Here is a 53,901-nt window from a genome sequence, read left to right as displayed (position 1 = left end):
GATGCACCGCCCCCTCGAGAGGCCGAGTGGAGGTTCTGCGCAGTGGGCAACCCGGCATGGATGCCGGGTTAGCCGCCCCCGGCCATGGATGGCCGATGGCGGCGGGCCCACGGAGCAGGACCGGAGCGAGGGCATGCCGAGCCTAGGCGAGGCACCGAACGAAAGGGGCAAGAGCCCTTGGTTACTTGGGGCTTTTCCAAGTGACTCGCTGTAAAAGCGAAACCGATAGCCGCCGTGACCGCAGAAACGGATATACACACAAAAAAGACAGGTCGGCTCTTGATCCACCGCCCCCTCGCGACGCATGTGTATGCCTGGAAACACCGAGCTTAAGCGAACAGCATTACCCGTGCAGCCTGCCATCCCGGCAGGCTGCGCTGGCCAATTCGCTCAATCGTCCTCATGCAACTTGATACCGCGGGCGTGAAGCAGATGCGGGATCACCAGCACCAGCAGCGTCAGCGCGAGGAACGCGGCCGATATCGGTTGCGTCACAAACACCAGCCAGTCTCCCTCGCTGATGGACAACGCATTGCGCAGCTGCTTTTCAGCCATGGGTCCGAGCAGCATGCCGACGATCACCGGGGCGACGGGAAAATCGAAACGACGCATCAATACCCCACCCCAACCGATAGCCAACATCAGCAACAGGTCGAAGGAAGAGTGACGCATGCCGTACACGCCGATGGTGGCAAACACCAGAATGCCGGCGTTCAGGTACGGCCGGGGAATCTGCAGAAGCTTGACCCACAGCCCCACCAACGGGAGATTCAGCACCAACAGAATCACGTTGCCGACATACAGCGAAGCCACCAGGGTCCAGACCAGTTCCCCCGACGTCTGGAAGAGCATCGGCCCCGGCTGCAGGTTGTAGTTCTGGAACGCGGCCAACAGAATCGCCGCAGTCGCGGACGTCGGGATGCCGAGCGTCAGCAGTGGCACCAAAGAACCCGTCGCGCTCGCGTTGTTGGCCGCCTCGGGACCGGCAACGCCCTCGATCGCCCCCTCGCCCTTGTTGCCTGCAAACTCTTTCGGGTACTTGCTCAGTTTGCGTTCCGCCGAATAGGACAGGAACGTCGGAATTTCAGCGCCACCGGCCGGAATCGACCCGAATGGAAAACCGATCAACGTGCCCCGTAGCCAGGCGGGGACCGAGCGTTTCCAGTCAGAGCGCGTCATCCACAACGAGGTCAAGCGGTGCCGACCGGACGCTTCTTCTTTTTGATACAGCAAGCTGTACAAGGCTTCACCCACTGCAAACAAACCGACCGCCACGAGCACGACTTCGATGCCATCCACCAACTCCGGCACCGCCAGGGTGTAGCGGGCAATGCCCGAGGTCGAGTCCAGGCCGATCAAGCCGATGGTCAGTCCAATCCCGAGCGAGACAAAACCGCGCAGCATCGAAGCGCCGAGTACCGCAGACACCGTCGTGAAGGACAGCACCAGAATCGCGAAATACTCGGCAGGACCAAACTTGAGCGCCAGCGTGGCAACAATAGGGGCAAATAATGTCAGGAACACCGTCGCGATGGTGCCGGCAACAAATGACCCTATCGCAGCCGTTGCCAGGGCCGGTCCTGCCCGGCCGTTGCGCGCCATGAGATTGCCTTCCAGGGCCGTGACCATAGAGGACGATTCACCGGGCGTATTGAGCAGGATGGAAGTGGTCGAGCCGCCAAACTGCGCGCCGTAATAGATACCGGCGAACATGATCAAGGCGCCCGTAGGATCGACTTTGGCGGTGATCGGCAGCAGCAGTGCAACGGTCAGCGCCGGTCCGATACCCGGCAAGACACCAATGGCGGTGCCGAGCAAACAGCCGATAAAACCCCACATCAAATTGATCGGTGTCAGCGCAGCGGAAAAACCAATGGCCAGGTTCGCGAGAATTTCCACCTTGTTTACCTCCTTCGGCCCGGGTCAGATCCAGGCATTGACAAGGGGCGGCAGGGAAACCCCTAGCCCGGCGTTGAACAGCCAGTAAATCGGCAGGGTCAAGGCAATACCGATAGCGAGGTCCTTCACTGGACGACGACTGCCAAAGCCCCGCGCCGAACAGACAAATAGCAGCCCTGCGGCCAAGACGAAGCCGATGAGGTTAATCAGCACGGCCACCCCCAAAAGCCCCGCCGTCACCCAGGCAGCGCCGGATTTGCCGCCGGGCAGCGCTCGGGCAGCTTCGTCGCTGTGGTCTGCCAACTCGCGAAAACCACCGGTGACGGCCTGATAACACAGCAACAGACCGACAACGCCCAGGAACACCGCGACGGCGTACGGATAGACGTGGGCTCCCAGGATGACGAAGCCCATCTCGGGAGGAAACCGGAATGCGCCCGCCGCCAACACGGCGCTGATGGCAATCACTCCGGCGCCAATCGCCAGTTGCACCGGCACTATTGCGCGAGGCTGAGTCATTTCGAAACCAGCCCGACCTCGACCAGCATCGCCCGCAGCCGCACATGCTCTTCGTCGACGAATTTGCCGAACTCATCGCCGGTCAGGACGTTGGGTGACCATTTGTTGGTGTCGATATTGTCTTTCCAGACTTTGCTGTTGGCGGCGGCCACGACAGCGTCGATCACTTCTTTGCGCTGCTCGGGCGTGAGATTCGCGGCACCGTAAACACCGCGCCAATTGCCGATGGTCACGTCGTAGCCTTTCTCCTTGAGGGTCGGTGCATCGATGCCTTCAATGCGTTCGGGCGCGCCGATGGCGAGTACTCGGAACTGGCCGTTCCTGATGTATTGGCCAAGCTCGGCATAACCACCGGTGATCACCTTGATCTGCCCGCCCAATGCCTGAGCAACGACTTCACCCCCGCCCGCGAAGGCGACGTAATTCACCTTGTTGACCGGGACACCCATTTTTGCGGCCAATTCGGCAATGCCGATGTGATCGATCGACCCCTTGGAGCCACCGCCCCAGGAGATACTGGTCGGCTTGTCCTTGAAGACTTTCAGCAAGTCCTCCAGGGTTTTGAACTCGGACTCCTTGCGGACGGCAATCACGTTGTATTCAGTAAACAGCCGGGCAATCGGCGTTACGTCCTTCAAGGTGATTTGCGGTTTGTTCTGTTCAATGGCAGTGACCATGATCGCACCGACAACCAGCAGCGCATTCGGATCGCCCTTGGTGCTGTTGGCGAACTGCGCCAGCCCCAATGTCCCCCCTGCTCCGCCCTTGTTCTCGAAGGTGGTGGATTTGGCCGTATTGGCCTCGATCAAGGCTTTGCCCAGGACCCTGGCGGTCTGGTCATAACCGCCACCCACAGACCCTGGGGCCATGAACTTGACGGTGTCCAGCGCAAAGGCCGGTGTCGCGAGCGCAGCTGCGGTAACGGCCGTTGCGATGCAGCGGCTGAATCGACGGAACAAAGCGGACATAAGTTGTCTCCCGATTGCATTGTTTTTATAAGTGCCGGGTGAACGTCGATCAGGGAGAAAAACCCTGCTCAATGAACATTGGCCTGCGGATAAGCGTAGGCCATGGTTAGGGAGACAGCATTTAACCAATTCGCTATCGTCATTCGCCTATGAACCGGACAAGCAAGCTATTGATATTCAAACATCTACTTCTTCAGAAACATTTGCTCGGCGCAGCGCTGAAAAATGTCGGACTATTCTAAAAACCCTCTGCGGTGAAAACTCGTCAGGACTCACGTTGATCAATGATCTGCAACAGGAGGCTTGTCATGAACGGCATGCTCGGCAGCATTGGATTGTCACTGTTACTGGCTGCAACGGCGGCGTTCGCGCATCACGGCTGGAGTGAATACGACTCCAGCAACCCCCTGCAGCTGAACGGCACGATAGAAGAATCCGGTTACTCCCATCCGCACGGCTTCGTGCGTCTCAAAACCCAAGACAAAACCTGGAACGTCGTCCTGGCACCGCCCTCGCGCATGGAAAACCGCGGCCTTTCCCGGGACATGCTGAGTGTGGGGAACACGGCCACCGTGGTCGGCTATCAGAATCGCAACAAACCCGATGAAATGCGCGCCGAACGCATCACGGTCGACGGCAAAACCACCGAGTTGCGCTGATGCAGGCCATTGATGCCAGCGCAGGATCGGGTCCGGACAGCTGGCTGGACTGGGTGGGTGACTCGCAACTTGGCGCGGCCATGCGCGGCGACCTGTGGCTGTATCCGATGGTCGAGGTGGTTCACATCATTGGATTTGTGGTGCTGGTCGGCTCTGTCGTGATGTTCGATCTGCGGGTACTCGGGCTGTCGAAAGAGATTGCGGTGACGGCCCTGGCTCGCCACCTCCTGACCTGGTCCATCCTGGCCCTGCTGTTGATCGTGCCCGCCGGGCTGATGATGTTTTCAGCCCATCCCCATGACTTCGCCTCGAATGACATCTTCATCTTGAAGCTATGCCTGATCGCTACTGCCGGGCTCAACGCGGCTCTTTTCCACGTCGGGGTATACCGCTCGGTCACCCAGTGGAACACGGGCACTGCGGCGCCTGGAATCGCAAAAATCCAGGCGCTGCTTTCGATTGGGTTATGGGTCAGCGTCATTCTCTGCGGTCGGCTGTTGGCGTACACCTGATCATCAGGTATTGGTTTTCAACTTAGTCCACAGGCGGGTCGTCAACCGTGCGATGGCCGCGGGAAGTTCCTCTACGGTAAACAACTTGTCCAGCACACGTGTCGGCGGGTAAATCGCCAGGTCCTGCTTCACGGCCGGAACAACATACTGATCCGCCGCCAGGTTGGGGTTGGCGTAATGGATGCTGTTGCTGATGTTGGCAATGACCTGAGGCGTCAGCAGGTAGTTCATGTAGGCGTAGCCATTCTTCTCGTGCGGCGCGCTCTTGGGCATGACCACCATGTCGAACCACAGGGTGGAACCTTCGTCAGGGATCGAATAGGCAATGTCGATGCCGTTGTTGGCTTCCTTGGCGCTGGCGGCCGCCTGTACGATGTCGCCATTGAAACCGATCACCGCGCAGACATTGCCGTTCGCCAGGTCGCTGATGTACTTGGAGGCGTGGAAATACTGGACGTAAGGCCTGATTTTGAGCAGCGCCTGCTCGGCTTTCTTGTAATCCGCCGGATCGTGACTATGGGACGGCAGCCCCAGGTAATTCAGGGTGATCGGCAGGATCTGCGTAGGGTTATCAATAATCGCCACACCACACTGGCTCAGCTTCTTGATGTTGTTTTCATCAAAAAACAGATTCCAGGAATGGGTGACATCGGTGTTGCCGAAGATCGCCTTGATCTTCTCGACGTTGTAGCCAATTCCCGCCGTGCCCCACATGTACGGATAACCGTATTGGTTGCCCGGGTCATTGACCTCGAGTTTTTTCATCAGCGCCGGGTCAAGGTTTTTCCAGTTGGGCAGCTGACTTTTATCGAGTTTCTGCACCGCCCCGGCCTTTATCAGTCGGGACAGAAAATGGTTCGAAGGGCTCACCACGTCATAGCCGGTGTTGCCGGTCATCAGTTTGGATTCCAGCACTTCGTTGCTGTCGTGAATGTCGTACGTGGCCTTGATCCCCGTTTCCTTGGTGAACGTGGTCAAGGTGTCGTCGGCGATGTAGCCGTTCCAGTTTGAAATATTGACGACTTCGTCAGCGTAAGTGGCTGCCGACAACGTCGTCAGCACGACCATCAGGGAAATGTTATTGACGCGCATGTTCAATCACCGAGTGTTTGTTGAGTTTTTATTGTTTGATCGCCGGGTTTTCTAGATTTCTGTTTTGGCCCTGACCGCTTCCACGCGCATTCGAAGCATGGCACCGATATCGAGCAAGGGCCGCGGTGGCAGCCAGCCCGGTTGGGCCCTGCGCATCACCGATTCGAGGATGGGCGAGCTGTCACCTGATGCCAGTTCGGCGAGCAAGCGTCCCCAAAGGCTGCCGCGCGCAACGCCCGAACCATTGCAGCCGGCCACCGCAAACACACCTTCGTCGACCTTGGCGAAATACGGTTGCCCGGTGCGTGAAGCGCTCAAGTGTCCGGTCCAGGTGTATTGAATGTCCTGCTCGCTCAAGAACGGGAAGCGTCGTTGCAAGCCGAGCACATGGTGTTTGCGACGGTGCAGCAGCTCACTGTTGGATAAATCCCGAGAACGGTATTCCGCCGTATTGCGGATCATCACCCGGCGGTCCGGGGTCAGTCGCACCGTGGCGCCCAAGGGCCGGGTGGACAGCACGCCCCAAGGCTCAACCGCGCCGATGGACTTGAACTCGGCGTCGCTGAGCGGCCGTGTCAGGCTTGCGCTGAGTTCCATCGGGAACGTCCCGCTGTCTTCTATTCCGGAGCGCGGGATGAACGCGTTCAGGCACACCAGGACTTGTCTGGCCTCGATGCTTCCATCGGTGCCATTGGCGCGAATACGCCCTTTACCCAAACGCTCCAGGCCGGTGATATCGGTGTTCTCAAACAGGGTCACGTTGGCCGGCAGCGTATCCAGCAGGCCCTTCACGTATTTGGCGGGTTGCAGCAGTGCGTTGCCATTGCCGCACCAGATCGCGGCCCGGTAGTGCGCGGTGCCCAGTTGTTTGCTAAGCGGTTCACCTTCCAGAAAATGCGCAGAGGCGCCGACAGCGCTTAGCGTTGCCAGTTTGGCCGCGACATCGGTCAACTTGCCGGGATCGTTGACGGCGAAGAAGTAGCCCGATTCCCTGAATTCACATTCGATACCGAGACGAGCAATGCGCTGGCGCACTTCGTCACTGGCGGCACGGGAAATCGAGGTATCGACTTCAAAACCGGCAAAACCCGGGTTGCCGATCAGCTCATCCTTGGCCGGATGTTCGTGCCCCACTACGAAGCCTGAATTGCGCGCCGAGGCGCCCTGCGCGGCCCGTTGTCTGTCGACAATCACAATCCGCGCCTGAGGGTGCATTTCAGCGAGTGTGTGAGCGGCGCATAGGCCGGTGATACCAGCACCGACAATCAGCCAATCGGCTTTTTGTGTGCCTTTGAGAGCATCGCGAACGGGTGAACTCCCCGCCTGCGCAATCCAGCCACATACATTGGTCATGCATCACCTCATCTGCCTGTCGTTCTGCAAGCACCGCACATGACGTCATCGCATGAGTATTTCCGGCTGGCGCTGGCTAGAGCTAGAATCTATAAGGCCTGTAGTGATACAACCAACGTTATAAAATCATCGAGCTATTCAAAAAACGCATGGATAAAATTCATCACGTTCCTTCTCTCCAGGCCTTACAGGCGCTGGTCGAGGTCGCAGGCTCGGGCAGCTTCACGCACGCGGCGCAAAAGCTGTGCCTGACCCAAAGCGCAGTGAGCCGAAAAATCCAGCAGTTGGAGAGCCACTTCGACTTGCCGATGTTCGTGAGGAATAGCCGCAGTGTTCGACTGACACCGGAAGGCGAACAGGTGCTTGCGACAGCCCGAAGTGTCCTGGCGCAACTGAAAACCCTTGAAGATCGGCTGACACCGCAAAAACGCCCCTTCCGCATACGCATGCATGTGTCGCTGGCGGTTCGATGGTTGCTGCCAAAGTTGAGCGAGTTCTATCGAAGTCATCCGCAGGTTTCGCTGTCGATCGAAACCGTGGCCACGGAAGTGGTGGAACCGGCCATCGACAGCGACGCCTACATCCTCTATCTGCCCGAGCCGTCCCGCGATCCTGACTGCCTGACGTTGTTCGAGGAGGCGCTGGTGCCGGTGTGCGCCCCAAGCCTGGGCAGCACCTCCCAGCCGTTGGAGTCGGTGGCCGATCTCGTGCGTTTCCCGCTGTTGCATCGCTCGGCGGACAAACATGACTGGTTCCGGTGGCTGCACGCCAATGGCGGCCAGTCACTCGAGGACTACCGCCACATCCCCTTCAACCTCGACGAGTTGGCGCTCGATGCGGCGGCGCGAGGGCTGGGGGTCGCCATGACTGACCTGACCCTGGCAGGCGAATCACTCGAACGCGGCGTGCTCGTCGTTCCGTTCGGCCACCCCTTGAAGACCCGCGGCATTTACGCCTTGAACCTGCAACCTTCCGCCGCCGCTCATCCAGCCTGTTCGCTGATCATGCAGTGGTTCACCCAACAGGCCGAACAGCCAGCAGGCGAAGTTTGACCACCAGGGATTGACCACTACGTTCCGCGCCCCAACCCTTCAGTCGCATTGGCAAAAGCAGCGCTCGCCTCTTGAACCAGCCTGCGCCATTCAGCGCTGTTGATGAGTCCGGTGCGCTCCATCTCATCGGCAGCCTTGAGCAACGCGTCATATTGCTCTTCAGCATCCATCCGGATTTCGGGCACTTTCAGGAGCTGGTACCAGGCCGCCAGGGCTTCGCTCTTTTGATCATCACTCATGCTCAAACTCCCAAAGACAGTCTTCGTTTTGAAGTTTTTTCATGGGTGGCGTTCCTCGCTCCCGACATACGGCAGGCAGGAACGCGACCACCATCGAGCTGCCGTCGAGCCACCAGCCTTTGGTCTCTTACTCCAAAGAAATCGCTGACCTGATCCTCGAAGCCGCCGGTCACCCACCGTCACTTCGGCGCCGTTTCGTTACAAAATTGTCATTCAATCCGCCTCTGAATAGAGGGAATCATCATGAAAATGTTAATCCTCGGTTTTGCTGCTCTCCTCGCCACGGGTTTTGCGTTTGCCGATACCCAGACCGCCGAACCTGTCATCCACGACAAGACCGGTTTCTTCGTCCACCTGGATATCGCCAAAGACCTGTCCAGCAATATCATCACGCAAGATTGTGGCATCGTCCCCGCGCAGCTGATTTACCTCGACCAGCAGGGTCGCAAGCACGTGCTGGATTACCAGGTACAGGGCATGGATTGCCTTGGTGGTAACTGATCAGACGCCTGTACTCACAGAGGATCGGGCTACATTGGCGCCAATGTCTCGCCCCTGTAGCCCGCCTCCGCACTCTGAATATTGCTGACACCCGAACCCGGCAAGATCCCCATGAACATCCTCGTAGTCGAAGACGAACCCAAGGCAGGCAATTACCTGCTCAACCGCCTGGGCCTGTCGCCGCGAGGCTTGAGTCCTGCGCATGGGTGACGCGGAGCGTCACGGGATGCATTCCCACGCGGAGCGTGGAAACGATCAGAGCGCGATTCAGGTACAGCCACAATTGTGGCGAGGGGGCGTACTTCGGGTTTTTACCTCTTTCGCGCTTTCGACCTGTTCAGATGGATCTAATATCTACTTCAATTGAAATGGCAAAAAACACCAGCGCCCTTGAGCAATTTCGGCATAGGCCAAATAACGTTGCCGACTCTAGACTCGCCCCCAATAAAAAATACTGTAACGCAATCGAATCCAGGGGAACCCGCATGAACCCATCCGACATTTTTGTTATCAGCGCCGTCCGCTCGGCCATCGGCAGCTTTGGTGGTTCGCTCAAAGATGTGCCACCTATCCAACTGGCCACTGACGTTTGCCGTGCCGCCATTGAACGTTCGGGGCTGGCGCCTGAACACATCGGTCACGTGGTGATGGGGCATGTGATCCCGACGGAACCCCGTGACGCCTACATCTCTCGTGCCGTGGCGATGAATGCCGGCCTGCCGAAAGAGACGCCCGCCTTCAACGTCAACCGCCTCTGCGGTTCTGGTTTGCAGGCCATTGTCAGCGCAGCACAAAGTTTGATGTTGGGAGACGCAGGCGCTGCGCTGGCAGGTGGCGTCGAATCCATGAGCCGCGGGGCCTATCTGTTGCCGCAGGCGCGCTGGGGCGCACGCATGGGTGATATGCAAGCCATGGACTACGTACTCGGCGCTCTGCAAGACCCGTTTGGCGGTTTCCACATGGGCGTTACTGCGGAAAACATCGCCGAGCGCTATGGCATCACTCGTCAGGCTCAGGATGAGTTGGCGCTGCTCAGTCAGCAACGCGCAGCCCGGGCGATTGCTGAAGGGCGATTCACCGACCAGATCGTGCCGATCGAAGTGGCGTCCCGCAAAGGTACCGTGACGTTTGCGACGGATGAGCATGTCCGCGCCGAGGTCAATGCCGAGCAATTGGGCAAGATGAAACCGGCCTTCAAAAAAGACGGCAGCGTCACCGCCGGCAACGCGTCGGGCCTCAATGATGGTGCCGGTGCACTGATCTTGGCCACGGGTCAGATGGTACTCGAGCAAGGTCTCAAGCCGATGGCCCGACTGGTCGGTTATGCCCATGCCGGTGTGGAACCAGAGCTGATGGGGTTGGGACCGATTCCCGCCACCCGCCTGGTCCTCAAACGCGCCGGTCTGACCGTTGCCGACCTCGATGTCATCGAGTCCAACGAAGCATTCGCGGCCCAGGCGTGTGCCGTGGCGCAGGAACTGGGCTTCGACCCGGAGAAGGTCAACCCGAACGGTTCGGGGATTTCTCTGGGCCACCCGGTGGGCGCGACCGGTGCGATCATTGCCACTAAAGCCATTCACGAATTGCACCGTGTTCAGGGCCGTTATGCCTTGGCAACCATGTGCATCGGCGGCGGCCAAGGCATCGCCGTGTTGTTCGAACGCGTCTGATCGACCCAAACGAAGACGGCGCCCATTACGGGCGCCGTCTCGTTTTACCGCGATGGAATCAGTGCGCAATGCACGCAGATTTCAGCTCGGTGTAAGCCTCGATCACTGCGCGACCACACTCGAGCCCTATACCCGATTGCTGACCAAGTACGACCTTGCCGCAGACACCGCGGACGGCTGCGCTGCAGGCCGGTCGGTATCTCGACGGGCTTCATTTTTTCAGGCCCGGAGCTTCTACTAAACTACTCAGAACTACGCAGATTCAGTGAATGATTTCACAGTACTGCTAAAGTGATAGCACGCGTCGCCACATGCTCCCAAAGCCTGTAATTTTCGAAGGTGGGTGGCTAATCACGGTGAAGCCAACGCTCTCAAGCGAGGGCAGCATGAACTGAATCGCGTCATCATCGAGCGCCAGGGGCAGCAGATGAGGTCTAAATATGATATTTGAGCCCAACAGTACCCGTTCCGTTCTCCAGCGAAGAAGCAGTACCAGTATCGTTGTTCAGGCTGGTCTCGATTGTGTTGCGGTGACCGGTGTTGCGTGGTTTTTGATCAATTATCATATCGGCTTCATAACGCAGTCCTATGTCATCCTGCTCCTGTTGCTGCTGGGGGCGTTGGCCGTCGTGTACGACCACTATGCCATTTACCGCAGCAATGTTGTTTTTACCGTCAAAGCCTTCAAGCTTTTGAAAGCGTGGACTGCCACGTTTGGCTTTCTCGTTGCCATGGCCTTTCTTACCAAGCAAAGCGAACAGTACTCGCGTTTATTGGTCGGGCAGTTATTTGTTGGTGGATATTTTGCCCAGTTGCTTTTGCACCTCGCAACACGCGAGATGCAGAAGAAGTTTTTGGCCCACCCGACTCAATTGGAAAACTCGCTCATCATTGGCTCGGGCGAACTGGCCAGCTATCTTCACAAGAAAATCAGCAATAATCCCTGGCTCGGTGAGCGCATAGTCGGCTGTGTGTTGATTGGCGCGGACGATGATCGGGGAAAGGAAAGTCTGGAAGGCGCGCAACGTCTGTCGATACTGGGCGATATCTCCGACCTTGATGAGTTAGTTGTTAAACACGCCATTCGTACCGTCTATTTCGTGACCCCTCTGGGTGGCTCAGAGGTCATCCAGGATGTTTATTTAAGTCTGTTCGATAAACACATCTCTGTTAACTGGGTGCCTGACATTTTCTCGTTGCGCCTGATCAACCACAGTGTTCGCGAGATCGCCGGCATTCCCGTGCTGACCTTGTCTGAAACTCCGCTGATGGGGATGCGTCTGTTTCTGAAGAATCTTGAAGACAAAGTCCTGGCCTTTCTCATTTTGGTTCTTGCAACGCCACTCCTGGTAGCCATCGCCATTGCCATCAAGCTCGATAGCCCTGGCCCCATATTCTTTCGTCAGCAGCGCATGGGGTGGAGTGGAGAAGCTTTCCGGATCTGGAAGTTCAGAAGCATGGTCGCCCATCAGCCAGAAGACGGCGTCGTCAAGCAGGCGCAAAAGAATGACCCGCGCATGACCAGGGTGGGAGCCTTTATTCGGCGGACCAGCCTTGATGAACTACCGCAGTTGTTCAACGTTTTGATGGGAGAAATGTCTCTGGTGGGGCCTCGCCCGCACGCTATTCAACACGATGTGCAGTACTCGCCCGATGTCTCTGGCTACTTTGCGCGTCACAACATTAAACCGGGCATCACAGGCCTGGCTCAGGTACGTGGCTATCGTGGTGAAACGAGGGATATAGATCAGATGATCCGGCGTGTTGACTCGGACATCGAGTACATCAACAACTGGTCGCTATGGCTCGATTTCATCATCCTTGTACGAACGGTGTTTGCCTTCTCCGGCAAACATGCCTACTAGCCAGTCTTGAGTGCCTGGGCAATCTCAAGGCCCATTTGATGCGCAATAAAGGCGAGGCCTACGGCCTCGCCGTATCAGGACGGAAAGAGATCCAGCGTGCGCTCAACTTCATCGGGGTCGATTCTAAAACCATTTTCCTCTGGTGTACCGACCACAAAACCAAAGTTCTGCTGATCACGATCCGTTAGATATTTAAAGAAACAGATAAAGCGATTAGGCGGCTGCAATATCAGCAGCGAACCACCTGGCGGGAGAACATTAACCCCATGGATAAGTTGACTCCCCTCGACCCCTATCACGGCTCTGGCCCCGGCGCAGGTCGCCACGATGGTCGATACATCGGACGTCGCAGGGTCGAGAATGCGAAAACCTCTGCGGTCACGTAGCCGTTCAGCCAGCTCCATCTCATTGCGTAACAATCGCAGTTCACCCCTGCCACCTCGCAGAATGAACACGCCGGGGTGGGAGCAAACTGTTACGTGTGATAACAGCTTTTCCCCCATCTCACGGAAACGCCGGTGCTTATGTCTGTTGTGGCAAATATCGTCAAAGATCACGAGCTCACGAAAAAATGCGTTACGTAAATAAACGGGCCTCATATCAAGCCAGTTTTCATAACCGGGAGTGTGAATTATTCCGTGCCTTGCTGTGGAAACATTATAGGCCGAGGGTAGCGCGGACACCGGAATGCCTTCTTCACATGCCAATCGATAGGTTAAACAATCATCCATCAACCACGTTCCAAACCACTTGATTCCCCCCGCGGTGCAATACAACGCCCCGCGATTGATCTCGTTTTCTACTCGAATCTTTGGTAACCAACCGGAACCCGGTGACAACCAGGATTTGGCATTGCCTTTGTAAAGCGTGCCATCGATTAACCAGACATCTTTAAGCAGGTAACCTTTAGTCGGACCATGTTCAACACGACCGACGCCTTCCATTGTGCGGCGGGGATGCTCGTGAGGATAAAAAAGCTTCTCTTCCCATCCCGTGACACGCTCGAGCTGATTCGGCAAGAAAAAAGCGGGCGGAGCAATCGAGGAGTCGCCTGGATAAATTTCCCAGGTTTTCACGGCTTGGCTTTGCAGGGTTAAGGACGGTTTGCGGGTGAGCCGTGTGTTAAACATGTGTTTATACGCAGCAAGGCTCCACTTTGATTGGCCGTCACTCGTCAATGCATTGAATTCCGACATATGCACCCCATCCAAATTTAGTTATACAGAAACAGCGTTCATGGCCAAAACTGCACTTCTTTAAAATCAGCAACCTGTTCAGGTGGATACGATACTTTCCAGGACAGGGGGTGACTTCAGATGAGCGTAGCGACTACGCAAGGTGTCGAGAAGCGTTTCTCCCGGCGCCCTGGAACAATGAAGGTATATTTTGAAAAGGCCGCCAAAACCCATTTCGCGGTATCGATTAGTAACTTCCCCGTCACTCGGACCGTCCGGCAACCCAAGATGAAGTGTCAACTGCTTGCCTTCGACAGCAAATAGAGGTGTCTCCCAAAGAAATTGCGCTGCGCCCACCTTGGGTAGTCGAACAAACAAATAGCCGTCATTGCCCAGCGTATCAACATCACCGCCTCGCCTTCTTTTCCACTCAAGAAGTCCATCGTCCGGGCGAGCCAGGCACGTTCCGATATCATAAAAGTCAAAACCATTTTCTATCGCCCACTCCAGTGCCATGAACGTAGTAATTGAGTTAACTTCACGTAACTTTTTAGTATCTGAAAACACAGCATCAGGGTAGCCGAAACGCACGGTGCTCCAATAGCGCTTTCCTGCCCGGGTCACTACGCAGCCAAGATGGCATGCAACAATCTCATCCTCCAACAACACCAGATCGAGTCGCCCGGCAACTTTGGCCACCCGTTGAACTTCATGCGATTCAATTTGAGAGGCGGCCGTACCATGCCTTGCCTTGGCGTAAGGTCGAAGCATTTCCCGGTCTGCACTTTCAATCTCGTCATCGTTCAACGCTTGTTTCATACGGTAGCGCAACCGGTTCTTGCGCAGATTTCGACGTAACTCAGTGTTGTATCTTGCTGTGATCTCGTCGATTGACTTGCTCAGCGGCACGACGGCACTCAGATATTGAGGCACATACAATGCCCCCACCGTCGGCATTTCACTAACCCACACCGTCCGGTCTGACGTGTCCAACTTTAACTGACTATCAACCGCTTGAGATTTGGCACCCAGTAGAACTTTCACAAATTCCCGCTGTGTTTTCCTGCCTACATAGAGAATGTCGTGGAGGCTATCTTCCCGCAGTCTGAACCTGACAATTTCCCAACGCCAAAAACAGGATCGCCCAAGTATATCCCGCAGCCAGGCAACCGCTTTCCTTAGCTCAAATCGCATCGAAGGAGATATCAACTTACGAACTAATTCTGCTATATATTCTTTCATTTGGTTATTAGCACAACTTAAGGAAAGTGTATTTTAGTTTACAAGTCAACAAACTAAATACTCGAAATGCCTCCCTGGAATCAAGATTGTCCAACAACATTTTGTTGACGCCAATCCTAATGAAGAAAACAACCCCGAACACCCCCATCAACTCGACAATTCCAACATCAGTAAAGGTGCTACACCGGGGTTTGGCAAGATATTTCAGCCGTGTTTTTTTACGCCGAGGGGAAGTCCTGCCAGGTGTCAAATTCCTGTAACGTCAAGAATCCCTGTAGATCAACGTGCGCAACAAGAACATCGGATTACCCACCACATAGCGTTTGAATAATCGCTTTGGCTCACCTAGTAGCCTGAACACCCACTCACAACCGAGACGACGCACCCATTGCGGAGCACGAGTGACCTTGCCGCCAAGAAAATCCAGAATCGCCCCTCCGCATACGACCAGGCAGGGCACGCCACTGACGGCTAACCTGGCAGCAACGGCTTCTTGCTTGGGCATGCCCATACCCAGAACAACCAGTTCCGGCTGAAACTGCCGGGCAAGGTTTATATAGGTATCCACCGGCGCGAAACCATGGTGAGCAGAGACGATGTTGACCGCAAATAGCGCTTCGCTACGCTGCACCGCGTTGGCTAGAAAGGGCTCTTCAGTACCCCAGAAAGCCACGCGCCGGTCCTTGAACGCGGCCAGCAATTTGGGAATGAAATCGGTGCCATTCATATTCAGCCCCGGCTCCAGGCCGAGGCGACGAAACAGGATGGCCATGCCGGAGCCATCCCTCAACAACACGTCCGCAGCCAGCAGCGCATTAAAGTAGTCGGTATTGGCCGCCACCAGATTCATGGCATGGGCATTGGCGAACCCGAGCACTGTCGTCACGTCAGGTCTGGATAACGCATCAATCAATGCTTGCTCGTCATCAGCATCGCTGACCACCCTGAGTTTCTGGGTAATCGTTTGCCAGCTGTGCTGCCAGGATAAAGCACGCATCAGCTGTCATCTCGTTTCGAACGCACCCATTCAACCTGGCGCTTAAGCAAAAATTTGAGATACAGAGGGATTTTCTTCACGGCGTAGAACGGCGCATACAACAAGGTTGAAAAAGAAATAATCCCGCGACCAAATTGGCTCCATGCCAGCAAGATAGTCCCCCCCAATATTGCCACCCCGGAAGAAGCTATCAATGCTGGCGCCAAAGCTCCCGACAGCATAAATACCAACCATGACAGACCAAATGCCGCCGCCAAGGCCAACGTCAATAAGGCCAATGGAGGGACCATCAAATCCAGCGTCATCGCCAGCAGACTCCCGTTACGCTGGCCAATCGACTCCACCAGCAACTTTGGCGTATCCCCGAGAATCACCCCTAAATGACCATGCTCCCAGCGCGTACGCTGGGTAGTTAAGCCTTCATCGCTGCGCGGAAAGTAACTGGTCACTAGCGCATCGGGGCAAAACAATGGCGGCTTGCCGCTTCGGCATAAATCCAGGCCCATCTTCAAATCTTCAACGATGTGGCCACTGGCTAAACTGATCAACGTCAGATCCCGCCAGACGAAAGCCATTCCCGTGCCCATTAGCTGACAAGGCAAACCAAGCCGGGTCCAACCCTGCGGCCGTACCCGATTCTTCACACACCAGGCAAACTCGGCAAGCCGCACTTTCAGCCCGGAACCTGCTGGAGCAAGCATTAAATTAAGGGCTTGAGCTGGCCGCCCTGAGTCGATGCAACAGATTGCCAAACGCTCGATTGAACCCTCGGCCACCTGGCAATCCGCATCGATAACAATCATGACGTCCGGCGCATCGCTCGCCAAATGACGCACCCCACAGTCCAGCGCATACCCCTTGCCACGCTGCTGATCATTGCTGCGCTCCACCACCTCGGCGCCCGCCGTGCGGGCCTGCGCGGCCGTGTCGTCAGAACAGTTGTCCGCCACCACCAATAGGCGATCACCCAAAAGCAACTGCGGCCGAATGCTGTTTAACGTCGCGACGATGATCGAGGATTCATTGTGTGCCGGTATCAACACCGCCACCCGCGGTCGCGATCCTTGCGCCGACGAGCGCGACCGTGCAGGCAGGCAGGCCATTAGCACCTGCACAAACAGCACCAACACCGGCAGGAGGATGAGTATCAGCAGGGAGCTGAACAGCCAACCAAGTAATGTGATCATGCTTGCGCCCTAAACAAATTAGCCAACTTGGCCGCTTCGATATCGATGTCGTGTCGCTCCAGCACTCTCTGATAAGCCGCCTCGCCCATCCGCTGCAACACCTCGACAGGTTGCGCGAGGCAGTCCGCCAGTGCCGTCGCCAACTCATCCACCGCTCCAGCGGGAAACAACCAACCGTTCACACCCTGTTGCACTAACTCGGGAATCCCTGCCACATAGCTCGTCAATACAGGCCGGCGCAACGCCATGGCTTCCATGATGACCACCGGCAATCCCTCGGCGAAGCTCGGCAACACCAAGGCCCGCGCCGCAAGAATCTCCGCCCGCACCTGATCGCTGCTGATCCAGCCGGTAATTCGCACCCGCGCCTGCAAGCCATGCCGTGCAATCAGGGTTTCGATTTCCGCGCGCATCTCTCCATCGCCGGCCAGTACTATTTCGAACTCCACACCTTGAGCTGCCAGGATGCGGGCAGCCTCAAGCAACAACAGTTGTCCCTTCTGCTCACACAAACGACCTACGCAAACCAGCCGCGGCGCAGATGGCACGGCAACAGCCGGCACATCGTGAAACTCCCGCTCCAACCCACAGTGCACCACCTTTACCCTTGCCCAATGTGCATGAGCCACCCAGCGAAACAGCTGGCTGCGCCCATACGAACTGATAGCAGCGACAAAGGCAGCGCGCCGGACTTTCTCGCCCAAATGAATAAACTGCGGTTTGTCGAACTCCTCCGGGCCGTGCACGGTAAAACTGTACGCCGGCCCACCGAGTACATTGGCCAGCATCACCACCTCGGTTGAGTTGGTGCCGAAATGCGCATGCACATGCTCGGCCCCAAACGCCTGCAACCAGGTCAGCACGCGACACGCCTCGGACAAATAAACCAAATGGTACGGCCAGGGGCGATCGGCACGCTGGCCCATGCGTAGCGCCAGCCACAGCGCCGAAAAAAAGCGTCGCGGCTGGGCGCGCAGTACCTGAAGCACAGGCCCTAACAGCTCTTTGACTCCGCCCTGCAGCACATACTGGGTTTTATCGCGTTCGGACACGTCCTCGGCATCCACCAATTCGGCATCCCAGCCACGCAGGGCAATGCGCTGCACCACAAAACCCTGTCGCTCTAACGCCAAAATCTCGCGACGAATGAAGCTATGGCTGACTTTGGGGTATTGATTGATGAAATAAGCAATACGCATAGGAACCAGACTTAGTTGTCGTTGCGGTGGATTATTACTGCAAGTAATCCCACAGTAGTACAGGTATCAGGAACGTCAACTAGCCACACGGCTGCTGCTATAACTACCTATCAACACGCTGTCTATCTTTTTAAAGGTGTCGTCCAGCAGCTCATAGCGCCTGCGATACATGGCACGTTTTTTTGAAGCAATACTGTCGAGCGGCTTCCTGGAAAGAACCATGGGAATCTCAAAAAAATCTTCGCGCTCTGATGGAGTCGCTCCATGCTCTAACCAAATCACATCATAATTTGCCGCCAGTTCTAGAGTTTTGTGAGCGCCAAAATACGGATGACGATGGTGGCGATACCCATCCCCTACCGCATAAATTTTTTCAACACCGATATTGATGGCAATGTATTTAATGACTTCGATCAGAAAGCTTCTTGGCCGCAGGCCTTCAAAGTCTTTTGTCAGGTCCCTGTAGATACTCAACGACAGTTCACTCTCGATGCCTTTATGTATCCCTTGAACGGCGCCGATAAAAATACATAACTCAGTGTCCGTGCGACACAAGGTGAAGGCTATTGATGCAATGCGCAGATCCCCCTGAAACAAGTTCAGCACCAACTCCCCTTCACGCATAAACCAGAAGGGGCGATCCAGCACCAGGGAACAGCCAGCAGCAAACTCCGACAAATCACTCAGCATCAAACTGTCACTTCGCCCCAACAGCAATAGCTGCGGACAGCTTTTGGTAACCACTTCGTAATGCGAGGCTAACACACTAAGTTTATTCTTGGGGCTCCAGCTTTTACTGATGTATGGCCAATGAACAACGCCTACACAATCCCCGCCTAACTTCTCAACACCGGACTTACCCAGAGCACTCGACATTCGCCCGCAGAACAACTTTAGCTCGGACCAGTTTTTTGCAACCAGAACCAGCATTTTAAACTTATTATTCAATGCCCTTAAGGAATACCCAGCGTGTAAAAAAAACACGCTCTTTACTATCACCCAATTATTCATATCAGTCTCACTTGTATTCGATCAACGCGGTCTTGCCGGCGCCGAATCTGTTCAGTAGAAACTTGACTTGCCCGAGCATCTCGGGAAATTTCCCCAGCACGAGAAAGAAAGCCCGCAGCCAGTTTTCGCGCGTGGATCTATCGCCCCCGCGGGCGAGGCGCACGACCTGCAATGGATAGACCAGCAGCACAAGCAGCCCAAACCATCCCAACACCGAACTCGCGATAACAGTCGCCAGCGGGACACCCAATCCCCAGAACCAGGCACGGCGCGACTCACGCAACCAATGTTGCTCCGGTGCGGCCCCATGCAAAAATGCGCCCTCGGCAAAGGCATAACCACCGCGCAGGGTACGCTGCCACCATTGGCCGAACCGGGTCATGGTTGCATCATGCAAAGTCATTTCCTCGCCCAGACGCCAGACCTTCCAACCATTCCCACGCAGTCGCACGCACAATTCAGGCTCTTCCCCGGCAATAAGGCCCGGTCGAAACCCGGACGCTTCGGCAAAGGCGTCAGCCCGCATCAGCGCATCGCCACCACATGCCTTGGCCTCACCTACCGGCGTATCCCATTCGAAATCACACAGTAAGTTGTAAACAGAGTGCTGCGGAAAACGTTCACGGCGCCGTCCACAGACCACCGCGACGTCAGGATGTGTATCAAGAAAGGCCTGCGCCCGGGGCAGCCAACCGTCGACAACCTCACAATCACCGTCGACGAACTGCACATAACGCATCGCCGGCAATGAGCGCTGTATGCAGGCAAATCCTTCATTGCGCGCACGCGCAGCCGTAAAGGGAATGGTCATGTCCAACTCGACCACCTCGACCCCAAGCCTCAGTGCCATCTGCACTGACCCGTCCGTTGATCCAGAGTCGACATAAACAACCTTCTGCGCCGAACCGACGAGAGAAACCAGACAACGCTCAAGCCGTAGGCCTTCGTTGCGACCGATAACAACGACACCCATCCCCATAGCCATGGCGTTCACTCAGCGACGCAATTGAAGTAATCCATCGGGTGGTTCATGAGAATTCCCTCGATTCAGCGTACTTCCTTTTCTTGATAGTCGCAGGCACGCCCACTGCCACCGAATCGTCCGGTACATCGGTCAGCACCACAGCATTGGCACCTATCACGACATTGTTACCAATGCGGATATTGCCCAGCACCTTGGCCCCTGCCCCGATATCAACATTGTTTCCCATCACCGGAGCAATCGGCTCACTCACATTCTTGAGGCCCACGACGACGCCATTGCGAATACGGCAATCATCGCCGAACTGCGCATAGCCACTGATCACGATTCCGCCGAAATGATCGATGACGAAGTTGCGCCCGACCACCACCTCACACGGCAACTCGATACCCGTGACGATCTGCACCAGTTTGAAGAGCACTTTGTATATAAAGGAGAACAACTTTCGTAACAGTGCCGGTCGCACACCGTAACGCCAGCGCCCAAAGCGATAAACCACCATCACCCAAAACCCCTGAGCCCCCCAATCTCCGGCGTATGCACGCAAGTCCGCACGTATGTTTTCGAACATAACTGGCTCTACCGTGTTGGTTGGCTAGCGAATTTGGTATCACGCAGCAATGCCCAGGTCACACGAGTATGCTGCCAACACGCCCCTAAAGCGGCCCGACCACGGCCTTTCAATAGCGCCTTGAGCGCCAAAATCAGATCACCCAGACTCACCAGTAGCATATGTGAGGCCAAACCAGGCAGACCGTGGTGCTTGCGGAAGTACAAAAGCTCACTTTCGATTTGTATCGTGGGTAGCTGGCGACTAACCGCATTGAGTTTGTCAACAGACTTGGCACTTTCACCGCCGATATGCACCACCGTGGTATGCGGGTAGTAAACGACCTTCCAGCCTGCCTGTTTAACGCGTTTGCAGTGATCTATCTCCTCGAAATAAAGGAAGTAGCGCGGATCGAACAAGCCAACCTGGTCGATGACTTCACGGCGGATCAGGTAATAGCACCCGGGCACCCAGTCGCACTCACGCACCGAAGCATGATCCCAGGCCATGTCGTCGACTCTTTTCACCACAGGGAAAAAGCGTTCAAGCCCTGTATGCGAAAGGAAGACATTTAACGGCGTTGGAAAATAGCGACAGGAGGGCTGTAAATCACCCTCTCGTCCAACCAATCGAACGCCGAGGACACCGCATTCAGGATGAGTCTCCATGTAGTCGAGGGTCTTGCTCAGCGTATCAGCAGCAACAAAGGCATCGGTATTGAGGAGCAACGCATACTTGCCCTGCAGGTGTTCAACCAATTGATTATTGGCACGCCCAAAGCCAACATTATTTTCATTGGCGAGTTGCAATGCCTCTGGACAAATAGTTGTCAGACACTCCAGTGAATTATCGACAGAGGCATTATCCACCACCAAATAGCGCGTGCGACCCACGCTATTGGACTGGCGTAACGCATTAAACATCGGCTGCAACAACTCCGCGGTGTTGTAATTAACTACCAACACGTCAAGAGGAACACTAGCCATTGGGTTGCACGCCAAAAAAGTATTCCGCTCTCATTTTTATAAGCATCGGTTCAAATGCAGGGTCGTATACACCATTGCGCTGCCTGATAAGGTCAATCCACGGATAAGTGGCGCTACGCTCTTCGACTTTCGCCAACACCTCTTCCAGCGTACAAATAACCTTGGCTGGATTACCCGCAACCACCACCCCAGGCGGAACATCTTTTACGACTACAGCACCGGCTGCGACAATCGAATTAGGGCCAACAGTCACACGCGGCAAGATCATAGCGCCATAGCCGATAAAACAATTATCAAGAATGTCGACAGGACCGACAGAATCAAGTTTTCTATCAAAGACCACCTCGAGCATGCCGACTACTCCATCGTGGCCGAACAGCGTGCAACAAGATAAACCTACATTATTTCCGAGTCGTACTAGTGAAGGGTCAGGTATGTTGGCAGCAGGATTGATCCATACGCCTTGACCGATGGAGTGCAGCCCCCCCCACCGAACCATATGTTTAGCCCAATCATACCCGTTCGGTTTACAGAATTTTTTATAGAGCGGGGTCCCATACCCCGTTGTTTTTGCAATATAAGCAATCGTACGTTTCAGTAGACCAATCATCCTCTCAGCCTCATCGATTCAGCGATAGACATCTGTGCCAAGGTTAGATACACCCTGATTCTTCATTACCACTTCCCTAAGAGTAGACGTTTCCCTAAAATCCAACATTCAAATAATCCCCACATGCTCCCACTCAGGAATACCTGCCCACCGCGGGCCCCATCTGATGGTTGAGATAATCTGCCAGCCTTAGAGCAAGTTGCAAAAGAGGCATCGTGGGGTTACAGGCACCGCCTGTAGAGAAAACACTGCTGCCCGCAACGTAAAGATTCTCAACACCAAACACTTTGCAGTTCTCGTCGACCACGCCAAACTCAGGCGAAGTCGCCATCCGCGTGGTCCCCATATGATGAGCATGGGGATTGAGCGTCAGTGGCAAATCGACGTCATACACATATTCTTCCAACTTGACGAAGCCCAGCCCTGTGTCGGCAAAACACTTTGCCACTTCGAGCCCTATGGACTTGACGGTTTCCCTGTCTGCAGGAGTTAGCTCCCAATGAATCTTGACCTTCCTCATCCCTAACGCATCTCGCTCGTCGAGCAATGAGATGCGGCTATTGGGGTTGGGAAACTGCTCGATCAGCGTGCCGAGCACCCCATCTCCAGGGCAATCGAACTTGGCAATAAATTCAACCTTGCGCTCCGCACCCACTTCGCAAACGAGGTTCTCGAAAAAGCTCTTGATGGCAGACATTCGCCCATAGGATTTCACTTCAGCTACAAGCGTGGCCGTCACATTCCCTTTACCTGACTTGTGCTCCATCACGAATGCGTCGGTCGTGAAGTACTCCTGCCGAGCATCTGCGCCCTGCCCGTCGTTCAGGATGAAGGTTCCCATTTCGACGTTCAGGTGCTCCATGAAGCATCTACCGACGAAACCATCCTTGCTTACGATACCGCCAGCTGCCAGAGACTCGCTGTTGAGCAGGTGCCTGGCGTTCTCGATCGCGCCTGTCGCCAGAATGAATTGTTTTGCCGTGACTCGCTCTCGATGCAACTGGTAGTCCGAGACGACTATCGTTGCTATGCGGCCGGTCTTGCTGTCGAACTCAAGATCGACGCAATTGCAATGGATGAAGACATCCAGCCCCTCAGTCTCACTAAGTTCCTTGGCATATTTTTGTGCAAATCGCGTCGGCGGGCTTAGCAGGAAACGATCAGCGTCAAAGTCGGTGCCGTCCAAACTCGCATTGATAGCCTTGAATCCGGAGTGCGGCGGAAGATCGACAATATCCATGGCCGCCGGCAGATTGCGCTCGATCTCGGAAAACGCGATGGGCCAACCCGGCACAGGCACCGGAGGGCCCACGGTAAAGTCCGACTGTTCGAATGGACGGCATCGCCCGGCCCAGTGATTGGAGGTCCCGCCAAGAAAGCGCAGGCGTGTTTCCTGAGCGTAGACGTCGAGGCCTGACGATGAGACTTTGTAGAGGTTCTGTGAGGCCGACGAATACTCGTGTCCGCCGCCCTCGACAAGCACCACACGCCGACCATTACCGGCTAAACGCAAGGCCAGCGTAATGCCGGCCGGCCCACCGCCGATAATGCAGATGTCATAGTGGTCGCGGAGTTCTTTCTGCGATTGGTAGTCTTTGATCATGTGTGTGTTTGCCGAAAATGCCGGGCAGGCAGCACCCATCCGTTGATTACAACAAACTCGGATTTAGCAGCAGAAGGCCGGGTAACGGCTTTGGAAAATCCGAACATGAGCCCTCCAATACTCAACAGAGCAGAAGCCTGGAGGAAGCTTCTGCGCCCCATCACAGAGGTATTCAAATCAGTCTCTCTCATGATTCAAAGCTCCACGACATCGAGATTACGTTGGAAATTTCAACTACTACATCAAGGCCACATTTTGGCGACGGCCATCAATACCTCAATGGCGACGCTGTGCCGCAGCTTTGGAAACATCAAGAGAAATAGATCAAAGCCATTTAACAAGATCCGTCAATAACTCCCCACACAATGCCCCCACCGCCAGCATAGGCAGCACCACCAATTCACGCTTGAGACTGAACATCCCCAGACGACAATTGACATAAAAAACCAGGATAAGCGTAGGAAACGTGTACAGGGCAGCGCCCCAAATCGCATATTTGACCCCGCCAATCGCCAACAGCAGAGGCAGCAGCACCCACAACGAAACCACGCGAATAATGTTATCCATGGCCTGGTACTTGGTGAGTCCCAAGGCAATCCAGACCTGATTCGCCAGCATGTAGCGCATTGTGAAAAAAGAGAGTGAAAGAATGGCCATCATGTTGCCGGCCTGAGCGTAACGCTCATCGTACAAAATGCTGATGAGCAGTGGACTGCCGGTCAGGAACAACCCGCAGAGAAACAGGCAGGCAAGATCGATCATCAATTTCAAGCGGTGGTACAAAGCGTGGAGCCGTACGGTGTCATTAGTTCTTGTGGCCTCACTGAAGGCCGGCAAGGCAACGGCACCGGCTATCTTTTGCATCGCAAGCTGAACAGCTCCCAAAATCAGCACGGCAATGGAGTAAACGCCCAGTTCGCTGGTCGTCATGCTGCCGCCGAACCAGATACGATCACCGTACAGGGCCAATACGCCCACTGCCGATGACAACAGTATCCAACGGCCGAAGCCGACTAATTCATCGAGCGCAGAACGCTCCCACTGTAGACGGTTAGAAGGGCCCTCAAACCAGAAATGCCCCAGCAGCGTGTTGACCATCGATTGGACCAGACCTGCAATCACCAGCGACCAGATGGACCGGGTGAAGTAACCGATGCCCAGCATGACCAGCAGCCCGACAACCTGAGACGCAAACTCGGTGAGTACCACTTTCTTTTGCTGGAAAGCGCGCACTGCCAGGTCGATTTTCGTTGACTGAAAACCAACGATGATTGCCGAGAGACCGGTCACGGCCAACACCAGCGGCAACTCGGGTGCGGCGTAGGTGGAATGGATCGACCACAGATTGAGGGTCTGTGCATACCAGGCGAGGGCCGCGAGGAGCAGTGTCAAAGCAAAAAGGATAAAGCCACGCACGATCTGCACGGTCCAGATGGTATTGAGAAATACCGGATCGTCGCCACGCGGGCTCTGGATGATGTTCTGGCGCAAGCCGACATCGGAAAGCATGTGCAGAATCAGCGAAACGGTGATGGCGATCATCATGATGCCGAACATCTCTGGCATCAGCAGACGGGCCATTATCAGGTTGCCGCCCAAGCGAAAGGCTTGAGACGTAACTAGCGCCCCCAGATTCCATGCCCCGGCAGAGATCGCTCGCTTACGAAGGCCCAACGATGGCGACAAATCAACTAACGACATAACATCATCCCCGGACTCAACGGCTCAAAAGGAACTATAGTCGCGTTTGGCCATTCCACTAGCCGTCGCTCATCAATCAATAAGTCCAATCATCCATGCCTGAGCACTTCCGAGCGTTAATCGTCATTCTGGTCCTTGCTGGTATCGTTTTTGCCATGGCACGTCGACCAGCAGCAGACCTGATTCCCGACCGTAATTTCACTCGTCGGCGCAATCTGTGGTTCGTATTGACGCTACTGGCATTTGTTTCGCACAGTTTCTGGGTGTACGCAGGCATTGCCGCGATCGTTTTGACCTTCACACGAAATCGCGAACGCAATCCCGTGGCGCTATTTTTCCTTCTGGTGTTTCTCATCCCACCGGCCATGGCGGATATTCCGGGCTTCGGCCTGATCAACTATTTTTTTACCCTTAACCATATTCGTGTGCTGGCACTGTGTGTGTTGCTTCCGGCTTTTTTCACTCTGCGCAAGCGCGCCGACACGGTCCCTTTCGGGCGCACCTGGCCGGACAAACTGTTAGCCGCCTACCTCCTGCTGACGAGTCTGCTTTTCCTGCGCGAAACCACCGTCACCGAAACCTTGCGCCAAATGCTCTACCTGTTCATCGAAGTCTTTTTGCCTTACTACGTTGCCAGCCGGGCGCTGAAGAACCTCAGCGACTTCAAGGACGCTCTGTTCGGTTTTGTACTCGCCGCCATGGTGCTGTCGCTTATAGGTCTCTTCGAATATGCCAAGCACTGGCAGCTGTACAGCGCGGTTGTCTACGCCATGGGCATGCAATGGGATTCCGGCTACTTGAGCCGTGGTGGCTCATTACGCGCCAGCGCCACTACCGGCCAGGCCATTGCGCTGGGCTTCGTCATCAGCGTGGCCATCGGCTTTTACCTGTACTTGCAGGAGGAGGTACGTAGCAAATTGCAGCGCAGCCTCGGCGCACTGTTGCTCGCCGGTGGTCTGTTCGCGCCGCTGTCGCGTGGCCCCTGGATCGGTGCAGCCGTCATGATCGTCGTGTTCATCGGCACCGGCCGTAAAGCGATCAAACGCCTGATGCTGCTGGGGGCCGCCGGAGTACTCGCCCTGCCCTTGCTGGCCGTCGTGCCGGGCGGGCAAAAAGTGCTTGATCTGCTACCGTTTATCGGCACGGTGGAAGTCGAAAATATCACCTACCGGCAGCGCTTGATTGATAACGCCGTGATCGTTATCCAGCGCAACCCTTGGTTGGGTTCTTTCAATTTCCGCAGCACACCGGAAATGCAGTCCATGATTCAGGGTCAGGGGATCATCGATATCGTGAACACCTATATCGGCATAGCGCTGTCGTTCGGTTTGGTTGGTTTGACGCTTTTCGTGGTTTTTTTCGTCAGCGTTCTGCAGGGCATCCGCAAGGGGATGCGTTCGTTTCCCAACGAAGACGATGAGGCACGCCGACTCGGACGTGCACTTCTGGCGACACTGGCCGGGATCCTGATCACCATCGTTACCGTCAGCAGTATCACGGTCATCCCCGTGGTGTATTGGTCGGTGGCTGGACTGTGCGTGGCCTACGCTCAGATGGCACGCAGGCTCAAGCACACCTCGACGGCCATCTCGGCGAGTGCCCATCTCCAACTCAGGTAGAAGCCATGATCCAGTTGTTTCGCCGCCCCCAGATACTGCTCCTGCTGTTTTTTGCTATTTGGCCGTTTCGTACCTGGGCGTCGGACTGGGTCGTCAGTGTGGATGAGCGCAACGGCTTGCCAACGCTGATGCGTGGTGGCAGTCCGGTAGTTGCTACGACATTCTCGTTCTTTGGGCGCAACTGGGACTGGACGTATTTGCACACCGAATTCAAGGTAATCACCCCTTATCGATACTCCCTTGCAGGTAAAAACAAAGCGCTGGATTTCGACTTGACTGCGCAGATTCAGAAGCAAGGCGAGCAAAAGCTGACCTGGAACTTTGCCCTGGATGCACACAGCGGGAAGTCTGGCGTTTCAGGTGGTGGCATCGTCTTCGAATTCGACCCCGCTCTTTTCGCTGGAGAAATGGGCGAGCCCACTTTGCTTCCCGACAACCGCGGCTGGACCTGGGGCAATGCACAAGGGCGACGCATCGAAATGCGCTTCGAGCCCGCACTGGCGGGTGTGTACTTTGAACCGGGCAGTAAATCCGAGGTGCGTGCTTTTTTCTACAAGAACACGATCAAACCTGGCCGCCAGGATTTCACCGCCACCTTGAGCATTTCTGGCGATGTGGCGGTCGGCCCGACCACTACCGAGCGCTTCGGGCTGTCGGACCCAAAGAGCTGGCCGACTGACAAGCTCGACAGGAAAACCTCGCCGGTCGACCTGTCCTTTCTCAACGCTCAGGAAAAACCTGCAGGCAAGCGCGGCTTCATCAAAGCCTCCGGCGAGCAATTGCTGTTTGCCGACAACACCGCGGTGCGTTTCTGGGGCACCAACCTTTCGGCCTACACACTGTTCCTCACGCCAGACGATGCAATCAAGCAGCAGGCCAAACGCCTGTCGGCACTAGGCTTCAATCTTGTACGACTGCACCACCATGACTCGCCATGGGTCTTGCCGAACATCTTTGGCGACGGTAGGGTCACGCGCAGCACCACCCAGCAACTGAGCCCGGAATCGCTGAAAAAAATCGACTGGTGGATCAAGTGCCTGAAAGACGAAGGCATTTATGTGTGGCTCGATCTGCACGTCCAGCGAGTCTTTACCGAAAACGACAACATTTTTGGCTTCGATGAATTGCCAAAAGAAGAGCAGAATTTTACCTATCTCAAGGGCTATTCCTATGTGAATCTCACCATTCAGAAAGCCATGAAGCGCTTTGCCGAAGCCTACCTGACCCATGTAAACAGCTATACCGGTCTCGCCTACAAAGACGACCCGGCGATCGCCGCCGTACTGATTACCAACGAAAACGATGTCACCAACCACTTTGCCAACGCCCTGTTGCCAGACAAGAATGTGCCGAAGCACAACCGCGTCTACATGGCGGAGGCCGAGGCCTTTGCCAAACAACACAATCTGTCTGCAAACCAGACCTGGCGCTCCTGGGAGCCAGGCCCCTCCAAGCTGTTCCTTAACGATCTGGAGCGACGTTTCAACGTCGACATGATTCAACACCTGCGTGGGATAGGCGTGAAGGTCCCCATCGCCACGACCAGTAGCTGGGGCCGCAATGGCCTAAGCTCCCTGCCGGCCCTTACTGCCGGCGACGTAATCGATGTCCATAGCTACGGGGGCTCGGGGCAAATAGAGAAAAACCCGCTCTACAGCGACGGCATAGTGAATTGGATTGCCGCCGGCCAGGTCATCGGCAAACCCTTGACCGTCACCGAGTGGAACAATGAGCCCTTCCCGGTACCAGACCGTCACTCGCTGCCACTCTATATCGCCGGTACCGCCAGCCACCAAGGCTGGGATGCACTGATGCAATATGCCTACAGCCAGGAACCACTGGGGGGCGAAGGAGGGATGAGTGCCAACAACTGGCACGCCTATAACGACCCTGCAATGCTGGCCACCCTGCCCGCCGCCGCCTTGCTTTATCGCCGTGCAGACGTTCACGAAGCAACAACGACCTACGTCTTCGCGCCGACGCCAGGCACCCTGTTCAACCAAATAATCACACCGGCCAACTCTGCTCTCCTGCGCACAGCCATGGAGAAAGGCAAGCTGGAAATCGCGATGCCACAGACGCCGGAATTGCCTTGGTTGCAACAGAGCGCTATCCCAAGCAAGGCACAGGAATTTCATGACCCTGACCAGTCGCTGCTGGACGCCAATGCCAGCGAGTCCACGACCGACACGGGAGAGCTAAAACGCAACTGGAAACAAGGTGTCTACACCATCAATACGCCGCGCACCCAGGCCGCTACCGGCTGGATTGGCGGCGAGTCGATCAGCCTTGGCAATATTAAGGTTCAAGTGAAAACCGCCAACGCCAGTGTGGTGGTGCAAAGTCTGGACGACGCGCCTTTGGGCCGATCACAGGATTTGCTGATTTCGTTAGGCACCCGTGCCATCCCCCAAGACGTCGACAAAATACCTTTTTACGTTGAGCCCCTCGAGGGCACGCTAACCATCCAGGCGCCGCAAGGCTTGACACTGTTCACCCACGGCATTCTGAGGCAAATGAAGAAGCTGCCCGCGACCTACCTTGATGGCCGCTATGCAATCAAGTTCGACGGCTTGCAGGCATCGAACTGGTTGTTTTTGAAAAAAGACGTCACGCAAGCACAACCTTAGGCGATGCGCAGCCGACCTCAACCTGATGGAACAACACCTTGCGGTGTTGTTCCACGAGGGCTATTTAAAGGGCGTCAAAATCAAACGATGGAACATAGCCTGCGCCGAGCAGATGTGGACATTTCGACGATACGAAATCATCACTTAATAAATCATCCGAACTTTTGTACTTGCTCGTAAAAACCCCTGTGATATTTAAAAGAGTATGTGGCAAGGAGGATATGCTGATTTTCTGACTTTCTCTTTCCTTAAGCTTTAAAAGCTTGAGCGATTGCTCGCTTGAAACATTATCGGATGCCCAGATAAATGCCGAAACCGGGAGATCGTATTTATTGCCAATCCCATGACCCAGTAGCCCTCGACTGTCATCCATCATGTTTTCACCATGATCCGATGAATAAAACAAGACAGATGGTTTTTTGCTCGACTTCAATTGATCAATAATTGCGCTCAGTAGCCAGTCCGTATACAAAATACTATTATCATATTCTGCGGTAATTTTGTCTTTGAAGCTGTCTGTTGATGGCTTGAACTTATCGAATTGTTCTGGGTATCGGCGTGAATACTCGAAATGACTACCCTTGACATGAATAAATATCGCTTTCTTTTCTGTATCGCTTTTATTTAGTATTTTTTCATATTCTGAAATCAACGCCCCATCATAGCTTCTCTCAAAATACTGACGGTATTGTGCCTCTGCAGCTATTTGTGGAATTATTCCGCCAAAACTATCAACCTCTTGCACAGACAACCAATAGGTCATATACCCGGCTGCGCGATATATACTCACCAATGATTTTGTTGACGCAATGGCGTCCCAATCCGAGATAGGCTCAAGGCTCAGCATTGAAGGAACCGCGAACGAGGTATAGGGGGCCGTCGTGCAGATCTGATTAAACTTGAAAATCCCCGCCTGCTTACCGAGATTTGGGGTTGTTTCCTTGTTATAACCGTAGAGGGACCAGTTCTGCGGTCGTGATGACTCACCGATTACAAAAACGATGGTTTCTATATTTGATTGATTCGACATGCCGGTTATTTTTACATCAGATTCCCGACGGCGCTTGATAAGCTCCTCCGTCCCCAAATACAAGTTTGCAGTAAGAGCAATTTGTGACAAATAACCTACTGGCGTGCTTTGATCTTTTGCAAGGAGATCCATGACTGCAGATTTCCCGAAAGAGTTAAGTTTTACGGTTTTATAAAAATACGCCCCATAGCCCACTAGCAAGGCGCTAACCATCAAAACAAAAATACCCTTGTTTTTATACAATTCGCGCTTATACAGGCCTATTAATCCAACCCCATAGCAAAATATGAAAATCACCAAAACGATACTGATGGGCTGCCAATAGGTCGGCAAAAATTCGCTGGCCTCCTGATAGTTTGTCATGCCAATAAATATATAGGCAGCTGTTAATCTCGAGTTGAAATTCAAAACCAAAAAGAGATCAATAGCTGCTACCAAATAGAACGGCAGCAGAATAATGTGAACCTTGAATTGATTAGATGAAATAAATCTGATTGCCAGAAGCCACAACACCGACATGCCAAGGGTGTAAACGACCAATAAATCAATTTTAGAGTATTGATAGCTTGTTAGCGTTCTAATAATCAACGGCGATAGCAGAAATGACCACAACACTAAATTTGGCCATTCTGCTTTTAATATTTTTAATGAGCAATCGGTAATTTTGGCGGAGGTTTTCATTTGATATTTATTCTCGCAGGATGCCCAAATGCCTCCTCAGAGGGTAGCTTCAATTGGCGCGCTCGCTGTGTCTTGTTCGAAAATTCTCTCCTTTAGCGCTCCAAACGTAGCGAGTCTCGGCTATTGCCAGCAAGCTTGTAGCGAAAAATCCAACTTGTCCTTTAATGTAATGGTCAGGCGGATCGAACTGACGTTGCAACCTGTGCTTGCACAGCAATAGTCGGAGATCAGGATGAAATTTTTGGTGGTGGGTGGCGCGGGTTATATCGGCTCGCACATGGTGAAGCAGCTACTGAGTGCAGGTCACGATCTTGTGGTGGCAGACAATTTCTCAACGGGTTATCGCAGCGCGTTGAGGGGCGGGACATTGGTCGAACTGGACATAGCCGACGAACAGGCGCTGGACGTCCTGTTTGCGGGACACCACTTCGATGCCGTGTTCCACTTCGCCTCCTTTATACAGGTGAGCGAATCCGTCGCCGAACCTGCCAAATACTATCAGAACAACTTCGCTGCCACCCTGACGCTGCTCCAGGCGATGGTTCGCGCCGGGGTTAAACACTTCATTTTTTCCTCGACCGCCGCCGTCTACGGTGACCCGGTGTATGTACCGATCGACGAGAAGCATCCCAAGGCCGCGATCAACCCTTATGGACGCAGCAAGTGGATGGTGGAGCAGATGCTTGAAGATTTCGACCGCGCATACGGGCTGAAATCGGTCTGCCTACGCTACTTCAACGCCGCCGGAGCAGACCCTGAAGGACAGTTAGGTGAACGCCATGAACCGGAAACCCACCTGCTGCCCCTGATCCTGCAAGCAGCCTCCGGACGGCGCGCCACCATCACCGTCTATGGCCGTGATTACGACACACCTGACGGCACTTGCATTCGCGACTACGTCCACGTTGTCGACCTGGTTGCCGCTCACGCGCTTGCCGTGGATTATCTGCTGGCAGGGGGTGCAAGCACGGCGTTCAACCTCGGTAACGGTCAAGGTTTCTCAGTACAGCAAGTGATTGACACCGCGCGCTACGTGACCGGCCAGGATATCTCTGTCAGCGAAGCGCCACGTCGCGCGGGCGATCCACCACGCCTTGTGGCCGATCCCGGCAGGGCCAACACATTACTTGGCTGGCAACCGCAATTTGGCTCACTTGAACAGATAGTGGCGCACGCCTGGAGCTGGGAGCAGAAGTACCCTTGGCACTGAACGTCGGCGCCAGCCAATAGCGCCGACCTCCTGCGGGTGATGCTCTAGTAGTAAGTGCGGTTTTCGGGCTCGGCTTTGTTCAACACCGTGCCAATCAGATTGGCAGTCCCAAGATGATGCAGGCTTTCCTCGATCTCTTTCTTGCTGTTCAATCCATTAGCGACAACGAGCAGGACGCAGTCGAACCTGGGCAAGACGTTAATCACATCATCCGAACTCAACAATGGCGGCAAGTCAAAAATCACGATACGTGAGTTGTAGCGCTCGCGCAGATCAGCAATCAAATGGCTCACTGCAGGCGATGACAACACCTCGGTGGAAAGAGGAATCGGCTCACGCGTCGGCAGGACCACAAAGCGCGGCAAGGTCGGATTGACCAGTACTTCTTGCAATTCAGCTTCATCTGCCAACAATTCATTAAGCGATTTATCCATCGGCAGACCCAGATACTCACCCACCTTCGGACGACGCAAGTCGAAGTCCACCAGTAACGCCGTCTTGGTCGTGTGATGCGCGATACTCATTGCCAGGTTTATAGCCAACACCGTCTTGCCTGCCTCCGGAGTCGGCGAGGTGATGGCGAGCGTGCGCCAGCCATTTTCTTCCATGATTTTTAGCACTTGTGTACGCAGTAGGTCGAATGCCCCGCCCATATTCGAATTTTTGTTGTAAGCCACAATGCGGTTGCGCTCAAGGTGATCTGGTCGCAAAGGTACAACCTTGGTTTGCACATAACTGAGTGCGTTCAGTCCTGTGGACTGCGCGGTCGGTGTCATGGCTTTTGACGAGGTCTGTTGCTCGGCTTTTTCGGTATCGGAATTGATTATTTCCATGGCTATATTCCTTATGCAAACCGGCCCAGAGCTTTAAACATCAGTAGATCCAGAGGCATGTAGAGGAAGTGCAGGAGCACCAGAAAGATCGCGATTGTCACGGCTCCACAGACGATCAATAGCGTTCGCCACTTCCTGCGGCGTGCCAGTTCAGCCTTGGTGTGAATGTAGGGAATGGAAACCAATACGCGTCTACCCAGCACGCTGGCCAAGGCCTGGGCGCCGCGCACACGCTGACTCATCATCTCGAGGAGCATCACCAGCGCGCCAGCACCCACCGGGGCAAGCAAGAAACCCATGGCAACCACTTTTTTACGGTTCGGCCGTACCGGCTTTTCGGGCATCAGCGGCGACTCCAGAAGAACAAAACGCTCGGCTTTGTTTTCCTGCTCCAGGCTCTCGGAAATTTTCGCACCCATTTCCTTCGTGCGAATCTCCTCATATTTTTTACGAGCATTATCATGGTCACGCATCACCGTGACCAAGCCGCGCTCGATTTGCGGCGTCTCAATAATTTGTGCCTCGTATTCGGCTATTTTTCCGAGTATTTGCTGCTTTTGATCGGCCAGCGACTTGATACGTGCTTCTGCTGCGAAGATCCGCGCCTGAGCCCTGGCAACGTCCAGATTGACCGAAGCCGCTGCACCATCAGCACCTTTGCCAGCCTGAAGTGCAGCAATTTTGCGTTTGACGGCACGCACGTCGGGGTGGGCTTGCGTGTACAGCGACTGCAACCGGGTGTACTCCGCTTTGAGGCTAGCCAGATCCTGTGGTTTATCAACTGCCGCACCGGGTGCTCCAGGCCTGATCGCTAGCCCGGCATTCGCGGCGGAAAGCTCCAACTCATTGAAGCGCAACTCCTCACGGGCAGTCTTGTAGTCACGGTCGACCTCTTTGAGCTCGGTTTCGGCGCGCGTCAACATATTCATGCGCAGCTCTTGATGCTCGGGCAGCGCGTTGCTGTGTGCCTGTTTGAAGTCCGCCAACCGGTTCTCCAGGGCTTCCAGTTCCACCCTGAGCTTGTCTGCCTCCTGCGTCAGGAACTCTGTCGTTTCACTGGCGCGTTCGGTGCGCTGCTTGATGTTTTCATCCAGAAACAGCGTCACCAGCTCCTTGGCGACTTTGTTCGCAATCTCTGGCTGCCTGTGTTCAAAGGAAAGACGGAAAGCAATCGTCACCTCTCCGCGCCCCTTGACGGCAGCACTGACCAGGGAGACCACAATCGCATTGCGCATTTCTTCGATCTTCTCGGTAACGCTCAGTTGCCTACTTTGCGAAGCAAAAAGATTGTACTTGTTGATGATCCCTTCCAGATGCTCACGGGTCATCACGCGCTGGCGAATGACTTCGATGCGCTCATCGGCAAAGGTATTGTTGTTGGCCGCCACCAAGTCTGGCGAAATCTGCTGAGACTCCACCAGAATCGTGCCGGATGACTCATAGGTAGGCGGAAGAGAAATCGCTACCGCTATGCACACGCCGAGTATGACCACGAAACTCACGATCAACAGCAGGGCGTGGTGCTTGATGATAGCTAGGTAGTCGTTGAACGACATTTCGTATTCAGAGGTCATATTTCTCACACAGCTGAATGTCAGAGACCGGGATAACTATAGGTCAGCGTCAACCCGACGACGTTTGCAGTGGCATCCGGCAAGCCATCTTGCTGGCGTTGTTTGTATGTGTAGGATAGGCGTGCAATCCAAAAAGGCGAGAGTTCCTGACTAAACCAGGCACTGTAATTTTGCAGGGTATTCGGCGTCCGGCCTTTGGCGTCTTGCCAGGAAGCATCGAAACCGGTGCGCCGGGTCTCGTCGATGGCATAGCTCCATGTACCCCTCAGGGCATCCACCTCGACGAAACCACCGTCCCCGCTGGCGAGAGTGCTACGACTGGCGTCGATGCTGGTATCAATACGCTCACCGGCATATTGCAACATTAAACCGCCCTGGCCTTTGGGGCCGCTACCGGTGCCGGAGACTTGGTTGAGACCCGCGTAGGCCGTCCCCCTAAGCCGCTCGGAGAATTGGACATTCAAGCCGACCGTGGGGGTGTAGCTGTTTGAGGAAGCCACCCCAGACCCCTCCTCCGGCTCATAGCGCCTCACGCCAAGACGGGTGAACAGCTCGACCTGCTCACTCCATGCATAGTTCCAGCTGAAGCGGGTCGCCAGCTCGTCATAGTCGGTCAGTGAATCAACATCGTAAGTGACATGAGTGTAGTCAGTCTCGTTAACCAGGGTACTTCGCTCGCTGAGAGCAGTGCTCCAGTTGCCGCCCACCAAATACATCTTTTGCGTGCCATCAGAGGCAACTACGCCGGTTTCCTGAACCACCGTGGAAAGCGTAGAGTTTTCTTCATACCTCGCCGTGAGTCCAAAAGCACCCGTTTCGGTCTCGCGCTGCCACCCTAACCTTAATCTGGGATCTTCACGGTCCGAAACGATCGACGTATCCGACGAACGCACGATATTTACCCCGAGACCGAACTGGAACTCATCCCGTCCGGAAGTACCCACGAGGCTGTAATCGGGGGCGATGATGGTACGGGTCACCCCCTTCTCATCACTCGTGAGCAGCAGTGGGTTGCTGTCGTACTCGACCGTCGAAGGCACTGCTATTGCTGATTGCCAAGTAGCGGCATAGGCCATGTCCGAACACGACAAAGCCAGGATTGCCGTCGCAACCCCGGTCGTTCGAAATCCAAGCAAGATAATCCTTAGTGCCTCGCGCAAGGCTAAGGCACGACCAGCGTATCGCCGGCTTTAAGTAGAAAATTGGTGGACATGTCATCCCCCGACATCAACTTGCTGTAGTTGACGCGCAGGATCTCTTGTCTAGCCCCGTTGAGTCGCACGACCTTAATGTCGTCTTTATCGGCGAATTTGTCGAGCCCGCCCGCCATGCTTATTACCTGCAGTACTGACGTCTGACCTGACATATGCACGGTGCCGGGTTTCAGCACTTTGCCCTGAACGTAGACGAGATTACCTTCGGTGCCGGTGACGACAACGCTCACCTGCGGATCAGGTATGAAAGCCTCAAGCTTGACAGCGATTTGCTTCGCGACAGCGGTGGCATCAAGCCCCGCAACATTGACTTGCCCTGCCAGCGGGAAGGTAATGCTGCCATCGGGGAGCACGCGTACATCCTGTTTGAGCTTGTCTTCGCCCCAAACGGAAATAGAAAGGTTATCTCCCGGACTCAGCCGGTAAGTCGGGTCGTTTTCGACGGCATTGGAAATGCTGGGCCAAACGGCCAGCGCGCAGAGCACAGGTATCAATGAACGGAACATCGGGATCCCTCCGTCTTAGTAGCCATGCAAGGAGTCTAGAACAAAAAAACCAAGTCAAATCACTCTAGCCTATTTCACGCCAAAGAAATGCCTGAACAGCATTCCCCTTGAGCGTCTGGGCGGTCAATTCCGCCAATGCAACACACTCGAAATCGGAACGTTAGTGCAAAACAGCAGAATCGTTTTATTTAACAATGACTTGGAGCAAGCAAGCTGCCCCCGATGTATTACGCGCCAATATTAACTACACCATGCCCGCTTGAGCTGGCTCAACTGCGACACTGTCAACCCGACGATGGCTATGTTTGCCAGCGCAACTAACTGATATCAACAATTACAAACCAAGCATCATTGCAAGACCGGTATTATCCGCAAAAACAATACATAAAGTCGTGTATCCAGCCAGCCATCAGAGTGACCGTCTAACAGCCCTTATTGCCGAAAACGTTAACAACCACCCCCTATATCTTCCGTCGGTTGGCGACCACAATAAAACCAATCAACGCGGAAGAAAATAACCATGCTGCCGCATAAAGCGGTACTGCATTGGGTTGGTTTATATCAGATACCCTTACCAAACTTTTATCCTGGAGAGGTGAATCATTCTTGAGTTTCTTATTTTCAACCGCCGCCATTAATCCGTCACGCGAAGAAGAATTGACGGATACATCAACGCCCGAGTCAGCGTGATGTATGACACTGTTAACTTTCGCAGAATGGGCATCATCGACGTAAATACCAGTGATCAACGAAGGCAAGCCAAGGCTCTTTCCAAAAGTAAGCAGTGCGCCACCCGCGTGCTCTTTGAGAGCCTTACAAAGTTGAGGCCCTAACTCCTCGCAAGCGCTGCTTATGCGACTAATCTCATAGGCCAAACTGGTCACCTGAGCACTAGCAACGGCTGCACCATTCAGGATCACAGACAACAACACAAATTTAAGGACAAGTGTTGAGCGCATAACACCGCCTCCTTGCGCAGGGGGTTATTCTTTTGGCGGTTGAAGGAATCTTTATCGGCTAAATTGAGCCTATAAGCACATCGCTATTACGTCAATGGTCCGTCACAACAATAAATCGAAATTTCATTTAGGGAGGATGGCGTCAAAATAACGACACAGCCAGCACGCCAGTCCGGTGAATTCTATCCATGTGAAATAGCTTCACGCATGGGCGTGCGGCCGAGAGTTTTTGACGCATGAAGACGGCATGGCGGGTAAAGGCTCCCCGTGCATTCTCAGCCCTGGAACACTGTAGAAGTCTCGGCGCTGCGCCAGGGAACCATGCTCAACCTCCCAGGCACCCGCGCCGAGCAGATCAATGCAATGCGCGCAAAAGGCATCGCGATTGAAGACAGGATGAATGACTGACCATTACTTCGGTTGCGCCACCGTACGCAAATAAGGTTTCACCGTCTTGAAGCCATCCGGGTACTTCTTCCTTGCGTCGTCGTCGGATACCGACGTAGGAATGATCACGTCCTCACCCGGACGCCAGTTCACCGGTGTGGCAACCGTGTGCTTGGCGTTTAACTGAATAGCATCGAGCAGCCGTAGCACTTCATCGAAGTTGCGCCCGGCACTCATCGGGTAGACCAGCATCGCCTTGATCTTTTTATCCGGGCCGACAATGAATACTGAACGCACCGTGGCGTTGTCCACGGCAGTACGAGCGCCGCCACTGGCGTTCGGGTGAATCATGTCGTAGAGCTTGGCCACCACCAGATTCTCATCGCCGATCATGGGGTAGTTGACCGCATGGCCCTGGGTTTCTTCGATGTCTTTGGCCCAGGTCTGATGGTTACCGACCGGGTCGACGCTGAGACCGACAATCTTGGTGTTGCGTTTGTCGAACTCCGGCTTGAGCCCGGCCATATAACCGAGTTCAGTGGTGCAGACCGGGGTGAAGTCCTTCGGATGTGAGAACAGGATGGCCCACTTGTCGCCAATCCATTCGTGGAAATGGAGCGTGCCTTCGGTGGTTTCGGCGGTGAAATCCGGTGCTTCGTCGCCAATACGAATGGTCATGTGCGTTCTCCTCGCTGTGAAGGGTAGGGAAACTCTCGGAACGATTCAGTATAGGAGACCTTGAAGACTTCGCTCTGCACCCCGCCGAAGAGCTGGCGCACGCCGATTTACGAGACTAAAACTTCATCCAGAAATGCTGCCTATACTGCAATCCGGCCAATCCAACTGCCCTGATTGTCTGCGCTAAGGACCTGACAGATGAATGTGATCGAATATTTTGATCGAGTAAGAATTATCAATATCTCGTCAAGAAAGGATCGCCGATTAGAAACAGTAGAAGAATTCACTCGCAACGGCTTTCACATTGATGATGAAAAAATAGGCTTTTTTGAGGCTGTTACGCCCAGTGAGGGAAATGGCTTCCCGAGCGTCGGGGTCAGAGGCTGCTTTTTAAGTCATCTGGGGGTGCTGGAAGAGGCAATGCGCCTGAACTTGAAAAATATCTTGATCATGGAGGACGACATACAGTTTTCCAGACATATTTCTGAATATGGGAGAGAGGCGATCGAGTCTCTGGAAGGTATGGAGTGGGACATCGTCTACTTTGGGCATCCGTTTGAAGAGAATTCAAACTTGCCCGCTTGGAAAGCAGTCGACCGGCCAATATATTTAGCCCATTTCTATGCTGTAAACGGGAAATGCTTTGGGAAATTGAGGGATTTTTTATTCCAGATTCTGGAGCGGCCACCGGGACATCCTGACGGAGGTCCGATGCATTATGACGCTGCTCTCAATACGCTTATTCATAAGAATAAAGAAATTCTGGCTTACTATTTCACCTGGAATTGTGGCTATCAAAGGCCCTCGCGGACGGACCTGCATGAGCTTTCCATCTTTGACAGGGTGCCTCTCCTGCGGCCGGTAATGGGTATGCTCAGGAGGTTAAAGGCAAAGAACCTGAGAAGAACTCGATAGTTTTCTCTCTTTAGGGAAGGTCAGAAGTACCCAATGCCTGACGTAACCAGTCCGGCACGGCGCAGGAGCCGCGTCCGGGTGATTGTGGCGGACCGCCCTCGTCATTTGCGCGCCAACTTGTACCGGACGCACTCCTCGTAAAAGCTCTCGCGCAGGGCTGCGGGCTTCATCCGCGAATGACTGTCATAGGTCTGCTCGGTAATGCCCATCGCCATCATGTGCATCCACGGCTTGCTGAACTTGTAGGTATGTAACTTTTGCCGCGCTGCATACAGTGAAACTCCGGACAGCTTGAGTTCCTGGGCTCTCGCCGCAGTACCTGCACCCCAGCTGCAAATATAACGATCATTCGATGCCAGCTCTTTGGCCTGGACAGAGGCGGCAACGCTCGCCAGGCCTAATGAAATCAGCGCAACCATCACATTCCGCATTTGCATTCAATCCTAACTATCTGAAAATAAATTGATTTTGGTCAAAACTTTCAGACTTCGGGGCCAGCAAAATGCCTTAAATGCGCTATAGCTTGTTTTCTCCGTGTCTTACGGACATTTCTTGCGACATTTCAAACCTTTGCTATAGCTAACACTCTATCCCGCCAACGAATGAGGCAACGGAATGTCAGCCGCAAAGAAAATGACAGTGGGGCAACTGACGATGTTGACAGCCGTCAACATGTTGGGCTCCGGCATTGTGCTGCTCCCCACAAAACTTGCCGAAGTCGGCGGTATTTCCATCCTTTCCTGGCTGATCACGGCCACTGGCTCCCTGGCGCTGGCCTATGCCTTTGCGCGCTGCGGGATGCTCAGCCGAAAGACCGGGGGCATGGGCGGCTATGCCGAATACACCTTCGGCAAGGCGGGCAACTACATCACGAACTACACCTACGGCCTCTCGCTGTTGATTGCCAACGTGGCGATCAGTATTACGGCGGTCGGCTATATCCAGGAGCTGTTCCAAGTTGAACTGGGCTCACTGCAAGTGGGTCTGGCAACCATCGCTCTGTTGTGGATCACCACTTTCGCCAACTTCGGTGGCGCGCGGATTACCGGCCGGATCGGTTCGATCACGGTCTGGGGTGTCATTGCGCCGGTGGTGCTGGTGTCCACCATTGGCTGGTACTGGTTTGACAGCAGTGTCTACGCCGCCGGCTGGAACCCCCACAACATGGGCTGGTTCGAAGCTGCAGGTGCATCGGTGGCGATCACCTTGTGGGCGTTCCTCGGCCTGGAGTCGGCGTGCGCCAACACCGATGCCGTGGAAAATCCGGAGAAGAACGTACCGATTGCGGTACTCGGCGGCACCCTCGGCGCGGCGGTGATCTACATCGTCTCCACCAACGTCATCGCCGGTATCGTCGACAACCCGGAACTGGCCTCCTCAACCGCACCGTTCGGGCTGGTCTTTGCCAAGATGTTCACCCCTCTGGTCGGCGACATTGTGATGGCCGCGATGGTAATGGCGTGCATCGGTTCGCTGCTGGGTTGGCAATTCACCATCGCTCAGGTCTACAAAAGCTCGGCAGACACCGGTTACTTCCTGTCGATCTTCGCCAAGTCCAACAAGGCCGGAACCCCGATTGTCGGCATGCTGGTGCTGCTGGCAGTGCAGACGGCGCTGGCTTTTCTCACCATCAGCCCTGACCTGAGCAAGCAGTTCGACACACTCGTCAACCTCGCGGTGGTCACCAACCTGGTGCCCTACATCCTCTCCATGGCCGCGTTGATGACCATTCAAAAGGTATCCAACGTTCCGGCGGGCGCGGCGCTGATAACCAACATCATTGCGTGGGTGGCAGCGGCTTACAGCTACCTGGCGCTGTACAGTTCGGGCGCGCAGGCACTGATGCTCGGCGGCGTGGCAACGATCTTCGGATACACGCTGTTCGGCTTCGTCAACAACCGCCTGATCCGTCTCGAAGCGCTCAATAACAGCGTACCGACACAGACCGTCAGCGCCCAGCACATCACGGGCGAGCCGGTGCCGGTCAATAACTTGCAAGCAGTAAAAGTGGAGGCTTAATCATGACGGAATATAGACATTCGCTCGGAATGCTCACGCTGTTGGTCAGCAGTCCGCCGGACAAACGCACCGTCTTTGGTCGCGCCCTGCATCAGTTGATCAACGATGTGGAGGAACGCGCCGTCCGGGTGCTGGCATCGGAAACCTTGAGCGACGCCACGTCGATCCTGTGTTCGGACCCCGCCATTCAATGCGTGCTGCTCAGCTGGGAAATGGACAAAAGCGAAGGCCACGAGGAATGCATCAAATTGCTGGTCAGCCTGCGTGAGCGCAACACCCGGGTGCCGGTCTTCCTGATCAGCGACCGCAGTACCGCGTCGAACATTCCGCTGGTGGTCATGCAGCACGCCGATGACTTCATCTGGTTGCCCGAGGACACCAGCCGCTTCCTCAGCGGACGCATCCTGGCGGCCATCGAACGTTATCGCCAAGCCGCGCTCCCTCCGATGTTCGGTGCGCTGGTGAAGTTTGCCCGGACTTATGAATACTCGTGGCACACCCCTGGTCATGCCGGCGGCACAGCGTTTTTGAAGAGCACCGCGGGGCGCGCCTTCTACGAGTTTTTTGGCGAGAACCTGCTGCGTTCGGACCTGTCGATTTCAGTCGGTGAACTCGGTTCGCTGCTCGATCACAGCGGCCCCATCGGCCAGGGCGAGCGCTACGCCGCCAAGGTGTTCGGGGCCCACCGCACCTACTACGTCACCAACGGCTCGTCGATGTCCAACCGCGTCATCCTCATGGCCAGCGTCACACGCAATCAGATCGCCCTGTGCGACCGCAACTGCCACAAGTCCGCCGAGCATGCGATGACCCTGTCCGGGGCCATTCCGACCTATCTGGTGCCGACCCGTAACCGCTACGGCATCATCGGCCCGATCCTGCCGCAAACCCTGAGCGCCGAAGGCGTGAATGCCGCTATCGCCAGCAACCCGCTGGTCAAGCAAGGCATCGACCCGACACCTGTCCACGCGATCATCACCAACTCCACCTACGACGGCCTGACCTACAACGTCACCCGCGTCGAAGAGTTGCTGGGGCAAAGCGTCGATCGTCTGCATTTCGATGAAGCCTGGTACGGTTATGCGCGTTTCAACCCGCTGTACCGCGAGCGTCACGCCATGCACGGCAGCCCGGACGATCACGACGACTCGAAGCCTACCGTGTTCGCCACCCAGTCGACCCACAAGTTGCTGGCCGCCCTCTCCCAGGCCTCGATGATTCACGTACGTAACGGCCGCAACCCGATCGAACACGGGCGCTTCAACGAGTCGTACATGATGCATGCCTCGACTTCGCCGAACTACGCAATCATGGCTTCGTGCGACGTCAGCTCGGCGATGATGGAAGCGCCCAGCGGGCAAATCCTCACCACCGAATCGATCGAAGAAGCCATCAGTTTCCGCCAGGTCGTCTCGCGCATGCACAACGAGATGTTGAGCAAGGATGACTGGTTCTTTACCTGCTGGCAGCCGCCGACCGTGCAAGTTGGCGCGGCCACCGTGCCGTTCCATGAAGTCGACCCGGTGCTGTTGAAAACCGAGCCGAACTGCTGGGTTCTGCATCCCAACGCGGTATGGCACGGCTTCGGTGACATCGAAGAAGGCTACTGCATGCTCGACCCGATCAAGGTCTCGGTGCTCAGCCCCGGCATGGGCGACGACGGCAAACTGCTTGATTCTGGCATCCCGGCCTGTGTGCTCACGGCCTACCTGGGACGTCAGGGCATCGTGGTCGAGAAAACCACCGACTTCACCATCCTGTTCCTGTTCTCGATCGGCATCACCAAAGGCAAATGGGGCACCTTGCTCAATGCCCTGCTCGACTTCAAACGCGACTATGACGACAACGTCGAACTGGAACTGTGCCTGCCGGATCTGCTGGCCGCCAATCAGACTCGTTACGCCGGCATGGGCCTCAAGGACCTGGCCGACGAAATCTTCGCCGCCATGAAGAAACACAAAACCACCGCCAACATGTCCCAGGCGTTCGGCACACTGCCGCAAGCCGAATTCAGCCCGGTGGAGGCCTACGAAAAACTGGTCAGAAACGAAATCGAACGGGTGACACTCGAAGAAGCCGCCGGACGCATCGCCGCGACCGGGATCGTGCCGTATCCACCGGGCATTCCACTGTTGATGCCGGGCGAAAACGCCGGGGCTGCGGACGGGCCGTTGCTGGCCTATCTCAAGGCGCTGGAAGCCTTCGACAAATCCTTCCCGGGTTTCACCCATGACACCCATGGGATCGAAAGCGAGGGCGGGGTTTATCGCCTGCTGGTGTTGAAATGAGCTAGCGCCTGTACGTGCAACAAAGTAAAAAAACGGGCGCCCTGAAGGCGCCCGTTTTACATGTCTTCCCCTAAGCGATTAACCCGTCGGGTTTAAACCCTCACATTGCGCCCTGGTAACGATGATCGCTGGCTGGTTTCCCAATCCTGGACAAGCCCGACGGGCGCATCGGACGCTGGCAGCATGGTGCGCCCACGAACCAGATCGGAGGCCCGTTCGGCCAGCATGATGGTCGGTGCATTGAGGTTGCCGTTTGGCTCGGTCGGGAACACCGATGAGTCGATCACCCGCAAACCCGCGATGCCCCGCACACGCAGCTCGGAATCAACCACTGCCATCTCGTCCTCGCCCATGCGGCATGAGCCGCAAGGATGGTAGGTGCTTTCCAGGTTTGCACGCACGAAGGCGTCGATTTCTTCGTCGGTGTTCACCTGTGGCCCGGGCGCAATCTCGCCGTCGCGGAAGCGGTCCATCGCCGGTTGGCCGATGATCTCGCGAGTCAGGCGGATGCAGCGGCGGAAGCCTTCGCGGTCTTCTTCGCGTTGCAGGTAGTTGAATTGAATCTCTGGATGCTCGTAAGGGTCAGCGGAACGCACCCGAACATAACCGCGACTTTTCGGTTTGTTCGGCCCGGTGAGCACCATGAAGCCGTGGCCCTTGATCGGTTTGTTGCCGTCATAACGCATGGCCGCGGGCAGAAAGTGGAACTGAATGTCCGGCCAGCGCAGGCCCTTGTCCGAGCGGATGAAGCCACCGGCCTCGAAATGGTTGGTGGCGCCGAGTCCGTCCTTGAACAACAGCCAGCGCAGGCCGATCAACAGTTTGCTCAGCGGGTCCATTTTGCTGTTGAGCGTCACCGGCTCCTTGCAGCCGAACTGGATGTACACCTCGGCGTGATCCTGCAGGTTCTCCCCTACTCCCGGCAGGTCATGGCGCACGCCAATTCCGGCTTTGCGCAGGACCTCGGCCGGGCCGATACCGGAGCGTTGCAACAGGTGCGGCGAACCGATGGGACCCGAGGAAATCAGCACCTCACGGTTGCAATAAACCTGATGGGTCTGCCCTTCATGGTCATACATGACGCCGACGGCTCGCTTGCCTTCAAGGATGATCTGGCGAGTCATTGCATGGGTGATCACGGTCAGGTTCGGACGTCCCATGGCCGGGCGCAGGTAAGCGTTGGCCGTGGAGCAGCGCACGCCGTTTTTCACCGTCATGTGCATCGCGCCGAAGCCTTCCTGCATGTAACCGTTGCAGTCATCGGTCTTGATATACCCCGCTTCTGCGCCGGCCTCGACCCAGGCCCCATACAACGGGTTTTTCATGTGATTGCCGTTGGTGGTGTGCAAGGGGCCGGTGCTGCCGCGATAGCCGTCGCCGCCCTCTTCGTAGTGCTCGGCCCGCTTGAAGTAAGGCAGGCAATTGCGGTAGCCCCAACCCTCTGCACCGAGGGACTCCCATTCGTCAAAGTCATAGGCGTGGCCACGGATGTACACCAGGCCATTGATCGACGACGAGCCACCGAGCACCTTGCCCCTTGGGCAGTGGATACGACGTCCGTTGAGGAACGGCTCTGGCTCGGTTTCGTAGCGCCAGTTGTACTTCTTGGTGTTCATCGGGATCGAGAAGGCACTCGGCATCTGGATCACCACACTGCGATCGCTGCCGCCGAATTCAAGCACCAGTACCGAGGTGGCCGGGTCTTCGCTCAAGCGGTTGGCCAACACACAACCTGCCGAGCCGGCGCCGATGATGATGTAGTCGTATTTTTGCGTAGCCATGATTATCTCCGGACCGCCGATTCGTTGAGAACGGGCAACGACGGCTTGGTCAACGTGTCGCCGGTGGTGTATTGCGGGGATGTTTTTTCGATGTGCTGGATGACGATTTCTTCGCGCTTGAGGTCGATCGAGCGGCTGAACCAGTAGTACACCAGCCCCGACACGATCAGCCCGACGAGCCAGGCGATGTCGATGCTGCCAAGCGCTTTGGCGAGCGGGCCGACATAGACCTCACGCTGTTCAACGCCGTCGTAGATGTAGAAGAACGGGATCATCGAGATGAAGCCGATGGCATACGCCGCGATGCCGCGCAGGCCCCAGCTACCGTAGATGTTGCCGTGGGGCATGAAGAAGTGCGGGATGGCGTAGCGACCCTTGCGGACGAAGAAGTAGTCGGTCAGGTTGACCGAAGTCCATGGCACCAGGAAGTACAGCATCACCACCAGGTAGATGCCCAACACCGACAGGCCCTTGCCCGAACTCTGAATGCTCAGGGCCACGCCCAGTTGCAGCAGGATCACAAAACCAATCGCCAGAATCCGTGCCTTGCGGGTCGGTTCGATGTGCTTGATCGAGTCGACGCAGGTCAGCGTGGTCAACTTCGCGCTGTAGATATTCATGGCGATGACCGGCAGGAACGCCAGGATCGTGACGACCACTACCACGGTCCCCATCAGCGGCGACACCGTGTTGCCGACTTGCCCTAGGGCCACCAGCACGTCCGTGGAATGCAGGTGGTCGGCCAGCCAGCCACCGACGGAAATCATCCATGCGCCGGACAACGAGGCCCCCAGGAACACCACGGCGATCAGTTTGCCGCTGGAGGTGTTCTTCGGCAGGTAACGCGAGTAATCGGATACATACGGGGCGTAAGCGATGTTGTAACTCGCCGCTGCCGCGAACTGGGCGATGAAACCGGTCCAGTTGAAGCCCAGCGGCGCCGGGGCCACTTCACCGGCCGCGAGTACCGGCACCGGGGCATCGGGAACCCAGCCCATCAGCACCGCCAACGTCACCAGGCCGTAAAGTGGAAGCGACAGATACAACGCCCATTTGAAACTGCGGTGCATCCAGTCATGCCCGAGAATCGCCAATACAGCCGCCGGTATCGTCACCGCCACCGCGATCACCGCGGGGTTGAAGCCAAATAGCGTGTGCAGCCCCTGCATCATCAACACCAGGTTGACGATGTTGAAACCGGCGAACACAAACAGCGTCGCCAGCAGCACCAGGATCACACCGCGATAGCCGAACTGCGCACGGGACTGGATCATCTGCGGCAGGCCAAGGTGTGGGCCTTGCGAGCCGTGAAAGGCCATGAACAACGTGCCGAACATGATGCCCAGCGTGCCGGCGAGTGTGGTCCAGAGCGCGGTCAGGCCGACGCTCGGGCCGACGAAGCCGATGGTCATGGTAAAGAAGGTGAAATTGCCGAGGAACCAGAACGGGCCCTGGCTCGACAGTTTATCGGTGCGCTCGTTCTCCGGGATGAAATCAATCGAATGGCTTTCGACGACGGGTTTGTCGTCCAGGACCGACACGCTCAGGGCTGACTTGGCGTTAGTGTTCATGATGGTCTCTTATTGTTGGAAGATCATGACGAGATAACTGCGTTGTTTTGGGTGAACGCCCCTGTAGGAGCGAGCTCCCACAGGGATTGAGTCAGCCTTGACTCAGGGAAGTGTGATCCAGACCGCCTTGGTCTCGAGCAGGTAATCGAGCTGCTCCGCGCCCAGGTCCTTGCCGAATCCGGACTGTTTGTAGCCACCGAACGGCATCGACGGGTCGAGGGTGCCGTGGGCGTTGACGTAGACCGAACCCGCTTTCAACCGTGGGATCAGGCTGTGCACCTTTCCAAGGTCATTGGAATACAGTGCGGCCGCCAGGCCGTAAGGCGAGTCATTGGCCAGGGCCAAGGCCTCTTCTTCATCGTCGAACGGTGCGGTGACCAGCACCGGACCAAAGATCTCTTCCTGGACGATGCGCATGTCGTTGCGGCAATGGGCAAAAATGGTCGGTTCGACGAAGAAACCGGGGCCTTCGACAGGCTGGCCGCCGTAGACCAGTTCGGCGCCCTCTTGCTTGCCGGTTTCGATGTAATCGGTCACTCGCTCCTTCTGCAACGCCGAGACCAACGGGCTGATGAAGCAGTCTGGATCCAGACCCGGCGCGATTTTCAGCGTGCGGGTGTAGGCGATCAGTTCGCGCAGGAATTCGTCGTAGACGCTGCGATGAATGTAGGCGCGAGTACCGGCATCACACACCTGACCGGAGTTGAAAAACACGCCGTTGGCAATGGCCTGGGCGGCGGCCGGCACGTCGGCATCGGCCAATACGATTACCGGTGATTTTCCTCCGAGTTCTAGGGTTAGTCGCTTCATTTCGTCCAGCGCGGCGCGGCCGACGGTACGGCCGACCGGGGTCGAGCCGGTGAAGGTGAGCTTGTCGATACCGGGGTGCGTGGCCATGGCCGCACCGACCACGCTGCCGCGTCCGGTCACGATGTTGATCACCCCGTCCGGGATGCCGGCTTCCTGCACCAGTTCAGCAAAGCGCAAGGCTGACAGTGAGGTCAGTTCGGCGGGTTTGACCACTACGGTGCAACCGGTTGCCAGTGCCGCGCCGAGCTTCCAGGCCATGGTTTGCAGCGGGAAGTTCCAGGGCACGATGGCCCCGACCACACCCACCGCTTCCTTGCGCGTATAGGCCAGGTAATTGCCCGGCAGCGACGGTTCAACGGTGCGGCCATGCAGCTTGGTCGCCCAGCCGGCGAAGTAACGCAGCGTATCGACGGTGCCCTGGATATCGACATCCCGCGCGAAGGCGACTGACTTGCCCATGTCGATCGATTCGATTTCCGCCAGTTCGGCGGCGTTGCTTTCAATCAGGTCCGCCAGGCGTTGCATCATCCGCTCGCGTTCCGCCGGTTTGGCCTGGCGCCAGGCGCCACCGTCAAACTGTGCGCGAGCGGCTTGCACGGCGCGATCCAGATCCTGTGTGGTGCCCATCGGAATACGCGTGATCAGGCCCTCGGTCGACGGCTCGATAACATCGGACGTCTGCCCGTCGCTGGCCTCGACAAAGGCGCCACCGATGAACATTTTCTGAACCTTGCTGAGGAAGGTCTGGGTGGCTTCGGATACACCGAATTTCTGCAAATACTGCTTAACGATCGTGTCCATTTTCATTCCCTCTGTGCGGCGGTCAGATCACGCCGTGGCCGTGGTGGTTTCGCTCATGGCGTTCCGCGCTTGAGCCCGCTCATGAAAGATGAAACCGATGCTGTTGAGCAGCAGTTGCGCCGCCAGAATCGAGGTCATGCCGGAAGGGTCATAGACCGGTGCAACCTCGACCAGGTCCATGCCAACGATGTTGCCTTGGCTGCGTTTGGCCAGGGCCTGGATGATTTCCAACACTTCGTAATAGAGAAAGCCGCCGTGGCTTGGGGTGCCGGTGCCGGGTGCGATGGACGGGTCGAAACCGTCGATATCGATGGTGATGTAGTAGTTGATGTTCTGCGGGATCAACGCCAGCACACCTTCGACGCCGAGTCGGCGCACATCACGGACCGAAAGGATCTTCGAGCCGGCCGCATGGGCGGCTTCATAGTCGTCGCGATTGGACGACGACACGTTGCGGATGCCCATCTGGGTCATGCCGACGATGTGGTTCATTTCGGACGCGCGACGCAGTGGGTTGCCATGGCCGTAGCGAACGCCATGACGCTCATCGACGAAATCCAGGTGCGCATCGAAGTGGATGATGTGAATCGGGCCACGGCCCTCGAACGCCTTGATCACCGGAGCGTGAACCGAGTGATCGCCACCGAGTACAACCGGCATGACACCGGCATCCAGAATCTTGCGCACGGCGTATTCGGTGTTCTCGTTACTGGTGACCATGTCGGTGTGCACGATATCGGCGTCACCGACGTCGACCATGCGCACGTCAGCGGCGGTCAGGTACATGACGTCATCTTCGTGGTCATAGGCGCCGGCATGGCCGAAGGAAAACAGGGTCGATGCCTCACGAATGCCGCGTGGTCCGAAGCGTGCGCCGGAACGCCACTGGGTGCCCATGTCGTTGGGCACGCCGAGGACCGCCACGTCCGCATCCAATGCATCCCAATCGGTGCACACCGGGGATTTGCCAAAGGTGCAGTGACCCACGAATGGCAGGTTCAGGCGACCGGATTCATAACCGTTGTTCGACATTTCAGGCATCTCCAATTCTTGTTATCAGCTAGCGGACTTGGAAGGCGACCGCCGTTGGAATGACTATGGGCGCAGGTTTTCGTGGAAAAAATGCTAAACATCAGATACTCATATCGGCATTACCGATGCATCCACACGCGGGAGGTTCAAGGTGATCCAGCTGCACGATGTCGATCTGAAACTGCTCAGGGTGTTTGCCACGATTGTCAGGTGCGGCGGCTTCTCTGCCGCGCAGGCGGCGTTGAATGCCGGCCAATCAACCATCAGCGAACAGATGACTCATCTGGAAACCCGGCTGGGGGTCAAGCTCTGTCAACGCGGGCGCAGCGGCTTTCGCCTGACCGAGCAAGGCGTGGCGATCCACGAAGCCACTCAGCGCCTGCTCTCGGCGGTGGAAAATTTCTGCATGGACGCTGACGTGCTCAAGCAGCACATCAGCGGCAAGCTCAATCTGGGGATCATCGACACCACCATTACCGATCCCGATTCTCCATTGCCGCGCACCACCCAGCGCTTCGTGTCGAGGGGGCACGACGTCCATCTGAACGTGTACGTCGGCACCCCGGCCGAACTGGAAGAACGCGTACTCGACGGTCGACTGCACCTGGCCATCGGGCATTTCCCGATTCACGTTCCGGGCCTGTTGCATACACCGCTGTATCAGGAAGCACTGGGGTTGTATTGCGGACGGCGGCATCCGCTGTATGGCAGCAAGACCGAGGGCGACGAACTGCTCGAAGAGATTGCCGCGAGCCGGATTGTCGTCAGGGGTTACATGCAGCAGTACGACCTGGAACACCTGGGCGTCAGCAAGGCCGCGGCGACCGTGGACAACATCGAAGCGCTGGCGATTCTGCTGATCTCCGGCGCCTACCTGGGCTTTCTGCCGATGCACTTCGCAGCCCAGTGGATCAAGACCGGTGAGATGCACCAACTGGCACCGACGAGCCTGCAACTGATGTCGCCGTTCGACGTGATCACCCGACGCGGCACTGCCCCGCCGCCGATCCTTCAGGCGTTCCTTGAGGATCTGGCCGCCTGTTCGCGCACCACCGGCAACACCTGACAGACACAGTTGGTGCCGGTCATACTCATTCTGTTCGCAACCCTTGCAGGCCACCCTATGCGCATCCACGTCACCTTCATCGACCGCGTCGGCATCACCCAGGAAGTGCTGGCCCTGCTCGGTGGGCGCCGTTTCAATCTGGATGCCGTCGAGATGGTGCCGCCCAACGTTTACATCGATGCGCCCACCCTCGGCGCCGATGTTCTGGAGGAGTTGCGCGAGGCCTTTCTTGGTGTGCGGGGCGTGCAAGCGGTGACGATGGTCGACATCCTCCCGGGGCAACGCCGACGCTTGCAACTCGATGCCTTGCTCGCGGCCAGCACCGACCCGGTGTTGGCGGTGGATGAGCGCGGTCATGTGCTGCTGGCCAACCCGGCGCTGATTTCGCTGTACGGCCGGGAGCCCGCCGGTGAACCGCTGACGGCACTCTTCGATGATCCCTCCTTGCAACAGACGTTGATCGAACACGGTTACCGCCTGCCCATGCACGAGGTCAGCCTCGGTGGCCAGACGCTGCTGCTAGACGCCATGCCGATCACCGATGCCGGCGCCCTGCTGACCCTGTATCACCCGAACCGCATCGGTGAACGGCTCTCGGCGCTGCATCATGACCATGCCGAAGGTTTCGATGCGCTGCTCGGCGAATCTCCAGCGATTCGTACGCTCAAGGCCCGCGCCCAGCGTGTTGCAACGCTCGATGCACCGTTGCTGATTCAGGGTGAAACCGGCACCGGCAAAGAGTTGGTGGCGCGTGCCTGCCACGCGATCAGCGCCCGGCATGACTCGCCCTTTCTGGCCCTGAACTGCGCGGCACTGCCGGAGAGCCTCGCCGAAAGCGAGCTGTTCGGCTACGCCGCGGGCGCCTTCACCGGCGCACAACGGGGTGGCAAACTCGGCCTGGTGGAGCTGGCCGACCAGGGCACGGTGTTCCTCGACGAAGTCGGTGAAATGTCGCCCTACTTGCAAGCCAAGTTGCTGCGCTTTTTAAGCGATGGCTGCTTCCGTCGAGTGGGTGGCGATCGTGAGGTCAGGGTCAACGTGCGGGTCCTCAGCGCGACCCACCGTGACCTGGAGAAAATGGTCAGCGAAGGCAGTTTTCGCGAGGACTTGTTCTACCGTCTCAATGTACTCAATCTGCAAGTGCCACCGTTACGCGAACGCGGCCACGACATCCTGTTGATGGCCAACCATTTCATGCAGCAGGCCTGCGCGCAGATCCAGCGTCCGGTCTGTCGACTGGCGCCCGGGACCTATCCGGCGCTGCTCGGCAACCGCTGGCCGGGCAATGTGCGGCAGCTGCAGAACGTGATTTTTCGCGCCGCCGCCATTTGCGAAAATCCGTTGGTGGACATCGACGACCTCGACATCGCCAGAACGGCGGTGGAGCGACGAAACGACGGTGAAGTCGGCAGCCTGGAGGATGCCGTCGAAGGCTTTGAAAAGAACCTGCTGGAACAGCTCTACAGCAGCTATCCCTCCAGCCGTTTACTCGCCGCCCGCCTGCAAACCTCGCACAGTGCAATCGCTATCCGCCTGCGTAAATACGGGATTCCCGCAAAGGTGTGATGCCAGCAACAACGCAAACTTGTAGCAGCTGCCGAAGGCTGCGTTCGGCTGCGAAGCAGTCGTAAAACCGGCTTACTCGATATTACTGACGCACCTCATTGCCTGATCTCACGACTGCTGCGCAGCCGAACGCAGCCTTCGGCAGCTGCTACGGATCGCGTTGCCCTTGACCCTGAGGACTGACTTGGACCTCAGACTGTCTACAAATCGATACGGCGTATCGAATTCAAGACAAAACCCTGCGGCTCGGCTGGCCCGCACTAAGTCCCCTCCTCCGTGGATATCTGTATTGATTTCAATACGGACGCAATCCGCTAATCATCCAGAAATCTCATCAACTTATTGATCTATAATGAATTAACTAGATTGGCACCGCCCTTGCTATCAACCCTCAAGCCACGCTCGTTGCCCAACACGAGCCTGCCAATCGCCATCCGCCACCAGCAGTGGATGAGTCTGAACAATGAGGAGTTGATATGAGCGAATTGCGTTTTACCGTCGATCACGAATGGCTGCGTCTTGAGAGCGATGGCCTGATCACCGTGGGTATCACCGCTTATGCCCAGCAAGCGCTGGGTGACGTGGTCTTCGTTCAGGTACCTGAACTGCGTACCTTCGGCGCTGGCGATGAGGTGGCGGTGCTGGAGTCGGTGAAAGCCGCCAGCAGCGTGTACATGCCGCTGGACGGCGAAGTGGTCGAGGTGAATTCGACGCTGGAAAGCTCCCCCGAATTGATCAACGAAGACGCGCTGGGGGAAGGCTGGTTCTTCCGCATGCGCCCCAGCGACACGCGTGCAATGGACGCCCTGCTCGACCAAGCCGCTTACGAGCGCCTGACCCACGACGCTTGAGGACTTCTGCATGACTAACTTCCTCGACACCCGCAACGAATTCATCGCCCGCCACATCGGCCCGCGTGCCGGCGACGAGCAAGCCATGCTCAACAGCCTCGGCTTCGACTCGCTGGAAGCCCTGAGCGCCAGCGTCATCCCCGACAGCATCAAGGGCACCAGCGTCCTCAGCCTCGAAGATGGCCTGAGCGAAGCCGATGCCCTGGCCTTGATCAAGTCCATCGCCGGCAACAACCAGCTGTTCAAGACCTACATCGGCCAGGGCTACTACGGCACGCACACGCCGTCGCCGATCCTGCGCAACCTGC

Annotated in this window: 45 protein-coding genes and 3 pseudogenes; 18 read left to right on the top strand and 30 right to left on the bottom strand. The window is 56.0% G+C overall.

The window, feature by feature from the left end; all coding sequences use genetic code 11:
- Positions 1–390 precede the first annotated feature (390 nt).
- From CKW16_RS29430 to CKW16_RS29420, 3 genes are read right to left on the bottom strand one after another with little or no spacing between them, the layout of a single operon-like run.
- Entirely contained in the window at positions 391–1,899 is a 1,509-nt protein-coding gene (locus tag CKW16_RS29430; protein ID WP_095132919.1) for a tripartite tricarboxylate transporter permease, read from the bottom strand.
- Between the two features lie 24 nt (positions 1,900–1,923).
- A complete protein-coding gene (locus CKW16_RS29425) occupies positions 1,924–2,418 on the bottom strand; it encodes a tripartite tricarboxylate transporter TctB family protein (RefSeq protein ID WP_095132917.1) in 495 nt (164 codons plus the stop codon).
- A complete protein-coding gene (locus tag CKW16_RS29420) occupies positions 2,415–3,386 on the bottom strand; it encodes a tripartite tricarboxylate transporter substrate binding protein (RefSeq protein ID WP_095132915.1) in 972 nt (323 codons plus the stop codon). The genes CKW16_RS29425 and CKW16_RS29420 overlap by 4 nt, the downstream gene beginning before the upstream one ends.
- A 308-nt stretch (positions 3,387–3,694) precedes the next feature.
- Here CKW16_RS29420 and CKW16_RS29415 point away from each other — a divergent pair, with 308 nt between their 5' ends.
- Both CKW16_RS29415 and CKW16_RS29410 read left to right on the top strand, forming a co-directional pair.
- The gene (locus CKW16_RS29415; protein ID WP_095132913.1) at positions 3,695–4,045 is read left to right on the top strand and encodes a DUF6152 family protein; all 351 of its coding nucleotides are present in this window, start codon (positions 3,695–3,697) and stop codon (positions 4,043–4,045) included.
- Positions 4,045–4,557, top strand: a complete 513-nt coding sequence (locus CKW16_RS29410) for a DUF6644 family protein (protein ID WP_095132911.1) — start codon at positions 4,045–4,047, stop codon at positions 4,555–4,557. The genes CKW16_RS29415 and CKW16_RS29410 overlap by 1 nt, the downstream gene beginning before the upstream one ends.
- Positions 4,558–4,560: 3 nt before the next feature.
- Here the strand turns inward: CKW16_RS29410 and CKW16_RS29405 are convergent, their stop codons facing one another.
- Both CKW16_RS29405 and CKW16_RS29400 read right to left on the bottom strand, forming a co-directional pair.
- A complete protein-coding gene (locus tag CKW16_RS29405; protein ID WP_095132910.1) occupies positions 4,561–5,649 on the bottom strand; it encodes a polyamine ABC transporter substrate-binding protein in 1,089 nt (362 codons plus the stop codon).
- A 51-nt stretch (positions 5,650–5,700) separates the two neighbouring features.
- Complete coding sequence (locus tag CKW16_RS29400) at positions 5,701–7,002, bottom strand: FAD-binding oxidoreductase (RefSeq protein WP_095132908.1); 1,302 nt, start codon at positions 7,000–7,002, stop codon at positions 5,701–5,703.
- A 149-nt stretch (positions 7,003–7,151) separates the two neighbouring features.
- Between CKW16_RS29400 and CKW16_RS29395 the strand changes: the two genes are divergently transcribed.
- Positions 7,152–8,054, top strand: a complete 903-nt coding sequence (locus CKW16_RS29395; RefSeq protein WP_095132906.1) for a LysR substrate-binding domain-containing protein — start codon at positions 7,152–7,154, stop codon at positions 8,052–8,054.
- A gap of 17 nt (positions 8,055–8,071) precedes the next feature.
- Here CKW16_RS29395 and CKW16_RS29390 read toward each other — a convergent pair whose 3' ends face one another.
- Positions 8,072–8,293 carry a hypothetical protein gene (locus CKW16_RS29390; RefSeq protein WP_056743460.1) on the bottom strand — a complete coding sequence of 74 codons (222 nt, stop codon included), beginning with the start codon at positions 8,291–8,293 and terminating at the stop codon, positions 8,072–8,074.
- An 80-nt stretch (positions 8,294–8,373) separates the two neighbouring features.
- Here CKW16_RS29390 and CKW16_RS33005 point away from each other — a divergent pair.
- The 5 genes and pseudogenes from CKW16_RS33005 to CKW16_RS29370 all read left to right on the top strand — a co-directional run.
- Positions 8,374–8,472: pseudogene (locus CKW16_RS33005) on the top strand (alpha/beta hydrolase); the annotation flags it as partial.
- A 64-nt stretch (positions 8,473–8,536) separates the two neighbouring features.
- The gene (locus CKW16_RS29380) at positions 8,537–8,794 is read left to right on the top strand and encodes a DUF2790 domain-containing protein (protein WP_095132904.1); all 258 of its coding nucleotides are present in this window, start codon (positions 8,537–8,539) and stop codon (positions 8,792–8,794) included.
- Positions 8,795–8,905: 111 nt separating this feature from the next.
- A pseudogene (locus tag CKW16_RS33000) lies at positions 8,906–8,989 on the top strand (DNA-binding response regulator); the annotation flags it as partial.
- A 290-nt stretch (positions 8,990–9,279) separates the two neighbouring features.
- Positions 9,280–10,464, top strand: coding sequence for an acetyl-CoA C-acyltransferase family protein (locus CKW16_RS29375; protein ID WP_095132902.1), 1,185 nt, complete (start codon positions 9,280–9,282; stop codon positions 10,462–10,464).
- A gap of 440 nt (positions 10,465–10,904) precedes the next feature.
- Positions 10,905–12,329, top strand: a complete 1,425-nt coding sequence (locus CKW16_RS29370) for an undecaprenyl-phosphate glucose phosphotransferase (protein WP_095132900.1) — start codon at positions 10,905–10,907, stop codon at positions 12,327–12,329.
- 74 nt (positions 12,330–12,403) lie between these two features.
- Here CKW16_RS29370 and CKW16_RS29365 read toward each other — a convergent pair whose 3' ends face one another.
- The 12 genes from CKW16_RS29365 to CKW16_RS29305 all read right to left on the bottom strand — a co-directional run bounded on the left by CKW16_RS29365 (position 12,404) and on the right by CKW16_RS29305 (position 25,572).
- Complete coding sequence (locus CKW16_RS29365; protein WP_095132898.1) at positions 12,404–13,525, bottom strand: glycosyltransferase 61 family protein; 1,122 nt, start codon at positions 13,523–13,525, stop codon at positions 12,404–12,406.
- Positions 13,526–13,603: 78 nt separating this feature from the next.
- Entirely contained in the window at positions 13,604–14,746 is a 1,143-nt protein-coding gene (locus CKW16_RS29360; protein WP_095132896.1) for a hypothetical protein, read from the bottom strand.
- A 262-nt stretch (positions 14,747–15,008) separates the two neighbouring features.
- Positions 15,009–15,743: a WecB/TagA/CpsF family glycosyltransferase gene (locus tag CKW16_RS29355; protein ID WP_095132894.1), complete on the bottom strand. Its 735-nt coding sequence runs from the start codon at positions 15,741–15,743 to the stop codon at positions 15,009–15,011.
- A complete protein-coding gene (locus CKW16_RS29350) occupies positions 15,743–16,930 on the bottom strand; it encodes a glycosyltransferase family 2 protein (RefSeq protein WP_095132892.1) in 1,188 nt (395 codons plus the stop codon). Before CKW16_RS29350 ends, CKW16_RS29355 begins: the two co-directional genes overlap by 1 nt.
- Positions 16,927–18,129 carry a glycosyltransferase gene (locus CKW16_RS29345; protein ID WP_095132890.1) on the bottom strand — a complete coding sequence of 401 codons (1,203 nt, stop codon included), beginning with the start codon at positions 18,127–18,129 and terminating at the stop codon, positions 16,927–16,929. The genes CKW16_RS29350 and CKW16_RS29345 overlap by 4 nt, the downstream gene beginning before the upstream one ends.
- Before the next feature lie 75 nt (positions 18,130–18,204).
- On the bottom strand, positions 18,205–19,140 hold the full coding sequence (locus tag CKW16_RS29340; RefSeq protein ID WP_095132888.1) for a DUF535 family protein: 936 nt from the start codon (positions 19,138–19,140) through the stop codon (positions 18,205–18,207).
- 7 nt (positions 19,141–19,147) lie between these two features.
- Entirely contained in the window at positions 19,148–20,125 is a 978-nt protein-coding gene (locus CKW16_RS29335) for a glycosyltransferase family 2 protein (RefSeq protein WP_095132886.1), read from the bottom strand.
- 43 nt (positions 20,126–20,168) lie between these two features.
- Entirely contained in the window at positions 20,169–20,693 is a 525-nt protein-coding gene (locus CKW16_RS29330) for a serine O-acetyltransferase (RefSeq protein ID WP_095132884.1), read from the bottom strand.
- Between the two features lie 8 nt (positions 20,694–20,701).
- On the bottom strand, positions 20,702–21,658 hold the full coding sequence (locus CKW16_RS29325; protein WP_095132882.1) for a glycosyltransferase family 2 protein: 957 nt from the start codon (positions 21,656–21,658) through the stop codon (positions 20,702–20,704).
- On the bottom strand, positions 21,651–22,268 hold the full coding sequence (locus tag CKW16_RS29320) for an acyltransferase (protein ID WP_095132880.1): 618 nt from the start codon (positions 22,266–22,268) through the stop codon (positions 21,651–21,653). The genes CKW16_RS29325 and CKW16_RS29320 overlap by 8 nt, the downstream gene beginning before the upstream one ends.
- A 133-nt stretch (positions 22,269–22,401) precedes the next feature.
- Positions 22,402–23,871: an FAD-dependent oxidoreductase gene (locus CKW16_RS29315; protein WP_095132878.1), complete on the bottom strand. Its 1,470-nt coding sequence runs from the start codon at positions 23,869–23,871 to the stop codon at positions 22,402–22,404.
- Positions 23,872–24,195: 324 nt separating this feature from the next.
- Positions 24,196–25,572: an oligosaccharide flippase family protein gene (locus tag CKW16_RS29305; protein ID WP_095132874.1), complete on the bottom strand. Its 1,377-nt coding sequence runs from the start codon at positions 25,570–25,572 to the stop codon at positions 24,196–24,198.
- A 95-nt stretch (positions 25,573–25,667) separates the two neighbouring features.
- Between CKW16_RS29305 and CKW16_RS29300 the strand changes: the two genes are divergently transcribed.
- Together CKW16_RS29300 and CKW16_RS29295 are read left to right on the top strand one after the other, a co-directional pair.
- Positions 25,668–27,191, top strand: a complete 1,524-nt coding sequence (locus CKW16_RS29300; protein ID WP_095132872.1) for an O-antigen ligase — start codon at positions 25,668–25,670, stop codon at positions 27,189–27,191.
- 5 nt (positions 27,192–27,196) lie between these two features.
- Positions 27,197–29,821: a cellulase family glycosylhydrolase gene (locus CKW16_RS29295; RefSeq protein WP_095132870.1), complete on the top strand. Its 2,625-nt coding sequence runs from the start codon at positions 27,197–27,199 to the stop codon at positions 29,819–29,821.
- A 64-nt stretch (positions 29,822–29,885) separates the two neighbouring features.
- Here CKW16_RS29295 and CKW16_RS29290 read toward each other — a convergent pair whose 3' ends face one another.
- Entirely contained in the window at positions 29,886–31,532 is a 1,647-nt protein-coding gene (locus CKW16_RS29290) for a phosphoethanolamine transferase (protein WP_095132868.1), read from the bottom strand.
- 232 nt (positions 31,533–31,764) lie between these two features.
- Here CKW16_RS29290 and galE point away from each other — a divergent pair, with 232 nt between their 5' ends.
- On the top strand, positions 31,765–32,742 hold the full coding sequence (gene galE, locus CKW16_RS29285) for a UDP-glucose 4-epimerase GalE (RefSeq protein ID WP_095132866.1): 978 nt from the start codon (positions 31,765–31,767) through the stop codon (positions 32,740–32,742).
- Positions 32,743–32,786: 44 nt separating this feature from the next.
- Here the strand turns inward: galE and CKW16_RS29280 are convergent, their stop codons facing one another.
- The 6 genes from CKW16_RS29280 to CKW16_RS29255 all read right to left on the bottom strand — a co-directional run bounded on the left by CKW16_RS29280 (position 32,787) and on the right by CKW16_RS29255 (position 38,893).
- A complete protein-coding gene (locus tag CKW16_RS29280; RefSeq protein WP_256580558.1) occupies positions 32,787–33,518 on the bottom strand; it encodes a CpsD/CapB family tyrosine-protein kinase in 732 nt (243 codons plus the stop codon).
- Between the two features lie 68 nt (positions 33,519–33,586).
- Positions 33,587–35,149 carry a lipopolysaccharide biosynthesis protein gene (locus CKW16_RS29275; RefSeq protein ID WP_095132860.1) on the bottom strand — a complete coding sequence of 521 codons (1,563 nt, stop codon included), beginning with the start codon at positions 35,147–35,149 and terminating at the stop codon, positions 33,587–33,589.
- Between the two features lie 20 nt (positions 35,150–35,169).
- Positions 35,170–36,225 (bottom strand): hypothetical protein, encoded by a 1,056-nt coding sequence (locus CKW16_RS29270; RefSeq protein WP_371918060.1) that lies wholly within the window; start codon positions 36,223–36,225, stop codon positions 35,170–35,172.
- Between the two features lie 86 nt (positions 36,226–36,311).
- The gene (locus CKW16_RS29265; protein WP_095132857.1) at positions 36,312–36,869 is read right to left on the bottom strand and encodes a polysaccharide biosynthesis/export family protein; all 558 of its coding nucleotides are present in this window, start codon (positions 36,867–36,869) and stop codon (positions 36,312–36,314) included.
- A 461-nt stretch (positions 36,870–37,330) separates the two neighbouring features.
- Entirely contained in the window at positions 37,331–37,828 is a 498-nt protein-coding gene (locus tag CKW16_RS29260; RefSeq protein ID WP_095132855.1) for a hypothetical protein, read from the bottom strand.
- Positions 37,829–38,239: 411 nt separating this feature from the next.
- Positions 38,240–38,893 carry a peroxiredoxin gene (locus tag CKW16_RS29255; RefSeq protein ID WP_008155786.1) on the bottom strand — a complete coding sequence of 218 codons (654 nt, stop codon included), beginning with the start codon at positions 38,891–38,893 and terminating at the stop codon, positions 38,240–38,242.
- A 198-nt stretch (positions 38,894–39,091) separates the two neighbouring features.
- Between CKW16_RS29255 and CKW16_RS29250 the strand changes: the two genes are divergently transcribed.
- Positions 39,092–39,808: a glycosyltransferase family 25 protein gene (locus CKW16_RS29250; RefSeq protein ID WP_095132852.1), complete on the top strand. Its 717-nt coding sequence runs from the start codon at positions 39,092–39,094 to the stop codon at positions 39,806–39,808.
- 101 nt (positions 39,809–39,909) lie between these two features.
- Here CKW16_RS29250 and CKW16_RS29245 read toward each other — a convergent pair whose 3' ends face one another.
- Positions 39,910–40,239 (bottom strand): hypothetical protein, encoded by a 330-nt coding sequence (locus CKW16_RS29245; RefSeq protein ID WP_008146735.1) that lies wholly within the window; start codon positions 40,237–40,239, stop codon positions 39,910–39,912.
- Positions 40,240–40,423: 184 nt separating this feature from the next.
- Between CKW16_RS29245 and potE the strand changes: the two genes are divergently transcribed.
- Both potE and CKW16_RS29235 read left to right on the top strand, forming a co-directional pair.
- Positions 40,424–41,827: a putrescine-ornithine antiporter gene (gene potE / locus CKW16_RS29240; protein WP_095132850.1), complete on the top strand. Its 1,404-nt coding sequence runs from the start codon at positions 40,424–40,426 to the stop codon at positions 41,825–41,827.
- Between the two features lie 2 nt (positions 41,828–41,829).
- Positions 41,830–44,115, top strand: coding sequence for an Orn/Lys/Arg decarboxylase N-terminal domain-containing protein (locus tag CKW16_RS29235; protein WP_095132848.1), 2,286 nt, complete (start codon positions 41,830–41,832; stop codon positions 44,113–44,115).
- 92 nt (positions 44,116–44,207) lie between these two features.
- Here CKW16_RS29235 and betA read toward each other — a convergent pair whose 3' ends face one another.
- From betA to speB, 4 genes are all read right to left on the bottom strand, one after another.
- On the bottom strand, positions 44,208–45,896 hold the full coding sequence (betA, locus tag CKW16_RS29230; RefSeq protein ID WP_095132846.1) for a choline dehydrogenase: 1,689 nt from the start codon (positions 45,894–45,896) through the stop codon (positions 44,208–44,210).
- A gap of 2 nt (positions 45,897–45,898) precedes the next feature.
- Positions 45,899–47,467 carry a cytosine permease gene (locus tag CKW16_RS29225; RefSeq protein ID WP_095132844.1) on the bottom strand — a complete coding sequence of 523 codons (1,569 nt, stop codon included), beginning with the start codon at positions 47,465–47,467 and terminating at the stop codon, positions 45,899–45,901.
- A 102-nt stretch (positions 47,468–47,569) separates the two neighbouring features.
- Positions 47,570–49,078, bottom strand: a complete 1,509-nt coding sequence (locus CKW16_RS29220) for an aldehyde dehydrogenase (protein WP_095132842.1) — start codon at positions 49,076–49,078, stop codon at positions 47,570–47,572.
- Positions 49,079–49,105: 27 nt separating this feature from the next.
- A complete protein-coding gene (gene speB, locus CKW16_RS29215) occupies positions 49,106–50,110 on the bottom strand; it encodes an agmatinase (RefSeq protein WP_095132840.1) in 1,005 nt (334 codons plus the stop codon).
- Positions 50,111–50,261: 151 nt separating this feature from the next.
- Between speB and CKW16_RS29210 the strand changes: the two genes are divergently transcribed.
- The 4 genes and pseudogenes from CKW16_RS29210 to CKW16_RS29195 all read left to right on the top strand — a co-directional run.
- Positions 50,262–51,176 (top strand): LysR family transcriptional regulator, encoded by a 915-nt coding sequence (locus tag CKW16_RS29210; RefSeq protein ID WP_095132838.1) that lies wholly within the window; start codon positions 50,262–50,264, stop codon positions 51,174–51,176.
- 57 nt (positions 51,177–51,233) lie between these two features.
- Positions 51,234–52,742, top strand: a complete 1,509-nt coding sequence (locus CKW16_RS29205; protein ID WP_095132836.1) for a sigma-54-dependent transcriptional regulator — start codon at positions 51,234–51,236, stop codon at positions 52,740–52,742.
- 476 nt (positions 52,743–53,218) lie between these two features.
- Positions 53,219–53,593, top strand: coding sequence for a glycine cleavage system protein GcvH (gene gcvH / locus CKW16_RS29200; protein ID WP_095132834.1), 375 nt, complete (start codon positions 53,219–53,221; stop codon positions 53,591–53,593).
- Between the two features lie 10 nt (positions 53,594–53,603).
- A pseudogene (locus CKW16_RS29195) lies at positions 53,604–53,901 on the top strand (glycine dehydrogenase (aminomethyl-transferring)); the annotation flags it as partial.

Source organism: Pseudomonas sp. Irchel s3h14 (assembly GCF_900187425.1).
Classification (GTDB): domain Bacteria; phylum Pseudomonadota; class Gammaproteobacteria; order Pseudomonadales; family Pseudomonadaceae; genus Aquipseudomonas.
The sequence above is the reverse complement of the archived record's forward strand: the minus strand, read 5'-3'. Positions and strand labels throughout refer to the sequence as shown.

Excerpts from the sequence above, each read along its gene's own strand:
- CKW16_RS29340 (WP_095132888.1), bottom strand. The coding sequence starts at position 19,140 with ATGAATAATTGGGTGATAGTAAAGAGCGTGTTTTTTTTACACGCTGGG.
- CKW16_RS29335 (WP_095132886.1), bottom strand. The coding sequence starts at position 20,125 with ATGGCTATGGGGATGGGTGTCGTTGTTATCGGTCGCAACGAAGGCCTA.
- CKW16_RS29320 (WP_095132880.1), bottom strand. The coding sequence starts at position 22,268 with ATGATTGGTCTACTGAAACGTACGATTGCTTATATTGCAAAAACAACG.
- betA (WP_095132846.1), bottom strand. The coding sequence starts at position 45,896 with ATGGCTACGCAAAAATACGACTACATCATCATCGGCGCCGGCTCGGCA.
- CKW16_RS29420 (WP_095132915.1), bottom strand. The coding sequence starts at position 3,386 with ATGTCCGCTTTGTTCCGTCGATTCAGCCGCTGCATCGCAACGGCCGTT.
- CKW16_RS29410 (WP_095132911.1), top strand. The coding sequence starts at position 4,045 with ATGCAGGCCATTGATGCCAGCGCAGGATCGGGTCCGGACAGCTGGCTG.
- CKW16_RS29325 (WP_095132882.1), bottom strand. The coding sequence starts at position 21,658 with ATGGCTAGTGTTCCTCTTGACGTGTTGGTAGTTAATTACAACACCGCG.
- CKW16_RS29375 (WP_095132902.1), top strand. The coding sequence starts at position 9,280 with ATGAACCCATCCGACATTTTTGTTATCAGCGCCGTCCGCTCGGCCATC.
- CKW16_RS29260 (WP_095132855.1), bottom strand. The coding sequence starts at position 37,828 with ATGCGCTCAACACTTGTCCTTAAATTTGTGTTGTTGTCTGTGATCCTG.
- CKW16_RS29350 (WP_095132892.1), bottom strand. The coding sequence starts at position 16,930 with ATGATCACATTACTTGGTTGGCTGTTCAGCTCCCTGCTGATACTCATC.
- CKW16_RS29380 (WP_095132904.1), top strand. The coding sequence starts at position 8,537 with ATGAAAATGTTAATCCTCGGTTTTGCTGCTCTCCTCGCCACGGGTTTT.
- CKW16_RS29390 (WP_056743460.1), bottom strand. The coding sequence starts at position 8,293 with ATGAGTGATGATCAAAAGAGCGAAGCCCTGGCGGCCTGGTACCAGCTC.
- galE (WP_095132866.1), top strand. The coding sequence starts at position 31,765 with ATGAAATTTTTGGTGGTGGGTGGCGCGGGTTATATCGGCTCGCACATG.
- gcvH (WP_095132834.1), top strand. The coding sequence starts at position 53,219 with ATGAGCGAATTGCGTTTTACCGTCGATCACGAATGGCTGCGTCTTGAG.
- CKW16_RS29280 (WP_256580558.1), bottom strand. The coding sequence starts at position 33,518 with ATGACACCGACCGCGCAGTCCACAGGACTGAACGCACTCAGTTATGTG.
- CKW16_RS29245 (WP_008146735.1), bottom strand. The coding sequence starts at position 40,239 with ATGCGGAATGTGATGGTTGCGCTGATTTCATTAGGCCTGGCGAGCGTT.
- CKW16_RS29330 (WP_095132884.1), bottom strand. The coding sequence starts at position 20,693 with ATGTTCGAAAACATACGTGCGGACTTGCGTGCATACGCCGGAGATTGG.
- CKW16_RS29205 (WP_095132836.1), top strand. The coding sequence starts at position 51,234 with ATGCGCATCCACGTCACCTTCATCGACCGCGTCGGCATCACCCAGGAA.
- CKW16_RS29360 (WP_095132896.1), bottom strand. The coding sequence starts at position 14,746 with ATGAAAGAATATATAGCAGAATTAGTTCGTAAGTTGATATCTCCTTCG.
- CKW16_RS29255 (WP_008155786.1), bottom strand. The coding sequence starts at position 38,893 with ATGACCATTCGTATTGGCGACGAAGCACCGGATTTCACCGCCGAAACC.
- CKW16_RS29225 (WP_095132844.1), bottom strand. The coding sequence starts at position 47,467 with ATGAACACTAACGCCAAGTCAGCCCTGAGCGTGTCGGTCCTGGACGAC.
- CKW16_RS29290 (WP_095132868.1), bottom strand. The coding sequence starts at position 31,532 with ATGAAAACCTCCGCCAAAATTACCGATTGCTCATTAAAAATATTAAAA.
- CKW16_RS29370 (WP_095132900.1), top strand. The coding sequence starts at position 10,905 with ATGATATTTGAGCCCAACAGTACCCGTTCCGTTCTCCAGCGAAGAAGC.
- potE (WP_095132850.1), top strand. The coding sequence starts at position 40,424 with ATGTCAGCCGCAAAGAAAATGACAGTGGGGCAACTGACGATGTTGACA.
- CKW16_RS29405 (WP_095132910.1), bottom strand. The coding sequence starts at position 5,649 with ATGCGCGTCAATAACATTTCCCTGATGGTCGTGCTGACGACGTTGTCG.
- CKW16_RS29365 (WP_095132898.1), bottom strand. The coding sequence starts at position 13,525 with ATGTCGGAATTCAATGCATTGACGAGTGACGGCCAATCAAAGTGGAGC.
- CKW16_RS29355 (WP_095132894.1), bottom strand. The coding sequence starts at position 15,743 with ATGCGTGCTTTATCCTGGCAGCACAGCTGGCAAACGATTACCCAGAAA.
- speB (WP_095132840.1), bottom strand. The coding sequence starts at position 50,110 with ATGTCGAACAACGGTTATGAATCCGGTCGCCTGAACCTGCCATTCGTG.
- CKW16_RS29295 (WP_095132870.1), top strand. The coding sequence starts at position 27,197 with ATGATCCAGTTGTTTCGCCGCCCCCAGATACTGCTCCTGCTGTTTTTT.
- CKW16_RS29395 (WP_095132906.1), top strand. The coding sequence starts at position 7,152 with ATGGATAAAATTCATCACGTTCCTTCTCTCCAGGCCTTACAGGCGCTG.
- CKW16_RS29250 (WP_095132852.1), top strand. The coding sequence starts at position 39,092 with ATGAATGTGATCGAATATTTTGATCGAGTAAGAATTATCAATATCTCG.
- CKW16_RS29415 (WP_095132913.1), top strand. The coding sequence starts at position 3,695 with ATGAACGGCATGCTCGGCAGCATTGGATTGTCACTGTTACTGGCTGCA.
- CKW16_RS29400 (WP_095132908.1), bottom strand. The coding sequence starts at position 7,002 with ATGACCAATGTATGTGGCTGGATTGCGCAGGCGGGGAGTTCACCCGTT.
- CKW16_RS29315 (WP_095132878.1), bottom strand. The coding sequence starts at position 23,871 with ATGATCAAAGACTACCAATCGCAGAAAGAACTCCGCGACCACTATGAC.
- CKW16_RS29275 (WP_095132860.1), bottom strand. The coding sequence starts at position 35,149 with ATGACCTCTGAATACGAAATGTCGTTCAACGACTACCTAGCTATCATC.
- CKW16_RS29345 (WP_095132890.1), bottom strand. The coding sequence starts at position 18,129 with ATGCGTATTGCTTATTTCATCAATCAATACCCCAAAGTCAGCCATAGC.
- CKW16_RS29265 (WP_095132857.1), bottom strand. The coding sequence starts at position 36,869 with ATGTTCCGTTCATTGATACCTGTGCTCTGCGCGCTGGCCGTTTGGCCC.
- CKW16_RS29300 (WP_095132872.1), top strand. The coding sequence starts at position 25,668 with ATGCCTGAGCACTTCCGAGCGTTAATCGTCATTCTGGTCCTTGCTGGT.
- CKW16_RS29305 (WP_095132874.1), bottom strand. The coding sequence starts at position 25,572 with ATGTCGTTAGTTGATTTGTCGCCATCGTTGGGCCTTCGTAAGCGAGCG.
- CKW16_RS29425 (WP_095132917.1), bottom strand. The coding sequence starts at position 2,418 with ATGACTCAGCCTCGCGCAATAGTGCCGGTGCAACTGGCGATTGGCGCC.
- CKW16_RS29235 (WP_095132848.1), top strand. The coding sequence starts at position 41,830 with ATGACGGAATATAGACATTCGCTCGGAATGCTCACGCTGTTGGTCAGC.
- CKW16_RS29220 (WP_095132842.1), bottom strand. The coding sequence starts at position 49,078 with ATGGACACGATCGTTAAGCAGTATTTGCAGAAATTCGGTGTATCCGAA.
- CKW16_RS29270 (WP_371918060.1), bottom strand. The coding sequence starts at position 36,225 with ATGGCCTATGCCGCTACTTGGCAATCAGCAATAGCAGTGCCTTCGACG.